The sequence below is a fragment of the Paraburkholderia sp. genome, from assembly GCF_024281035.1.
Lineage (GTDB): Bacteria > Pseudomonadota > Gammaproteobacteria > Burkholderiales > Burkholderiaceae > Paraburkholderia.
Window position 1 is genome coordinate 1 of record NZ_JAMXLH010000024.1, and the last position, 57671, is coordinate 57671.

Annotated in this window: 47 protein-coding genes and 2 pseudogenes (1 of these 49 running past the window's edge); 23 read left to right on the top strand and 26 right to left on the bottom strand. The window is 66.8% G+C overall.

All coding sequences use genetic code 11. The annotated features are described in order from the left end of the window. Nucleotides 1–31 precede the first annotated feature (31 nt). The 6 genes from Q0L30_RS07360 (at nucleotide 32) to Q0L30_RS07385 (ending at nucleotide 5253) form a co-directional block, all read left to right on the top strand. On the top strand, nucleotides 32–991 hold the full coding sequence (locus Q0L30_RS07360) for a UDP-2,3-diacylglucosamine diphosphatase (RefSeq protein WP_296653382.1): 960 nt from the start codon (nucleotides 32–34) through the stop codon (nucleotides 989–991). A 73-nt stretch (nucleotides 992–1064) separates the two neighbouring features. Then, nucleotides 1065–2096 carry a glycosyltransferase family 1 protein gene (locus Q0L30_RS07365; protein WP_296653246.1) on the top strand — a complete coding sequence of 344 codons (1032 nt, stop codon included), beginning with the start codon at nucleotides 1065–1067 and terminating at the stop codon, nucleotides 2094–2096. A gap of 237 nt (nucleotides 2097–2333) precedes the next feature. After that, nucleotides 2334–2927, top strand: a complete 594-nt coding sequence (locus tag Q0L30_RS07370; RefSeq protein ID WP_296653249.1) for a diacylglycerol kinase — start codon at nucleotides 2334–2336, stop codon at nucleotides 2925–2927. 214 nt (nucleotides 2928–3141) lie between these two features. After that, nucleotides 3142–3897, top strand: a complete 756-nt coding sequence (locus Q0L30_RS07375; RefSeq protein WP_296653252.1) for a TetR/AcrR family transcriptional regulator — start codon at nucleotides 3142–3144, stop codon at nucleotides 3895–3897. After that, a complete protein-coding gene (locus tag Q0L30_RS07380) occupies nucleotides 3894–4478 on the top strand; it encodes a TIGR00730 family Rossman fold protein (protein ID WP_296653255.1) in 585 nt (194 codons plus the stop codon). Before Q0L30_RS07375 ends, Q0L30_RS07380 begins: the two co-directional genes overlap by 4 nt. Before the next feature lie 28 nt (nucleotides 4479–4506). Continuing rightward, the gene (locus Q0L30_RS07385; protein ID WP_296653257.1) at nucleotides 4507–5253 is read left to right on the top strand and encodes an SDR family oxidoreductase; all 747 of its coding nucleotides are present in this window, start codon (nucleotides 4507–4509) and stop codon (nucleotides 5251–5253) included. Nucleotides 5254–5322: 69 nt separating this feature from the next. On the opposite strand, the gene Q0L30_RS07390 is transcribed toward Q0L30_RS07385, so the two are convergent. The 15 genes from Q0L30_RS07390 to Q0L30_RS07460 form a co-directional block, all read right to left on the bottom strand. Continuing rightward, nucleotides 5323–5919, bottom strand: a complete 597-nt coding sequence (locus tag Q0L30_RS07390) for a DUF924 family protein (protein WP_296653259.1) — start codon at nucleotides 5917–5919, stop codon at nucleotides 5323–5325. Between the two features lie 8 nt (nucleotides 5920–5927). Beyond that, the gene (locus Q0L30_RS07395) at nucleotides 5928–6662 is read right to left on the bottom strand and encodes an alanyl-tRNA editing protein (protein WP_296653262.1); all 735 of its coding nucleotides are present in this window, start codon (nucleotides 6660–6662) and stop codon (nucleotides 5928–5930) included. A 203-nt stretch (nucleotides 6663–6865) separates the two neighbouring features. Beyond that, on the bottom strand, nucleotides 6866–7273 hold the full coding sequence (locus Q0L30_RS07400; protein WP_296653265.1) for a group II truncated hemoglobin: 408 nt from the start codon (nucleotides 7271–7273) through the stop codon (nucleotides 6866–6868). A gap of 137 nt (nucleotides 7274–7410) precedes the next feature. After that, nucleotides 7411–9954: an FtsX-like permease family protein gene (locus Q0L30_RS07405; RefSeq protein WP_296653384.1), complete on the bottom strand. Its 2544-nt coding sequence runs from the start codon at nucleotides 9952–9954 to the stop codon at nucleotides 7411–7413. A 116-nt stretch (nucleotides 9955–10070) separates the two neighbouring features. Continuing rightward, nucleotides 10071–10685 carry a DUF4126 domain-containing protein gene (locus Q0L30_RS07410; protein ID WP_296653267.1) on the bottom strand — a complete coding sequence of 205 codons (615 nt, stop codon included), beginning with the start codon at nucleotides 10683–10685 and terminating at the stop codon, nucleotides 10071–10073. Between the two features lie 263 nt (nucleotides 10686–10948). Further along, a complete protein-coding gene (gene kdpE / locus Q0L30_RS07415) occupies nucleotides 10949–11647 on the bottom strand; it encodes a two-component system response regulator KdpE (RefSeq protein ID WP_296653271.1) in 699 nt (232 codons plus the stop codon). Further along, complete coding sequence (locus Q0L30_RS07420) at nucleotides 11640–14570, bottom strand: DUF4118 domain-containing protein (RefSeq protein WP_296653274.1); 2931 nt, start codon at nucleotides 14568–14570, stop codon at nucleotides 11640–11642. The genes kdpE and Q0L30_RS07420 overlap by 8 nt, the downstream gene beginning before the upstream one ends. Nucleotides 14571–14766: 196 nt before the next feature. Next, nucleotides 14767–15369 (bottom strand): potassium-transporting ATPase subunit KdpC, encoded by a 603-nt coding sequence (gene kdpC / locus Q0L30_RS07425; RefSeq protein ID WP_296653278.1) that lies wholly within the window; start codon nucleotides 15367–15369, stop codon nucleotides 14767–14769. 39 nt (nucleotides 15370–15408) lie between these two features. Beyond that, nucleotides 15409–17535: a potassium-transporting ATPase subunit KdpB gene (kdpB, locus tag Q0L30_RS07430; protein ID WP_296653281.1), complete on the bottom strand. Its 2127-nt coding sequence runs from the start codon at nucleotides 17533–17535 to the stop codon at nucleotides 15409–15411. A 16-nt stretch (nucleotides 17536–17551) separates the two neighbouring features. Then, nucleotides 17552–19357: a potassium-transporting ATPase subunit KdpA gene (kdpA, locus tag Q0L30_RS07435; protein WP_296653283.1), complete on the bottom strand. Its 1806-nt coding sequence runs from the start codon at nucleotides 19355–19357 to the stop codon at nucleotides 17552–17554. Continuing rightward, nucleotides 19354–19446 (bottom strand): K(+)-transporting ATPase subunit F, encoded by a 93-nt coding sequence (gene kdpF, locus Q0L30_RS07440; protein WP_296653285.1) that lies wholly within the window; start codon nucleotides 19444–19446, stop codon nucleotides 19354–19356. The genes kdpA and kdpF overlap by 4 nt, the downstream gene beginning before the upstream one ends. After that, nucleotides 19443–19559 carry a potassium ABC transporter ATPase gene (locus tag Q0L30_RS07445; protein ID WP_293042580.1) on the bottom strand — a complete coding sequence of 39 codons (117 nt, stop codon included), beginning with the start codon at nucleotides 19557–19559 and terminating at the stop codon, nucleotides 19443–19445. The genes kdpF and Q0L30_RS07445 overlap by 4 nt, the downstream gene beginning before the upstream one ends. A 213-nt stretch (nucleotides 19560–19772) precedes the next feature. Next, nucleotides 19773–20747, bottom strand: a complete 975-nt coding sequence (locus tag Q0L30_RS07450; RefSeq protein WP_296653287.1) for a quinone oxidoreductase — start codon at nucleotides 20745–20747, stop codon at nucleotides 19773–19775. A gap of 47 nt (nucleotides 20748–20794) precedes the next feature. After that, nucleotides 20795–21184: a methylglyoxal synthase gene (locus tag Q0L30_RS07455; protein WP_296653289.1), complete on the bottom strand. Its 390-nt coding sequence runs from the start codon at nucleotides 21182–21184 to the stop codon at nucleotides 20795–20797. A 67-nt stretch (nucleotides 21185–21251) separates the two neighbouring features. Continuing rightward, nucleotides 21252–22031 carry an SDR family oxidoreductase gene (locus tag Q0L30_RS07460; RefSeq protein ID WP_296653291.1) on the bottom strand — a complete coding sequence of 260 codons (780 nt, stop codon included), beginning with the start codon at nucleotides 22029–22031 and terminating at the stop codon, nucleotides 21252–21254. Between the two features lie 422 nt (nucleotides 22032–22453). Here Q0L30_RS07460 and upp point away from each other — a divergent pair, with 422 nt between their 5' ends. From upp to mnmH, 10 genes are all read left to right on the top strand, one after another. After that, nucleotides 22454–23104: a uracil phosphoribosyltransferase gene (gene upp / locus Q0L30_RS07465; RefSeq protein WP_293042573.1), complete on the top strand. Its 651-nt coding sequence runs from the start codon at nucleotides 22454–22456 to the stop codon at nucleotides 23102–23104. A 520-nt stretch (nucleotides 23105–23624) separates the two neighbouring features. Continuing rightward, on the top strand, nucleotides 23625–24353 hold the full coding sequence (locus Q0L30_RS07470) for a YebC/PmpR family DNA-binding transcriptional regulator (protein WP_296653296.1): 729 nt from the start codon (nucleotides 23625–23627) through the stop codon (nucleotides 24351–24353). Between the two features lie 114 nt (nucleotides 24354–24467). After that, entirely contained in the window at nucleotides 24468–25742 is a 1275-nt protein-coding gene (purD, locus tag Q0L30_RS07475; RefSeq protein ID WP_296653299.1) for a phosphoribosylamine--glycine ligase, read from the top strand. 487 nt (nucleotides 25743–26229) lie between these two features. Continuing rightward, on the top strand, nucleotides 26230–27186 hold the full coding sequence (gene hemF, locus Q0L30_RS07480) for an oxygen-dependent coproporphyrinogen oxidase (RefSeq protein ID WP_296653301.1): 957 nt from the start codon (nucleotides 26230–26232) through the stop codon (nucleotides 27184–27186). A 4-nt stretch (nucleotides 27187–27190) separates the two neighbouring features. Beyond that, nucleotides 27191–27901 (top strand): nicotinate-nucleotide adenylyltransferase, encoded by a 711-nt coding sequence (locus tag Q0L30_RS07485; protein WP_296653304.1) that lies wholly within the window; start codon nucleotides 27191–27193, stop codon nucleotides 27899–27901. Between the two features lie 2 nt (nucleotides 27902–27903). Continuing rightward, nucleotides 27904–28473 carry a ribosome silencing factor gene (gene rsfS / locus Q0L30_RS07490; RefSeq protein ID WP_296653307.1) on the top strand — a complete coding sequence of 190 codons (570 nt, stop codon included), beginning with the start codon at nucleotides 27904–27906 and terminating at the stop codon, nucleotides 28471–28473. 22 nt (nucleotides 28474–28495) lie between these two features. After that, a complete protein-coding gene (gene rlmH / locus Q0L30_RS07495; RefSeq protein WP_293033550.1) occupies nucleotides 28496–28966 on the top strand; it encodes a 23S rRNA (pseudouridine(1915)-N(3))-methyltransferase RlmH in 471 nt (156 codons plus the stop codon). Nucleotides 28967–29127: 161 nt separating this feature from the next. Next, nucleotides 29128–29751 (top strand): nucleoside triphosphate pyrophosphatase, encoded by a 624-nt coding sequence (locus tag Q0L30_RS07500; RefSeq protein WP_293033548.1) that lies wholly within the window; start codon nucleotides 29128–29130, stop codon nucleotides 29749–29751. Between the two features lie 9 nt (nucleotides 29752–29760). Continuing rightward, nucleotides 29761–31230, top strand: coding sequence for a ribonuclease G (gene rng, locus Q0L30_RS07505; RefSeq protein WP_296653311.1), 1470 nt, complete (start codon nucleotides 29761–29763; stop codon nucleotides 31228–31230). A gap of 23 nt (nucleotides 31231–31253) precedes the next feature. Next, nucleotides 31254–32360, top strand: coding sequence for a tRNA 2-selenouridine(34) synthase MnmH (gene mnmH / locus Q0L30_RS07510; protein WP_296653386.1), 1107 nt, complete (start codon nucleotides 31254–31256; stop codon nucleotides 32358–32360). A gap of 65 nt (nucleotides 32361–32425) precedes the next feature. On the opposite strand, the gene Q0L30_RS07515 is transcribed toward mnmH, so the two are convergent. Both Q0L30_RS07515 and Q0L30_RS07520 read right to left on the bottom strand, forming a co-directional pair. Continuing rightward, on the bottom strand, nucleotides 32426–32734 hold the full coding sequence (locus Q0L30_RS07515) for a DUF4148 domain-containing protein (RefSeq protein ID WP_296653313.1): 309 nt from the start codon (nucleotides 32732–32734) through the stop codon (nucleotides 32426–32428). A 325-nt stretch (nucleotides 32735–33059) separates the two neighbouring features. After that, nucleotides 33060–33902 (bottom strand): glycosyltransferase family 2 protein, encoded by an 843-nt coding sequence (locus Q0L30_RS07520; RefSeq protein WP_296653316.1) that lies wholly within the window; start codon nucleotides 33900–33902, stop codon nucleotides 33060–33062. Nucleotides 33903–34229: 327 nt separating this feature from the next. Between Q0L30_RS07520 and Q0L30_RS07525 the strand changes: the two genes are divergently transcribed. After that, entirely contained in the window at nucleotides 34230–35522 is a 1293-nt protein-coding gene (locus Q0L30_RS07525; protein WP_296653319.1) for an O-antigen ligase, read from the top strand. Here the strand turns inward: Q0L30_RS07525 and Q0L30_RS07530 are convergent. The 3 genes and pseudogenes from Q0L30_RS07530 to Q0L30_RS07540 all read right to left on the bottom strand — a co-directional run. Then, nucleotides 35498–36580 carry a glycosyltransferase gene (locus Q0L30_RS07530; RefSeq protein WP_296653322.1) on the bottom strand — a complete coding sequence of 361 codons (1083 nt, stop codon included), beginning with the start codon at nucleotides 36578–36580 and terminating at the stop codon, nucleotides 35498–35500. The genes Q0L30_RS07525 and Q0L30_RS07530 overlap by 25 nt on opposite strands. Before the next feature lie 526 nt (nucleotides 36581–37106). Beyond that, nucleotides 37107–37451, bottom strand: a pseudogene (locus Q0L30_RS07535) (ISNCY family transposase); the annotation flags it as partial. Beyond that, nucleotides 37446–37790, bottom strand: a pseudogene (locus tag Q0L30_RS07540) (IS110 family transposase); the annotation flags it as partial. The pseudogenes Q0L30_RS07540 and Q0L30_RS07535, both read right to left, overlap by 6 nt. A gap of 179 nt (nucleotides 37791–37969) precedes the next feature. Between Q0L30_RS07540 and Q0L30_RS07545 the strand changes: the two are divergent. After that, the gene (locus Q0L30_RS07545; RefSeq protein ID WP_296653388.1) at nucleotides 37970–39016 is read left to right on the top strand and encodes a glycosyltransferase; all 1047 of its coding nucleotides are present in this window, start codon (nucleotides 37970–37972) and stop codon (nucleotides 39014–39016) included. 14 nt (nucleotides 39017–39030) lie between these two features. Here Q0L30_RS07545 and msbA read toward each other — a convergent pair whose 3' ends face one another. Then, a complete protein-coding gene (msbA, locus tag Q0L30_RS07550) occupies nucleotides 39031–40824 on the bottom strand; it encodes a lipid A export permease/ATP-binding protein MsbA (protein WP_296653325.1) in 1794 nt (597 codons plus the stop codon). Nucleotides 40825–41090: 266 nt separating this feature from the next. On the opposite strand from msbA, the gene Q0L30_RS07555 reads away from it, so the two are divergent. Further along, a complete protein-coding gene (locus Q0L30_RS07555; RefSeq protein WP_296653328.1) occupies nucleotides 41091–41849 on the top strand; it encodes a glycosyltransferase family 2 protein in 759 nt (252 codons plus the stop codon). A gap of 44 nt (nucleotides 41850–41893) precedes the next feature. Here Q0L30_RS07555 and dnaE read toward each other — a convergent pair whose 3' ends face one another. Beyond that, nucleotides 41894–45466 (bottom strand): DNA polymerase III subunit alpha, encoded by a 3573-nt coding sequence (gene dnaE / locus Q0L30_RS07560; RefSeq protein WP_296653329.1) that lies wholly within the window; start codon nucleotides 45464–45466, stop codon nucleotides 41894–41896. A gap of 194 nt (nucleotides 45467–45660) precedes the next feature. Here dnaE and Q0L30_RS07565 point away from each other — a divergent pair, with 194 nt between their 5' ends. Further along, nucleotides 45661–46572, top strand: a complete 912-nt coding sequence (locus Q0L30_RS07565) for a sulfurtransferase (RefSeq protein ID WP_296653332.1) — start codon at nucleotides 45661–45663, stop codon at nucleotides 46570–46572. Between the two features lie 28 nt (nucleotides 46573–46600). Continuing rightward, nucleotides 46601–47536 (top strand): tRNA glutamyl-Q(34) synthetase GluQRS, encoded by a 936-nt coding sequence (gene gluQRS, locus Q0L30_RS07570; protein ID WP_296653390.1) that lies wholly within the window; start codon nucleotides 46601–46603, stop codon nucleotides 47534–47536. A 116-nt stretch (nucleotides 47537–47652) separates the two neighbouring features. On the opposite strand, the gene Q0L30_RS07575 is transcribed toward gluQRS, so the two are convergent. The 3 genes from Q0L30_RS07575 to purT form a co-directional block, all read right to left on the bottom strand. Beyond that, complete coding sequence (locus tag Q0L30_RS07575; RefSeq protein WP_296653338.1) at nucleotides 47653–49131, bottom strand: DEAD/DEAH box helicase; 1479 nt, start codon at nucleotides 49129–49131, stop codon at nucleotides 47653–47655. Between the two features lie 495 nt (nucleotides 49132–49626). Further along, on the bottom strand, nucleotides 49627–49944 hold the full coding sequence (locus tag Q0L30_RS07580; RefSeq protein WP_296653391.1) for an MliC family protein: 318 nt from the start codon (nucleotides 49942–49944) through the stop codon (nucleotides 49627–49629). A 355-nt stretch (nucleotides 49945–50299) separates the two neighbouring features. After that, nucleotides 50300–51523 (bottom strand): formate-dependent phosphoribosylglycinamide formyltransferase, encoded by a 1224-nt coding sequence (gene purT, locus Q0L30_RS07585; RefSeq protein ID WP_296653342.1) that lies wholly within the window; start codon nucleotides 51521–51523, stop codon nucleotides 50300–50302. 299 nt (nucleotides 51524–51822) lie between these two features. Between purT and Q0L30_RS07590 the strand changes: the two genes are divergently transcribed. Next, a complete protein-coding gene (locus tag Q0L30_RS07590) occupies nucleotides 51823–52443 on the top strand; it encodes an META domain-containing protein (RefSeq protein ID WP_296653344.1) in 621 nt (206 codons plus the stop codon). A gap of 290 nt (nucleotides 52444–52733) precedes the next feature. Continuing rightward, on the top strand, nucleotides 52734–57026 hold the full coding sequence (locus Q0L30_RS07595; protein WP_296653346.1) for a DNA translocase FtsK: 4293 nt from the start codon (nucleotides 52734–52736) through the stop codon (nucleotides 57024–57026). A gap of 73 nt (nucleotides 57027–57099) precedes the next feature. On the opposite strand, the gene Q0L30_RS07600 is transcribed toward Q0L30_RS07595, so the two are convergent. Continuing rightward, nucleotides 57100–57671, bottom strand: partial view of a lactonase family protein gene (locus Q0L30_RS07600; RefSeq protein ID WP_296653348.1) — the 3' portion only. 592 nt of this gene lie beyond the right edge of the window; the window shows 572 of its 1164 coding nt (coding positions 593–1164); the start codon falls outside the window, past its right edge; it ends in the stop codon at nucleotides 57100–57102.

Sequence of the window (57671 nt, forward strand, 5' to 3'; positions counted from 1 at the left end):
AATGTGCGTATTGCAACCTGCCGCGTGTGCCATGGCCCAGAAGACGTCCGCGACCCCACTCCTCCGGCAGACCACCGGTCCGGGCGCCGATCCCGCCGCCTTCCACCCCGGTCACGGCGCCGCCACGCTGCCGACGCCCACACTGCCTCCGCAGTCGCCTCTAAAAGGCGACCCCTCTCCCGGCCCGCACGACGACGATCACCCCACCCCGCATCGCTACCGCACGATCTGGCTCTCCGATATCCATCTCGGCACCAATGGCTGTCAGGCGAACTATCTGCTCGACTTCCTGCGCCATAACGAGTCGGAGTACCTGTACCTCGTCGGCGACATCATCGACGGCTGGCAGCTGCGCAAGGGCTGGTACTGGCCGCAGGCGCACAACGACGTCGTGCAGAAGGTCCTGCGCAAGGCGCGCAAGGGCACTCACGTGGTCTACATCCCGGGCAACCACGACGAGGGCGCGCGCCAGTTCTGCGATCTCGCATTCGGCGACATCCACGTGCGCGAGGAAGCCTTTCACACGACGCTCACCGGCAAACGCCTGTGGGTCGTGCACGGCGATCTCTTCGACGGCGTGATCCAGCATGCCAAGTGGCTCGCCTATCTCGGCGATTCGGCCTACACGCTGATCCTGCTGCTCAACCGCTGGTTCAACCGCGTACGCGCGAAGCTCGGCTTCCAGTACTGGTCGCTCTCGCAGTACCTCAAGCATCAGGTCAAGAACGCGGTGAACTTCATCTCCTCGTTCGAGCGCGTGATGACCGACGAAGCGCGCCGCCGCGGCTGCGACGGCGTCGTCTGCGGTCATATCCACAAGGCCGAGATCCGCGACATCGACGGCATGCTGTACTGCAACGACGGCGACTGGGTGGAGAGCCTCTCGGCGCTCGTCGAAACCTTCGAGGGCGAATTGCGCATCATCTACTGGACCGTCATGCAGGCGCCGCAGGCACAGCGCACAACGCGCAAGGCGCGCGTGAGCGCCTGAACGCCTGAGCCGCACAACACGGGCATCGCCCGCGACGGACGACACCAACCGACATTTCGAAGGCCGACGACCAATGAAAGTAATGATCGTGACCGATGCATGGGAGCCGCAGGTCAACGGCGTGGTAAGGACCCTGAAGAACACGACGCGCGAGCTGACTGCGCTCGGCCATCAGGTCGATCTGCTCACGCCGCTCGAATTCCGCACGATCCCGTGCCCGACCTATCCCGAGATCCGCCTTTCGCTGTTTCCGAAGCGTCATTTGCGCTCGCGCATCGACGCGTTCGGCCCCGACGCGCTGCATATCGCAACCGAAGGCCCGCTCGGCCTCGGCGCGCGCGCCTACGCGATCGAGCACAACCTGCCCTTCACGACGGCCTATCACACGCGCTTTCCCGAATACGTGCAGGCGCGCTTCGGCATTCCGCTTTCGGCGACGTATCGCTTCCTGCACTGGTTCCACAAGCGCTCGCTCGCGGTGATGGCGCCGACGCCCGTCGTCAAGTCGGACCTCGAACAATTCGGCTTCACGAACGTCGTGCTGTGGACGCGCGGCGTCGATCTCGACATCTTCCAGCCGATGGAATCGAAGGTCCTGAACACCGCGCGGCCGATCTTCCTGTATGTGGGCCGCGTCGCGGTGGAAAAGAACGTCGAGGCGTTTCTCAAGCTCGACCTGCCGGGCTCGAAATGGGTCTGCGGCGAGGGTCCCGCACTCGCCGAACTGAAATCGCGCTACCCGCAGGCGAACTACCTCGGCGTGCTGAGCCAGCCCGAGCTGGCGAAGGTCTACGCCGCCGCCGACGTATTCGTGTTTCCGAGCCGCACTGACACCTTCGGCCTCGTGCTGCTCGAAGCGCTCGCGTGCGGTACGCCGGTTGCCGCATATCCGGTCACGGGCCCGATCGACGTGCTCGGCGCGGGCCAGGCGGGCGCGATGAACGAGGATCTGCGCGAAGCCTGCCTCGAAGCGCTCAAGATCGACCGCACGACGGCACGCGAATGGGCCGAGCGCTTCTCCTGGCGCGCGGCGTCCGAGCAGTTCGCGTCGCACCTGAAGCCGCGTGCGCCTGCGACGATGCACGAATCGAGCGCCACGGCCTGAGCGGCCCCGGCCCCTGGCAACGTTTAGCGACGTTTAGCGAAAACCGGATCGACCGTGCGCATGCCGACCGACGACAACGAGAAAGCCCGGCCTGCCGGTGCGCCTCAGGCACCCCACGCGGCCCGCAGCGGTTCGCCGTCTGCCGCCGCAGCGGACCCGCCTGAGGCGGGCTCGCTCGTTACGGCGCCCCGGACAGCGTACGAAGCGTACGATAGGGGCGCGCCTACCCGCCTCGCCATGCCTCTACGCTCACCCTCACCCTCGCGCTCCGCCCAGCCATCGGCCGTCACGGCGCCGCAGCGGCGCATTGCGACGCCGCTGGACGACACGCCCCAGTCGCCGCTCTCATACCACGACGCCGCCGAGCCCGCCGATCCGCACGAGCCCCGCGAACCGCTCGGCCCCGACGATCCGCTTGCGCCCCCGTTCAATCCGTACAAGGGCAATCGCGGCATCACGCGCGCCTGGCATGCGCTGAAGAACTCGATAGAGGGCTTTCGCGTGGCGATCCGCGAGGAAAGCGCGTTTCGTCAGGAACTGACGCTCGCGGCCATTCTCTTGCCGATCGGCATCGTCGTGCCCGTGGAGCCGGTGGCGCGCGTGCTGCTGCTCGGGTCGGTCATGCTGGTGTTGATCGTCGAGCTGATTAATTCGAGCATCGAAAACGCCATCGACCGCATCGGGCTCGAGCGCAACGAGCTTTCGCGGCGCGCCAAGGATCTCGGCAGCGCAGCCGTCACCGTGGCGCTCGCCGTATGCGTGATGACGTGGGGACTGATCCTCGTGCCGCTTTTCGGTCCGCCGCTCCTGCGCTGGCTCGGCTCGCTGTAAGTTCCGCCGTCTCCCGGGCGCATCCGCACCCGTAACGCACCGGGCCCGCGTCAAGCCGCGGGCCGCGGGCCGCTGGCCTCGCCCGTGCCGTCCAGATCGCCGGTTTATAATCCCCGGACAGTCTTACAAATCAGAGACCAACCGAGTCCGGGCATTTGACGCAGCGGCAAACCAACGGCAGCGCGCAAGCCCGGCACCCACAGGGCCGGACGACATGGAAGCCAAACCCCCCCGCCGTACGCGCGAGCGGATTCTCGAGTTGTCGCTCAAGCTGTTCAACGAAATCGGCGAGCCGAACGTCACGACGACGACGATCGCCGAGGAAATGGAAATCAGTCCAGGCAACCTGTACTACCACTTCCGCAACAAAGACGACATCATCAACAGCATCTTCAGCCAGTTCGAGCAGGAGATCGGCCGTCGTCTGCGCTTTCCCGACGACCATCGCGCCACCATCGACGAAATGTGGGCCTACCTGCAGTACATGGTCGATTTCACGTGGCGCTACCGGTTTCTCTACCGCGACCTGAACGATCTGCTCGCGCGCAACCGCACGCTGGAAATGCACTTCAAGCAGATCATCAGCCACAAGGTGCACTTCGCGAAGCAGTTCTGCGAGCAGCTCGTGGAAGACGGCGAGATGGTGGCGACGCCCGCCGAGATCGCGGTGACCGCGACCAACATCGGCGTGATCGCCACGTACTGGCTCTCGTACCAGTTCGTGATGAACCCGCGCAAATACAACGACCAGGGCGCGATTCGCGACGAGCTGCACCAGGTGAGCGTGCAGATCGTCTCGCTGATGGCGCCGTATCTGCGCGGACGCGCGCGCCAGCTCTTCGACGACCTCGTATCGGGCAAGCTGCCCAAGCGCGAGTTCTACGACTACCTGCCGCCGCGCGAAGGCGCTGCCGGCACGGGTGCCGAGGCGGACGAAAAAGCGGACGAAAACAAGGATATAAGCGAATGAAAGCAGTTTGCGTCTATTGCGGGTCATCGTTCGGCGTGAACCCCGTCTACGCCGCAGCCGCGAAGGCGTTCGGCCGTGCGCTCGTCGCGGCGAACCTCGGGCTCGTCTATGGCGGCGGCAAGGTGGGCCTGATGGGCGTGATCGCCGACACCGTGATGGCCGAAGGCGGCCGCGCGATCGGCGTGATCCCCGAATTGCTGCTGAACAAGGAAGTCGGCCACGAAGGCCTCTCCGAGCTGCATGTCGTGCCCGACATGCATCAGCGCAAGAAAATGATGGCCGATCTGTCCGATGCGTTCGTCGCGCTCCCGGGCGGCGTGGGCACGCTCGAAGAGCTGTTCGAGGTCTACACGTGGGCGCAGCTCGGCTATCACCACAAGCCGGTCGGCGTGCTCAACATCGACGGCTTCTACGATCCGCTCATCGCGCTGCTCAATCACACCGTGAGCGAAGGCTTCATGCGGCAGACGTACCTCGATCTGCTCCAGATCGACACCGATCCGGCCGCGCTGATCGCGAAGATCGGCCGCTACCATGCGCCCGCGGCGGACAAATGGGCCGACATGCGCGAAAACGTCTGACTTTCGTAACTGCGACGGAGAAACGCTGATGAGCAAGGTCGTCCTGATCACTGGCGCGAGCCGCGGCATTGGCCGGGCAACCGCGCGGCTGCTCGGCGCGCGCGGCTGGACCGTCGGCGTCAACTATCAGCACAACGAACCCGCCGCGCAGGAAACCGCGGCGGAAGTCGGTCGCGCGGGCGGCCACGCGCGCGTGCTGCGCGGCGACGTGTCGAACGAAGCCGATGTAATCGCGATGTTCGACACGCTCGAAAGCGCCTACGGGCGCATCGACGCGCTCGTCAACAACGCGGGCATCGTCGCGCCTTCGTCGCCGCTCGCCGACATGAGCGCCGAGCGCCTCGCGCGCATGTTCGACGTGAACGTCTACGGCGCGTTTCTGTGCGCGCGCGAAGCGGCGCGACGCATGTCGAAGGACCGTGGCGGCGACGGCGGCGCGATTGTGAACGTGTCGTCGGCGGCGGCGCGGCTCGGGTCGCCCAACGAGTACATCGATTACGCATCGTCCAAGGGCGCCATCGACACGATGACGATCGGCCTCGCGAAAGAACTGGGCCCGCAGGGTGTGCGCGTGAACGCCGTGCGCCCCGGCCTCATCGACACCGACATTCACGCGAGCGGCGGACGTCCCGAGCGCGCGGCGGTGCTCGGCGTGCAGACGCCGCTCGGGCGTCCGGGCTGCGCCGACGAGGTGGCCGAAGCGATTGTGTGGCTGTTGAGCGATGCCGCGTCGTACGTGACCGGCGCGCTCCTCGACGTGAGCGGCGGTCGCTGAGCCGCCCCCCAATCTCAGCGACCGGCAGCAACCGGCGGCAATCGCAGCAATCGCAGCAATCGCCCGAAGCTAGAACGACGACCCCGGCTCGCGCAGAAACGCAAGTTCTGCGTCGCTCGACGCGCGGCCCAGCAGCGCGTTGCGATGCGGAAAGCGCCCGAAACGTGCAATGACATCGGCATGCCGCACGGCGTAGTCGTAATACCCTTCCCCATCCGGATCCGAAGCCAGTTCGCCAAAGAGGCGCACCGATTCGCGCTGCGCGTCCATCGATTCCGCATGCTCGAACGGCAGATACGCGAAGACGCGGTGATAGTGCGTCGGCAGCGTGCGGTCAGCGCCGCTCGCCACGAGCTGGCGCGCGAGTGCGAGCGCGCGCTCGTCGGCGGCAAACGCCCGCGGCGTGCCGCGATAGCTGTTGCGCGAGAACTGGTCCAGCACGATCACGAGGGCCAGGGCGCCTTCGGTGCTCGCGCCCCAGGCGTCGAGTTCGCCCGCGCACGCCGCATCGAGCAGCGCGCCGAAGCGCTCGCGCAACTGCGCATCGAACGCATCGTCCTTGCGGAACCACATCTTGCGCGCCGTGCCGTATTCCGGCGAGCCGGGCTCGCCGAACCAGAAGTCCAGCACGTCCCGAGCGTCCGGTGCTTTCCGTGCTTCAGACATGGCGGCCGTCATGCGAGCGCCAGCACGAGACGGCGCGTGCGCGCACTCTTCTTCTCCAGCTTCGCCACGGCGAGCGCACCGATCTCCGCCGTGTTGCGCACGTGCGTGCCGCCGCACGGCTGCAAATCCACGTTCTCGATGCGCAACAGCCGCACGCGGCCAAGGCCCACCGGCGGCTTCACGCTCATCGTGCGCACGAGTTCGGGGCGCGCTGCCATTTCTTCGTCGGTGATCCATTCGGTCGCGACCGCATGCGCGCCCGTCACCAGCTCGGCGAGCCGCGCCTCGATCATGTCGCGCTCGATCGGCTCGACCGTCGCAAAGTCGAGGCGCGCGTAGTCGGCCGTGATGCTGCAACCGTCGACGGCATACGGCAGCACCGCGCACATCAGATGGCTCGCCGTGTGCAGCCGCATATGCCGGTAACGCCGCCCCCAGTCGATTTCCGCCCGCACCGGCTCGCCCGTGCGCAGACGCGCGAGCAGCGCCTCCTGGCCCGCTGCGGGCACGTGCAGCGCGTCGTCGGGCGTGGCGCCTTCGAACTTCGCCTTGCGCGTGTCGGCGATCTCGATGCGCGTGCCATCCGCCAGCACCAGCGCGCCGGTGTCGCCCGCCTGGCCGCCGCCGAGCGGATAGAACACCGTCTGGTCGAGCCGCACGCCGTCCTCGCCCACCGCGACGATTGCCGCGTCGCAGTGCGTCAGATAAGCGTCCTCGCGAAACAACGCCCGGGTAGTCGTCATGCCGAGTCTCTCCTCCTGATTCTGTCGAACCGCCATTATGGGCGGCGTCCGGCGCATCCGGTAAGCCAGCCTGCGCGCCTCGCGAACCGGACTGTACCGGTCCGCTGGCCAGTCCGCTTGTCGTCGGCTTTTTGTCCGCTTTTCGTCCGCTGTTCGTCCGCATCGCAACGCCGAAGCCGGCGCCATCGACGCCCTTTCACCGGCTAGCGCCGGTTGACCATCCAGTCGGCGGTATCGAAGAGCGAGCTGACGAGGCGCTCGCGCAGCGGTTCGGCCACGCCGATGTCCTCCATCGCCAACGCCATGCAGCGCACCCACTGGTCGCGTTCCGACGACGCAATCGCGAACGGCAGATGCCGCGCGCGCAGGCGCGGGTGGCCGAAGCGCTCGATATAGTGGTCGGGGCCGCCGAGCCAGCCGCACAAGAACCAGAAGAGCTTGTCGCGCGAACTGTCGAGCGTGGGCGGATGCATCGCACGAATGCCCACGAAGTCGGCTTCGAGGTCCATCAGGTCGTAGAAGCGGTCGACGAGTTCGCGCACGCGCGCCTCGCCGCCGATGAGTTCGAAGGCCGTGGGCTGCTGCGGCGCTTCGTCGGCTGGATCGGTCATACGGATAGTCGGATGCAATAACGTTGGACGTGGACCGGCAATGCTTAAACCGGGCCGTGGCTGCGATTCTCGCACAGCGGCATCCTGCCGCACTGCGGTGCGAACCTGGCCGCGTCCTCGGCCTGCCCTACCAGCGTTCAGGCGTCGCGCAGCGACTGCAGCGCGGGCCGCGCCAGCACGTGCCGCAGGCTGATCCAGCCGCCGACGCCCGCGCACGCCACGCCCGCCGCGATACCCGCCGGGATGAGCCACGGATCGAACGGCAGATAGAAGTTGAACACGTACGTCGCGAGCACCGAGCCCACCGCCTGTGCGCCGATGGCCGCCATGAGCCCGGCCAGTGCGCCCACGGCGACGAACTCGGCCACCTGCACCCCACGCACCTGCCGGTGCGACGCGCCCAGCGCGCGCAGCAGCGCGGATTCGTGCATGCGCTCGTCGCGCGTGCCCGCGAGCGCCGTATAGAGCACCAGCACGCCCGCCGCCAGCGTGAAAAGAAACAGAAACTGCACGGCGCCGATCACCTGCTCGAGCACGTGCTGGATCTGCGCGAGAATCGGCGCGATATCGACTGCCGTCACGTTCGGATACTCAGCCACGAGGCTATCCACCACGCTGCGCTGCGCATCGGCCAGATGGAAGCTCGTGATGTAGGTGGCCGGAAAATCGCGCAGCAGCGCGGGCGGCATCAGCACGAAGAAGTTCACCTTGAACGAACCCCAGTCGAGCTTGCGCACGCTCGTAACCGGCGCGCTCACTTCGAGGCCCGTCACGTCGAACTTGAGCACGTCGCCGGGCTTCACGCCGATCAGCTTCGCCAGCCCCGCTTCGATCGATAGCTCCGGCGTGGTCGTGTCGCCGTACCACGCGCCAGCGGTAATGCGGTTGTCGCCGGGCAGCTGCGTCGTGTACGAGAGGTTGAATTCGCGGTCGACGAGCCGCCGCGCGTCGGCACTCTTGTAGTGCTCGGGGTTCACCGGCTTGCCGTTGATCGACAGGAGCCGCCCGCGCACCATCGGGGCCAGTTCGACATCCTCAATGCCGTGCGAGCGCAGCCACGCGGCCACGGCGTCATGCTGGCCGGGCTGGATGTCGATGAGGAATTCGTTCGGCGCATCGGGCGGCGTCGATTTGCGCCAGCCTTCCACCAGGTCGTTGCGCGTCATCGCGATCAGCAGCAGGCACATGAGACCGATGGCGAGCGCCGTGATCTGCAGCGAACTCGCGCCCGGACGACGCTCCAGCGACGCCAGCGCATAGCGCCAGCCGACGCCCGCGCGCACCAGCGCGCCGAACCGCCCGCTGCGCGACACGCGCGCCGCCCCCCAGAGCGCGAGCCGCGCGATGCCGGCGAACACGACGAGCCCGAGCGCGAAGCCGCCCGCGACGATGCCGCCGAGCTTCAGCTCGCCCGCCGCGATGATCAGCAGTCCGGCGAAAAGCGCGATGCCGACGCCGTACGCGGCCCATGCCGTGCGGCTCGCCTCGCCCCACTCGCGCCGCAGCACGCGCACCGGCGACACATGCGTGAGCGGCAAGAGCGGCGGCAACGCGAAGCCGAGCAGCAGCACGAGCCCCGCCGCGATGCCTTCGAGCGCGGGCAGCAGGCCTGGACGCGGCAGCACGACATTGATGAGATTGCCGAGCCACGCCAGCAGCGCGAGATGCCCCGCATAACCGAGCGCGACGCCCACCAGGCCGCCCGCGAGCCCGAGCCCTGCGAATTCGAGGATAAAAAGCGTCCGGAGCGTGCGCTGGCTCGCGCCGAGGCAACGCATGGCCGCGCAGCTGTCGAGATGGCGGCGCGTGTAGCGGTGCGCGGCCATCGCGATTGCGACCGCCGCAAGCAGCGCGGTGAGCAGCGAGACGAGCGTGAGGAAGTGGCGTGCGCGGTCGAGCGTCTCGCGCACCTGCGGCTGGCCGTCGTGCAGCGATTCGAGGGCGACGCCGCGCATCTGGCCGTCGTCGACGCGCGCATGCGCCCAGGCGGCGAACTGCGCGACGGCGGGATCGGCGCCCGCGACGAGCAGCCGGTACGTCACACGGCTGCCGTAGGTGATGAGGCCGGTGGCGGCGACTTCGTCGGCGCGCATCATCAGGCGCGGCGAGAAGTTGACGAACGAAAAGCCGCGGTCGAGTTCGCGGGTGATGACGGCGCCCACCGTGAAGCTGCTCGCGCCCACTTTCACGGTGCTGCCGATGTGGAGCTTGAGCGCGTCCATCAGTTCGCCGTCGACCCAGACCGTGCCGGGCGGCGGGATGCCCCGCGCCTCGCGATCGGGCGCGCCGGGCGCGGGCGCGGGTGCGGGCGCGGGTGTGGACGCGGGTGTGGACGCAATACGCAGTGCGCCGCGCAGCGGATAGCCCTCGGAGACAGCCTTGACGGCCGCCAGCCGCGTGAGCGGCCGCCCGTTCGCGCCAGCCGCGCCGACCATGCTCGGGAAGATGACCGTGCTCGCCGTGGAGAGCGCGAGCGAGTGCGCTTCGTGCGCGAACATCGGATCGACGGGATGATCGGCGCGGACGATGAAATCGGCGGCGATCATGCGCCGCGCATCGCGCTCGAGGCCGCGCTCGAGGCGGTCGGCGAGGAACGCCACGCTCGCGAGCGCCGCGACCGCCAGCGCGAGCGCCACGAGCAGCATCGTCAGTTCGCCCGCGCGCCAGTCGCGCGCCGTCATGCGCGCAGCGAGCCGCACGAGATCGAAACCGCCGGGCGTGGCGCGAGGCCTGCCGCCGCCGTTGCCGCTGCTACCCTGGGCGGGCTTGTCGAGAGTTGAAGAACGCGCGGCGCCGCTCAATCGTGTCGGCTCCGCAACGACAGGCGCGAGACCATGTGCATGGCCATGCCGCGAAAGCCGCCCTGCACGCCGCGCCACAGCCGCGGCAGCGCCCAGGCGGCCACGGACAGGAACGCCACCAGCATCACGAGGAACAGGATCGGGACGAAGAATGCCATCAGCACGCCGACGAAGGTCATGCCGTCCTCGGCACTCGACGTGACGACGTTCGAGACCGGCTCCGGCGACAGGTTGATGAGCGCGCGCGTACCGGCCTTGGCGAGATGCGCGGTGCCCGCGAGCGTGCCGCCCGCGAGCGCGGCAATCGTGAGGACGGCCGGATCGGCGTGCCCCATCGCGCCCGCTGCGAGCACGGCGCCGGCCGGAATGCGAATGAAGGTATGAACCGCGTCCCAGAGCGAATCGAACGCGGGAATCTTGTCGGCGAGGAATTCGAGCAGGGTAAGCGCGGCGGCGACGCCGATCACCCAGGGCGAAGCGAGCATCGAAAGGGTGTCGGGCAGATGGATCAGGCCGAGGCGCTGCATGACGCCCGCCATGAGCACGGTGAGGTAGAGGCGCAACCCGCTGCCCCACGAAAGTCCCGCTGCTAGCGAAAGTGGTTCCAGCATGGCTGCCTCCTCGCAGCGGCGTTGGCCACACACCGGCTCACCGCCTGGGCAAGTACTGCGCCGCCCGGTACCGCGGTCCTGCCAGGCCCCTCGGGGGGCGGCGCTTGCCGCATCGCCGGAACATCATCGGTGCATGAGCGGTGCATGATCGGTGCGTTTCAGGGTACGGCGGGGTACGGAGCGATACGAGATTCGGGGTTCAGTATTCGCGATACGACCGCTTCATTATAGACACGCACGTTGCGGCACAGCACTGTCGTCTGTCATTGCACGCCCACGAGCCGGTAGCCGACGCCGGTCTCCGTGACGATATGTTCGGGCTGCGCCGGGTCGCGTTCGAGTTTCTGGCGCAGATGCGCCATGTAGATCCGCAGATAGTGGCTGCTCTCCACGTGCGACGGTCCCCAGACTTCGCGCAGCAATTGCCGGTGCGTGAGCACGCGGCCCGCATCGCGCACGAGCGTGGCGAGCAGCCGGTATTCGATGGGCGTGAGATGCACCGGCGCGCCGTCGCGCGTGACGGTGCGCAGGCCGAGATCGACGGTCACGGGGCCGAAGCTCACCTGCGGCGCCTCGTTGGCGCCGCCGCGATTGCGCCGCCGCAGATGCGCGCGAATCCGCGCGAGCAGTTCGGAGACGCCGAACGGCTTCGTGAGGTAGTCGTCCGCCCCGGCGTCGAGCGCGGCAACCTTCTCGCTTTCCTGCGTGCGCGCCGACAGCACGATGACCGGCAGATCGCTCCAGCCGCGCAGTTCGCGGATCACGTCAAGGCCGTCGCTATCGGGCAGGCCGAGGTCGACGATCACGAGATCGGGCTTGCGCGTGGCCGCTTCGACGAGGCCCTGCTTGCCGGTCTCGGCGTCGTGGACGACGATCCCCTCGCCCTCCAGCGACACGCGCACGAAGCGGCGAATCTGCTTTTCGTCTTCGATCAGAACAACGGCGACGCTCGGATCACTCATGGGACGGTTTCGAATCGGCTGGTTTCGCGGGTGGGTTCGCGGCTGGGTTCGCGGCTGGGGCTTGCGCCGCCGCTTCGTCGCCGGCGGCGTCGGTCTCGACACCTTCATCGGCATCGGTGTCGACATCATCGGTATCGGCATCATCAGGCAGCGGCGGCGGCGACTCCACCGGCAGCGCGAACCAGAACGATGCGCCTTGCACGCGGCCTTCGGCATCGATCCGATTCGCGGCGCCGATTGTACCGCCGTGCGCCTCGACAATCGCCCGGCAGATCGCGAGCCCCAGGCCAATGCCCGGCTTCGCCGACTCCTTCTCGCCGCGCGTAAATTTCTCGAAGACCCGTTCGCCCATGCCGGGCGGCAGGCCCGGCCCGCTGTCGTCGATCGTCACGCGCACGAACGGCTGGCCGCCCATCTCCACGCGGCGCGCGCCGATGGCGAGCGGCGTGTCGGGCGGCGTGTACTTCGCGGCGTTTTCGAGCAGATTCGAGAAAAGCCGCTCCATCAGCACGGCGTCGAGCTGCAGGAGCGGCAGCCCGGCTTCGAGCGCCACCTGCACCGGATGGTGCGCCAGCACCCGCCGGCACGCCGCGAGCGCCGCGCCCACCGTCTCTTCGAGCAGCGTCCACTGGCGGTTCAGCTTGAGGCTGCCCGCCTGCAGCCGCGCCATGTCGAGCAGGTTCGTGACGATGCCGGTCATGCGCAGCGCCTCGTCGTGGATCGCGTCGATCAGTTCCTCCGAGCGCGCGTCGGCAGGCGCATCGGGCACCTGCTTTTGCGCGAGCATCGACGAGAACCCGACGATTGCCGTCAGCGGCGTGCGCAGATCGTGCGAGATGGCCGACAGGAGCGAATTGCGCAGCCGCTCCGACTCCATGTTGACGAGCGCGTCGCGTGCGATATCGACGTAGTGCACGCGCTCCAGCGCAAGCGCGATCTGCGCGGCGAACGCATCGAACATGCGTTGCTGCTCGGGCACCTGCAACTGGCGCGCATCGCGCGTGACGACGGCGAGCACGCCGCGCGTGCGCATCGGCGCCTTGAGCGGCTGATAGCGCGCAGCCGCCGCGGGCAGCGTGTCGGTGCCGCGGCCAGCGGGTTTTTGCTGGTCGTAGACCCACTGGCCCACGTCGAGATCGAGCTGCGCCGCGTCGAGCATGATCTGCGGATCGGGTTCCTCGATCTTCTGCTGCACCTTGTCCACGCTGTCCGGCAGCAAGATCGCGACGCGCGCGCCGAACACCTCGCTCACGTGGCGCAGGCCGATCGCCACGATCTGCTCGGTCGTGAGCGCCGCGGCCAGTTCGCGCGCCATCGCGTACATCGCGCCCGTGCGCTGCTCACGCCGCTGCGCGACACTCGCTTCGCGGCGCATGCTCGACGTGAGGTGGCTGATGACGAGCGACGTGAGCAACATGCCGACGAAGGTCAGCAGGTACTGCGTATCGGTCACGGAGAGCGACATGCGCGGCGGCACGAAGAAGAAGTCGAACGCCGCGACGCTCGCGAACGAGAGCAACACGCCAGGGCCTCGGCCGAGCTTCGTCGCCGTGAAGATCACGCCGAGCAGATACAGCATGACGAGATTGGTGAGGTCGATGCGGTCGATCAACTGGCTCGCGACCAGCGTGACGCACGCACAGATCACGAGCGCCGCCGCATAGGCGCGCGGCGGCGAGCGGTGGCCGCTCGTTGCCGCCATCGCGTCGCGCCAGGCGTTGGCGGCGCGCGCCGCGGCGCCCTCGCCCTGCGACTCGCGCGCGGTGGCGCCCGTGGTGCCCGCCTCGCCCGCCATGGCGCGCACGAGCGTGAGATCGACGTCGCCCGCCTTTTCGGCGAGCCGCTCGCCGAACGGCCGGCGCAGCCAGCGTGAAATGCCCATCCGCAACGATCCGCCCGCGACGAGCTTCGACACGTTGCGCAGCCGGGCGTAACCCACGAGCATCGTCGCCGCGTCCTCGCCCGCGAGCGTCACGGTCTCCGCGCCCATCTCGGCGGCGAGTTTCAGCGCGCCGAGCGTGCGTTCGCGAATCGCATCGGGCAGGCGCTGGAGTTTCGGCGTTTCGACGTAGACGGCGATCCAGTCGGCCTTCAGGCTCGTCGCGAGCCGCGCCGCCGCGCGCACGAGCGCGCTCGCCTCGGGACCGGGCCCGATGCACACGAGCAGCCGCTCGCGCGCCTGCCAGACGTGCTGGATCGAGCGGTCGGCGCGGTACTCGCGCATCTGCGCGTCGACGCGGTCGGCCGTGCGGCGCAGCGCCAGTTCGCGCAGCGCGATCAGGTTGCCCTTGCGAAAGAAGTTGCGCACCGCCCGCTCGGCCTGCGCGGGCATGTACACCTTGCCGTCGCGCATGCGGTCGAGCAGCTCTTCGGCGGGCAGGTCGACAAGCGTCACTTCGTCGGCGTGGTCGAACACGCGGTCGGGCACCGTCTCCCAGACGCGGATGCCCGTGATCTGACCGACCACGTCATTGAGGCTTTCGAGGTGCTGGACATTGAGTGTCGTGTAGACATCGATGCCCGCGTCGAGCAGCTCGTAGACGTCCTGCCAGCGCTTGAGGTGACGCGCTCCCGGCACGTTCGAATGCGCGAGTTCGTCGACGAGGATCAGTTGCGGCTTGCGCGCGAGCGCGGCGTCGAGATCGAACTCGGCGATCTGGCGGCCCCGGTAGGCGATCTGCGCGCGCGGCAGCACATCGAAGCCATCGATGAGCGCGGCGGTCTCGCTGCGCCCGTGCGTCTCGACAATGCCGACGACGACGTCGATGCCCTCCTCCGCGCGGCGGCGCGCGGCCTGCAGCATCGCATAGGTCTTGCCGACGCCCGCCGACGCGCCGAAGAAAATCTTCAGCTTGCCGCGGCGGCGTTTTTCCTCGTCGCGCTGGAGGCGATCGAGCAGTTCGTCGGGATCGGGGCGGTTCATGCAGACCGGGTCTCCGTGATGGGCGCCGCAGGCGCTTCTGGTGCCGCGCTTGATGCCGCGCTTGGTGCCACTCTTGATGCCGCTGCAAATAGTTCAGTGCCGCGAAAGATCATGCTGATCGTCTCACCGCTGCATACAAATGGCAAACCGCACCCAGCGTGAGTCGCGCTGCGTGCGGTTCGGGTCGTTGCACGGCTCAACTGGCTGCTTTGCCGTCGAGCGCGAGGTTCAGCTTGAGCACGTTCACACGCGGCTCGCCGAACACGCCGAACTGGCGCCCCTTCGTATAGCGGTCCACGAGCGCCTGCACGTCGACCGGATTCAGATGGCGCGCGCGCGCGACGCGCTCCACCTGATAGGCCGCCGCAGCCGGGGAAATCTCGGGATCGAGGCCGCTTGCCGACGACGTCACGAGGTCTGCCGGGATCGGCTGCGAAGTGGGCTGTGAAGCGGGCTGTGAAACGTCGGTGCCCGCGGCCTTGAGCGCGGCGATGCGGCCTTTGACCTCGTCGGCGAGCGCCGGGTTGGTCGGGCCCAGATTCGAGCCGCCGGAACTCGTCGCGTTGTACGGATTCGGCGACGTGGCCGAGAGACGCCCCCAGAAGTACTGCGGCGCGTCGAACTGCTGGCCGATCAGTTCGGACCCGGCCACCTTGCCGTCGACAACGATCAGGCTGCCGTTGACCGCGCGGTGAAACGCCGCCTGACCGAACGCCGTCATCACGGCCGGATACGCGAGACCCGTGATCGCCGTCAGCACGGCGAAGATCACGATAAGAGGACGAAACAGCGATTTCATGTTCTTTCCCGAATAGCTCATCAAATAGGCGCGTGCGGATCAGACCCAGCCGAACGCGGCGAGCACCATGTCGATCAGCTTGATCCCGACGAACGGCACGAGAATCCCGCCCAGGCCGTAGATCAGCAGATTGCGGCGCAACAGGATCGCCGCGCCGAGCGGCCGGTACTTCACGCCCTTCAGCGCGAGCGGAATCAGCAGCACGATGATCAGCGCGTTGAAAATCACCGCCGAGAGGATCGCCGAAGCCGGTGTCGCGAGATGCATCACGTTGAGCGCGTTCAACTGCGGATACGTGGTCGCAAACGCCGCCGGGATGATCGCGAAGTACTTCGCGAGGTCGTTGGCAATCGAGAACGTCGTGAGCGAGCCGCGCGTCATGAGCATCTGCTTGCCGATCTCGACGATCTCGATGAGCTTCGTCGGGTTCGAATCGAGGTCGACCATGTTGCCCGCTTCCTTCGCGGCCTGGGTGCCCGTGTTCATCGCCACCGCGACATCGGCCTGCGCGAGCGCCGGAGCGTCGTTCGTGCCGTCGCCGGTCATCGCCACGAGCTTGCCCTGCGCCTGGTGTTCGCGGATCGTCGCGAGCTTCGTTTCGGGCGTCGCCTGCGCGAGGAAGTCGTCCACGCCCGCTTCGGCCGCGATGGCGGCGGCGGTCAGCCGGTTGTCGCCCGTGACCATCACGGTCTTGATGCCCATCTTGCGCAGTTCGGCAAAGCGCTCCTTGATGCCGCCCTTCACCACGTCCTTCAACTCGATCACGCCGAGCACCTGCGCCGCGCCATCCTGCGGGCGATGCGCGACGACGAGCGGCGTGCTGCCGCGACGTGCGACGTCGTCCACAGCCTTATCGACTTCAGCCGGGAAGCGTCCGCCGTGCGATTCGACGTAGTGCCTGAGCGCGTCGGCTGCGCCCTTGCGGATTTCGCGGCCCGGCGTTCCGGCGCCCGGCCCGTTGGGAAACAGATCCACGCCGCTCATGCGCGTTTGCGCGCTGAACGAGAGAAACACCGGATGGAGCGTGCCCATGTCGCGCTGGCGAATGTTGAAGCGCTGCTTCGCGAGCACGACGATACTGCGGCCTTCCGGCGTTTCGTCGGCGAGCGAGGCGAGCTGCGCCGCATCCGCGAGGGCTTCTTCGGTCACGCCCGGGGCCGCGATGAACGCCGACGCCTGGCGATTGCCGAGTGTGATCGTGCCGGTCTTGTCGAGCAGCAGCACGTCCACGTCGCCCGCCGCTTCCACGGCGCGGCCCGACGTGGCGATCACGTTGGCCTGCATCATGCGGCTCATGCCCGCCACGCCGATCGCCGAAAGCAGCCCGCCGATGGTGGTCGGAATCAGGCACACGAGCAGTGCGACGAGCGCGGTGATCGTGACGACGTGGCCCACTGAATGTGTCAACCCGGCCGCTTCGACCGAGAACATCGAAAACGGCAGCAGCGTCGCCGTCGCGAGCAGCAGGACGATTGTGAGCGCAACGAGCAGGATCGTGAGCGCGATCTCGTTCGGCGTCTTCTTGCGCTTCGCGCCTTCGACCATGGCGATCATGCGGTCGAGGAACGCTTCGCCGGGGTTCGCCGTGACGCGCACGACGATCCAGTCGGAGAGCACGCGCGTGCCGCCCGTCACCGAAGAAAAGTCGCCGCCCGATTCGCGGATCACCGGCGCGGATTCGCCGGTAATGGCCGATTCGTCCACCGAAGCGACGCCTTCGATCACTTCGCCGTCGGCCGGGATCGTATCGCCCGTTTCCACGAGCACCACGTCGCCGCGGCGCAGATCGGTCGCGGTCATGATGCGGATCGGCGCTTTCGGATGCGGCTCGTTGAGCTTCTTCGCCATGACGTCGCGCTTGGCCTGGCGCAGCGACGCGGCCTGCGCCTTCGAGCGCCCTTCCGCGAGCGCTTCGGCGAAGTTCGCGAACAGGACCGTGAACCACAGCCACAGCGTGACGGCGAGAATGAAGCCCTGCGGCGCCTCAGCCTGGCCGTTGAGCGCGGCGATCCACAGGATCGTCGTGAGCACGCTGCCCACATACACGCAGAACATCACCGGGTTGCGAAGCTGGGTGCGCGGCGTGAGTTTCCTGAACGAGTCCACGATGGCCGGACGCAGGAGCGCCGGATCGAACATGGACCGTGTAGCACTATGTTGATTCATGTTGGTGAAGTCCTGTTCAATGCACGCCCATCATGATCAGATGCTCGACGCCGGGGCCGAGGGCGAGCGCGGGCACGTAGGTCAGCGCGCCGACGAGCAGCACGGTGCCGAGCAGCAGCACGACGAAGAGCGGTCCGTGGGTGGGCAGCGTGCCGCCGGTTTCGGCGAGACGCTTCTTGCCGGCGAGCGAACCCGCGATGGCAAGCACCGGAACGATCGTGCCGAAGCGGCCGAACCACATGGCGATGGCGAGCATCCAGTTATAGAACGGCGTGTTCACCGTGAGGCCCGCGAAGGCGCTGCCGTTGTTGTTCGCCGCCGAGCTGAACGCATAGAGAATCTCCGAGAAGCCATGCGCGCCTGGATTGGCGATGCCGGTCTTGCCCGCGTCGGCGAGCACGGCAATCGAGGTGCCGAGGAGCACGAGCATCGGCGTGAGCAGCACGACGATGGAAACCATCTTCATCTCGAACGACTCGATTTTCTTGCCGACGTATTCGGGCGTGCGGCCAATCATCAGCCCCGCGACGAACACCGCGAGCAGCGCGAACACGAGCATGCCGTAGAGCCCCGAGCCGACGCCGCCGAAGATCACTTCGCCGAGCTGGATGAAGAGCATCGGAACCAGGCCGCCGAGCGGCGTGAGCGAGTCATGCATCGTATTCACGGCGCCGCACGACGCAGCGGTGGTCGTGACCACGAAGAGGCTGCTCTGCGCGATGCCGAAGCGCGTTTCCTTGCCTTCCATGTTGCCGCCCGCCTGCAGCAGGCTCGCATGCTGATCGACGTTGAGCGTCGTGAAGAGCGGATTGCCCGCCTGTTCCGCGCCCAGTTCGACGCCCACGGCAAGCACGAAGGCAATCGTCATGACGGCCAGCACCGCAATGCCCTGGCGCCGGTCGCCCACGACGTTGCCGAACACGAGACAGAGCGCCGCCGGAATGATCAGGATGGCCAACATCTCGACGACGTTCGAGAACGGCGTCGGGTTCTCGTACGGATGCGCGGAGTTCGCGTTGAAGAAGCCGCCGCCGTTGGTGCCGAGCATCTTGATCGCGACCTGCGAAGCGGCCGGGCCCATGGCAATGGTCTGCGTGGCGACCTTCGTGGCGACCGTGACGGCATTGCCCTGCGCGTCCTTCACGGGGTTGCCCTGCGCGTCGAGCTTCGGCGCTGCGTACGTGGTGGCCTGAAGCACCGGCACGTCCTGATACGCCTTGAAGTTCTGGATCATGCCCTGGCTCATCAGGAGCGCGGCGATGACCGCCGCCATCGGCACGAGGACGTAGAGCGTCGTGCGCGTGAGGTCGACCCAGAAGTTGCCGATGGTCTGCATCGAGTGGCGCGCAAAACCGCGGATCAGCGCGATCACGACCACGATGCCCGTCGCCGCCGAAAGGAAGTTCTGCACGGTGAGACCGAGCATCTGCGTGAGGTAGCTCACGGTCTGCTCGGGCGTGTAGTCCTGCCAGTTCGTGTTGGTGACGAAGCTGACGGCCGTGTTGAACGCGCCGTCCACGGTCATCGGGCCGAACTGCTGCGGATTGCCCGGCAGCCAGCCCTGGATGCGCAGCAGCACGTAAAGAAACACCGTGCCGAGCACGTTGAACGAAATCGTGGCGAGCGCGTAGCGCTTCCAGTTCATCTCGGCTTGCGGATCGACGCCCGCGATGCGATAGAGCAGATTTTCGAGCGGCGCGAACAGGCGCACGACGCGCGAGCGTCCGTCGAGAACCCGCGTGATATAGCCCGCGACCGGCACGGCGAGCGCGAGCAGGATGACGAGGAAAATGCCGGTCTGCAGCAGATTGTTGGCGTTCATTCGATATCCTCCGCGCGCAGGAGCGCGTAGATGAGATAGCCGAACAGCAACAGCGTTGCCGTACCCGACAACCACAGGATCCAGGTCATGAGCGGGCTCCCCGCTCGCCGCGCCCGTACTGCATGAGCTTCTCGCAGCCGGCCAGCAACGCGTACGTGAGCCCCGCGAACACCGCCAGCCCCCCGATGCACAGCACGTCCATTGTCTTGTTCTCCATTGACGGATTTCGTATGGAGAACAGTACGGGTTTGCGCGTCAAGAACGGATTAAAGGTCGCTGGATGCCTATAAAAAACGCGTAAAAATGCGCGTAACAGAACGCATAACCGCCGCCCGCACGCAGCGTGACCATGGAAAAAGGCGCGCAAGCGAGGCTTGCGCGCCTTTAATGTCAGAGACGATCGCGGTGGGGGCGATCAGGGAATGAGGATGGTCGAGCCGGTGGTGCGGCGCGCTTCGAGATCGGCGTGCGCCTGCCCGACGTCCTTGAGCGCATAGCGCTGATTGATCGACGTCTTCACCTTGCCCGACGCGACGACCTCGAAGAGTTCGGCGGCCATCCGCTCGTAGTCGGCGCGTTTGGCCATGTAGGTGAAGAGCGTCGGGCGCGTGAAGAACAGCGAGCCGCGTCCGGCGAATTCCGACGAATCGATCGGCGGCAGCGGACCCGACGCATTGCCGAAGCTCACGAATAGACCGAGCGGCGCGAGACAGTCGAGCGACTTTGCAAACGTGTCCTTGCCGATCGAGTCGTACACCACCGGCACGCCCGCGCCTTGCGTGATGTCGCGCACGCGCGTGGCGAAATCCTCGCGCGTGTACACGATCGGGTAATCGCAGCCGTGCGCTTTCGCGATTTGCGCCTTCTCGTCGGAACTCACGGTGCCGATCACCGTCGCGCCGAGCGCCTTCGCCCACTGGCAAACAAACAGTCCGACGCCGCCCGCGGCGGCCTGGATCAGGATCGTGTCGCCCGCCTTCACGGGATACGTGCGGCGCAGCAGATATTGCGCGGTGAGGCCCTGGAGCATGATCGATGCGGCGGCCTCGTCGCTGATCGCATCGGGCAGGCGGATCAGCTGATCGGCGCGCAGCACGCGCTCCTCGGCATACGCGCCCGGCGGACGCGCCACGTACGCGACGCGGTCGCCCGTCTTGAGGTCCGTCACGCCGGGGCCGACCGCCGACACCACGCCGGCCGCCTCCATGCCGAGCCCCGCGGGCAGCGGCTGCGGATAGAGACCGGTGCGGAAATACACATCGATATAGTTGAGCCCGCACGCGGTTTGCCTGAGGCGCACCTGGCCCTCGCCCGGCTCGCCCGTGTCGACGTCCACCCACTTCATGACTTCGGGGCCGCCGGTCTGCTCGATTCGGATTGCCTTGCTCATCGTGTCTCCTTGTTGTGTTGATCGCGCTGCGGGTCGCTGCAGGCCGCTCAGGCCGCGCCCGAAACACGCACCTTGAGCGCGTCGAGAATCATGCGCGCCGTCGAGATATTCGTTGCGCACGGCACGTTGTGCACGTCGCACGCGCGCACGAGTGCGTTGATGTCCGGCTCGTGCGGCTGCGGCGTCATCGGGTCGCGCAGGAAGATCACCATGTCGACGCGGCCCTCGGCAAGCTGCGCACCGATCTGCAGATCGCCGCCGTGCGGGCCCGAGAGCATGCGCTCGACGTTCAGGCCGTGCGCAGCCTCGATACGCGAACCGGTCGTGCCCGTCGCGATGAGTTCGCAGTGGCGCAGCGTATCGGCGAATTCGCCGGCCAGTTTGACGATGTCGTCTTTCTTGTGGTCGTGCGCGATCAGCGCGACGCGAGTTGCCATGACTTCGGTGCTCCTTCGTTTCAGGTGGTCAAGGTACGCCGGAAATTACAACTCGGAATGTGCCCGCTCAATAGGTGCCGGGGAACGCGCCGCCGTCGATCAGCCAGTTTTGTCCCGTGATATAGCCCGCGTGAACGCTGCACAGGAACGCGCAGGCGCGGCCGAACTCGTCGGACGTGCCGAAGCGGCGTGCCGGAATCGACGCGAGGCGGCGCTCGCGCACTTCGTCGACCGGGCGTCCGCTCGCCCGCGACTGCGCGACGAGCGTGGCCTGGATGCGGTCGGTATCGAACGCGCCCGGCAGCAGATTGTTGATCGTGACGCCCGTCGCCGCGACCTGGCGCGCGACGCCCGCGACGAAGCCCGTGAGCCCCGAGCGCGCGCCGTTCGAGAGGCCGAGCACGTCGATCGGCGCCTTCACCGACGAACTCGTGATATTGACGATGCGCCCGAAGCCGCGCGCGATCATGCCGTCGACGGTGGCCTGAATCAGCGCGATCGGCGTGAGCATGTTCGCTTCGAGCGCGGCGGTCCACGCCTCGTGCGTGTACGAGCGGAAGTCGCCGGGCGGCGGCCCGCCCGCGTTGTTGACGAGAATGTCCGGTTGCCCGCACGCGGCGAGCGCGGCGGCGCGGCCTTCGCCGGTGGTGATGTCGCACGCGACGGTTTTCACCTCGACGCCCGTATTCGCGCGGATCTGCGCGGCGGTTTCCTCGAGCGTCGCTGCGGTGCGCGCAACGATCGTGACGTTGACGCCCTCGGCGGCGAGCGCCTCGGCGCAGCCGCGGCCGAGGCCCTTGCTTGCCGCGCACACCAGCGCGCTGCGTCCTGCGATGCCCATGTCCATCGTGATCCGGTCCTTTCGTGCTTGCGTGCCGCCCCGGCCTGCCACTTGCCTGCATGCCGCGCGGGTGGGTTGATCTAGCGTCGATTGCTTGACGGCTGCTTGACGGCTGCTTGACGGTTGCTTAACGGTTGCTTGCCGCTTGCGCGGCAGCCGCTCGCGGCTGGCGCCCCGCCGTTTTACGGATTCTAGAAGAATCGCGCCCGCCGCGCCCGCCCTGGCACGACATCGCGGGCTTTGACGCATGCCGGGCGGGACCGGCGCAAGCACGCCGGAGCACAGGCATATCCCGTATACTCCACGCTGTAGCGCGGCCAGTGCGCTGCGCGAGCCGCGCCGGCCATCTCTTCGGCCGCCTGCCGCGCACGGCTGCAACGCGTTTTCCCAGATTCCCCGATTCCTCTTGCAGCCTTGTGCGCCCCGCCATGAAACAGGACAGCCGTTTTCCCAACCTCTTCATCCTCGACCACCCGCTGATCCAGCACAAGCTCACCCACATGCGCGACAAGGACACGTCCACGCGGACGTTCCGTGAACTGCTGCGCGAAATCACGCTGCTGATGGGCTATGAAATCACGCGCGACCTGCCGGTCACGACACGCCGCGTCACGACGCCGCTCGTCGACGTCGACGCGCCCGTGATCGCGGGCAAGAAGCTCGCGATCGTGCCGGTGCTGCGCGCGGGCGTCGGCATGTCGGACGGACTGCTGGAACTGATCCCGTCGGCGCGTGTGGGCCATATCGGCGTCTATCGCGCCGACGACCATCGCCCGGTCGAGTACCTCGTGCGCCTGCCCGACCTCGAAGACCGGACGTTCATCCTGTGCGACCCGATGGTCGCGACCGGCTACTCGGCGGCGCACGCAGTCGACGTGCTCAAGCGCCGCGGCGTGACGGGCGAGCGCATCTCGTTCCTTGCGCTGGTGGCGGCGCCGGAAGGCGTCGAGGTATTCCAGCGCGCGCACCCGGACGTGAAGCTCTACGTCGCCTCGCTCGACTCGCATCTGAACGACCACGCCTATATCATCCCGGGCCTCGGCGACGCGGGCGACCGGCTCTTCGGCACGAAGAACTGACGACGGCGGCGCGTTCCCCGCCAGCGGTTTTGCCCGGCGCCGCGCCTCCTGGTCGCGCCGGGCCGCCGCAAAGCGGACCGAAGCAGACTGAAGCGGGCAAAACACCCGCACGAATCACCCGGGGCAAATCGCCCGCGCAAATTAGCCGCAAAGAGCGCCCTGCCCGCTGTCTGGGGGCCACGGTTCGGCGACGCCGCCGTGATAAAATTCAGATCCACCTGAACGGGCGTCCGGCGCGCCCGCTGCATGGCGCGCCCACCCCGCGCATGCGGCCCGCGCGAACCGGATACGCGCCGCAGCCGGCCGCCGCCGTGTGCAACGAAGCACAGCCGGGCGCAATCAAGCGCAAGACGGCGCCTGGCTCGCGAGCGCACCGCGTTTCGGGCGGACAAACCAATCATGGGCGTACCGGCCACGCGCCGCAGCGGCGGCACTGCGCAGCCTCGCCCGCAAACACGCATCGACAACTGCAGATTGCACAATGCAAGCGCCCGCGCTGGCGCATGCGACGGAGAAAGGTATGGCGGGTCATTCGAAATGGGCCAACATCAAGCACAAGAAAGCCGCTACTGACGCGAAGCGCGGCAAGATCTGGACGCGGCTCATCAAGGAAATCCAGGTGGCGGCGCGCATGGGCGGCGGCGATATCGACTCCAACCCGCGCCTGCGTCTGGCGGTCGACAAGGCGTACGACGCCAACATGCCCAAGGACAACATCAACCGCGCCATCCAGCGCGGCGTCGGCGGCGTCGATGGCGCGAACTACGAGGAAATCCGCTACGAAGGCTACGGCATCGGCGGCGCGGCCGTCATCGTCGACACGATGACCGACAACCGCACCCGCACCGTCGCGGAAGTGCGCCACGCGTTCTCGAAGTTCGGCGGCAACATGGGCACGGACGGCTCGGTGGCGTTCATGTTCGATCACGTCGGCCAGTTCGTGTTCGCACCGGGCACGCCGGAAGACAAGCTCATGGACGCCGCGCTCGAAGCGGGCGCCGACGACGTCGTGACGAACGAGGACGGCAGCATCGAAGTGGTCTGCCCGCCGTTCGATTTTCCGAAGGTGAAGGCCGCGCTCGAAGCCGCGGGCTTCAAGGCGGAAATGGCCGAAGTCACGATGAAGCCGCAGTCGGAAGTCGAGTTCACCGGCGACGACGCGGTGAAGATGCAAAAACTGCTCGACGCGCTGGAAAACCTGGACGATGTCCAGGAGGTCTACACCAACGCGTCGATCGCCGACGAATGACGCAGGCAGCGCCCTGCCGGGGCGGCAGCGCCGCGTCATCGTCATACAGCGTGTGATACCGCGGCCGGCGCCCACGCGCCGGCCTCACTGTTTTCTGGTCTTTCGGGGATTCAAATGAAGTTACTCGTCGTCGGTTCTGGCGGCCGCGAACATGCGCTGGCGTGGAAGCTCGCCCAGGCGCCGCGCGTGCAGCTCGTCTACGTCGCACCGGGCAACGGCGGCACCGCGCAGGACGAGCGGCTCGCCAACGTCGACATCACGGACATCCACGAACTCGCCGACTTCGCCGAGCGCGAACAGGTCGCGCTGACCGTGGTCGGTCCCGAAGCGCCGCTCGCAGCCGGCATCGTCAACGTGTTCCGCTCGCGCGGTCTGAAGGTCTTCGGCCCGACGAAGGAAGCCGCGCAGCTCGAAAGCTCGAAGGATTTCGCCAAGGCGTTCATGAAGCGCCACGGCATCCCCACGGCCGCCTACGAGACCTTCTCCGATGCAGCCGCCGCGCACGCCTACGTCGACACGCACGGCGCGCCCATCGTCATCAAGGCCGACGGCCTCGCCGCAGGCAAGGGCGTGGTCGTCGCGATGTCGCTGGAAGAAGCGCATCAGGCCATCGACATGATGCTGGCCGACAACCGGCTCGGCGACGCCGGCGCACGCGTCGTGATCGAGGAATTCCTCGCGGGCGAAGAAGCGAGCTTCATCGTCATGGTCGACGGCAAGCACGTGCTGCCGCTCGCATCGAGCCAGGACCACAAGCGCCTGCAAGACGCCGACCAGGGCCCGAACACGGGCGGCATGGGCGCCTACTCGCCCGCGCCCATCGTCACGCCGCAACTGCATGCGCGCGTGATGCGCGAAATCATCCTGCCGACCGTCGCGGGCATGGAGAAGGAAGGCATCCGCTTCACGGGCTTCCTCTACGCCGGGCTCATGATCGACGCGCAGGGCAACCCGAAGACGCTCGAATTCAACTGCCGCATGGGCGACCCCGAAACGCAGCCGATCATGGCGCGCCTGAAGGGCGACTTCTCGAAGGTCTTCGAGCACGCGATCGCGGGCACGCTCGACCAGGTCGAGCTGGAATGGGACCGCCGCACGGCGCTCGGCGTCGTGCTCGCCGCGCACAACTACCCGGACACGCCGCGCAAGGGCGACCGCATCAGCGACATCCCCGCCGAAACCGCCAATTCCGTGACTTTCCACGCGGGCACGCAACTCGTCGACGGCAAGCTGCTCACGTCAGGTGGCCGCGTGCTGTGCGTGGTCGGCCTCGCGGATTCGGTGCGCAGCGCGCAATCGGTGGCTTACGAGACCGTGAACCGCATCTCGTTCGACGGCATGCAGTATCGCCACGACATCGGCTATCGCGCCGCTGGCCGCAAGCAATAAAAGCCGCACCGCCGCCGTCTCGCAAGACGGCGGCGCGGCCTGACCGCCGGGTTTCGGCGCTGCGGTTCACGAGATGTTGGCCAGGCGCTCGCCGGGTCCGGTGCCCCGTGCCGCTCGCCGGTGCATGTACGAACCGGAGCCACCCGAGCCTGAACCAAGCGAGCCGCCGCACCACAGCTGACGGTGCTGTGCAACCCGCGCAAACCGGGCCAGAACCCCGTCGCGGCCCGGCGCCAGGCTCGCGCGACAGCGCGAACGTGCCGCGCATCCGGCCTGGCTGCGCGCCGTCGGCTGCCCGAACGGCGCTACACTGCCGCTGTCAGCCGTGCCGCGCGCTCATCCGCGCGCCAGCGGCCCGACACCGGCCACCGAACCACGCCATCATGCCCGCCAAAGCTGTCCGGCGCGCGGTTCGCCCCGCCGGGTTCGCCCCGCCGTTAACACTGCCGATAGCATCGCTGTTGACCCATTAAGCCCGCACATAACGATGACGACCGACTCAATCAGCACTGGCGCGCCCAACGAGCGCACGACTCCCGACAGCGGCGCTGTGCGCGCCTGGCTGTCCGGCTTGCAGACGCAGATCGCCGACGCGCTCGGCAGCTTCGACGGCACGCCGATGGCCACCGACCGCTGGCAGCGCGCCGCAGGCGAGAAGCTGCGCGGCGGCGGCTGCACGCGCATCCTCGAAGACGGCCAGTTCTTCGAGCGCGCGGGCATCGGTTTCTCGGATGTCTCGGGCGACGCCCTGCCGCCCTCGGCCACCGCCGCGCGCAACGGGCTCGACGGCCGCGGCTTCGAGGCGATGGGCGTCTCGCTCGTCCTGCACCCGCGCAATCCGTACTGCCCGACCGTGCACATGAACGTGCGCATGCTGCTCGCGACCAGGGCCGGCGAAGCGCCCGTCTTCTGGTTCGGCGGCGGCATGGATCTCACGCCCTACTACGGCTTCGAGGAAGACGCACAGCATTTCCATCGCGTCTGCCAGGCGTCGCTCGCGCCCTGGGGCCCGGATCTTTACCCGCGCTTCAAACACTGGTGCGACGAATATTTCTTCCTGAAGCACCGCAACGAAGCGCGCGGCATCGGCGGGATATTCTTCGACGACTACGCCGAAGGCGGCTTCGAGCAGGCGTTCGCGATGGTGAAGAGCGTCGGCGAGGGCTTTCTCAAGGCGTATCTGCCGATCATCGAAAAGCGCCGCGCGACGCCGTATGGCGAAGCCGAGCGCGAATTCCAGGCCTACCGGCGCGGCCGCTACGTCGAATTCAATCTGGTCCTCGACCGCGGCACGCATTTCGGTCTGCAAAGCGGCGGGCGCACCGAGTCGATCCTGATGTCGATGCCGCCCAGCGCGACCTGGCGCTATGACTGGCGGCCGCAGCCGGGTTCGCCGGAAGCGCGCCTCTACACCGATTTCCTGCCCGTGCGCGACTGGATCTGACGCCGTGACGCCAGTCGATTCGCCTCGTCCGCTCGCGCGCCGCATCGGCCTGCTCGGCGGCACCTTCGATCCGATCCACGAGGGCCACCTCGCGCTCGCACGGCGTTTCGCCGGGCTGCTCGGCCTCACGGAACTGGTGCTGCTGCCGGCCGGTCAGCCCTGGCAGAAGCCCGAGGTGAGCGCCGCCGAGCACCGGCTCGCGATGACCCGCGCGGCCGCCGCGTCGCTCGCGCTGCCGGGCGTGACGGTGCGCGTCGATACCGACGAGATCGAGCACGACGGCCCCACGTACACCGTCGAGACGCTGCGCCGCTGGCGCACGCACAACGGCAGCGACGCTTCGCTCACGCTGCTGATGGGCGCCGACCAGCTGCTGCATCTCGACACCTGGCACTTCTGGCGCGAACTGTTCGCCCTCGCGCACGTCGGTGTGGCGAGCCGTCCGGGCTTCGATTTCGCGTCGGTGCCGCCTGCCGTCGCCGCCGAAGTCGAAGCACGGCGCGCCGCGCCCGCCGCGCTCGCCGCGACGCCGCACGGCTGCGTCATGATCGACGAGGCGCTCGCGTACGATGTGTCGGCCACCGAAATCCGCCGACAGATCCGCGCGCGCCGTGCCGCGCACGACACCGGCGCGCCCGGCATCGGCACACCCACCGCCTCCATTCCCGCGCCCGTGTGGGACTATATTCTTCAACATCATCTGTACCACGAGTAAATATGGACATCCGCAAACTGCAACGCGCTATCGTCGACGGCCTCGAAGACGTGAAGGCACAGGACATCAAGGTGTTCAACACCAGCCACCTGACCGAACTCTTCGACCGTGTGGTCGTCGCGAGCGGCACCTCGAACCGCCAGACCAAGGCGCTCGCCAACAGCGTGCGCGAGAAGGTCAAGGAAGCCGGGGGCGACATCATCAGCACGGAAGGCGAGGACATCGGCGAATGGGTGCTCGTGGATTGCGGCGACGCGGTCGTCCATATCCTTCAACCGGCGCTGCGCCAGTACTACAACCTCGAAGAAATCTGGGGCGACAAGCCCGTGCGCCTCAAGCTCGCGAGCGTCGGCGGTTTCTCGGGTGCGCAGCCGAGCGAGCCGATGGACGACGAAGACGAGGACGACATCGGCCACGCGGCGCCCGCCGCCGCGAAAAAGCCGGCAGTGAAGAAAGCTGCGGCAAAAACCGCTGCCAAGCCCGCCGCCAGGAAGACTGCCGCAAAACCCGCTGCCTCACGGCCCGGCGCACCCGCGCGCAAGAGCCCTGCGCGCCGCAGCGCCGCGAAGTGAGCGCCGCGCACACGCTGATCAGATGAAGCTGCATATCGTCGCCGTCGGCCACAAGATGCCGGACTGGATCGCCGAGGGGTTCGAGGAATACACGAAGCGCATGCCGCCCGAGCTGCGCATCGAGTTGCGCGAGGTGAAGCCCGAGCAGCGCTCGTCGAGCCGCAGCGCCGAAAGCGTGATGGCCGCCGAGCGCACGCGCATCGAAGCGACGTTGCCGAAGAACGCGCGCCTCGTCGCCCTCGATGAGCGCGGCAAGGACTGGACCACGATGCAGCTCGCGCAGGCGCTGCCGCTGTGGCAGCAGGACGGGCGCGACGTGGCGTTCCTGATCGGCGGCGCGGACGGGCTCGACCCGCAACTCAAGTCGCGCGCCGATCTGCTCCTGCGCGTGTCGAGCCTCACGCTGCCCCACGCGATGGTGCGCGTGCTGCTCGCCGAGCAGCTGTACCGCGCGTGGACCATTACGCAGAATCACCCCTATCATCGCGTTTGATCCGCGCAAATCCGCACGATTTGCGCAATCCGCATGATTCGCAAGATTCGCGCGCAGCGGGCGCTGCGCGCGCCGTTTTTCCTGATCCGCTTGATTCGATTGATTCGCTTGATCCGATTGATCCGATTGATTCGACTATCCGCCACGTCCGAGACGCTCAGATGGCCTCCTCCGTGACTTATCCGTACGTTTATCTCGCCTCGCAAAGCCCGCGCCGCCAGGAGTTGCTGCAGCAGCTCGGCGTGCGCTTCGAACTGCTGCTGCCGCGCCCCGACGAGGACGCCGAAGCGCTCGAAGCCGCGCTGCCCGGCGAGCGCGCCGCCGACTACGTCACGCGCGTGTGCGCGGCCAAAGCCGACGCGGCGCGCGCGCGGCTCGTCGCGGGCGCGCATCCGTTCGCGCCGATCCTCACCGCCGACACCACGGTCTCGATCGACGGCCATATCCTCGGCAAGCCGCACGACGCCGCCGACGCCTACGCGATGCTCGAACGCCTCGCCGGGCGCGACCACGAGGTGCTCACCGCAGTGGCCGTCGTCGATGCGGCAGGCGTGTGCCTGCCCGTCGCGCTTTCGCACTCGCATGTGCGCTTCGCCGCCGCGCTGCCCGCGGCAATTGCGCGCTACGTCGCGAGCGGCGAGCCCTTCGGCAAGGCCGGTGCATACGGCATTCAGGGCCGTGCAGCCGAATTCGTCGAGCGAATCGACGGATCCTATTCGGGTATCATGGGTTTGCCATTATTCGAAACAGCCGCGCTCCTGCGCGCGGCGCGCATCGACTTTTAGAACAACACCATGAACGAAGAAATCCTGATTAATGTCACGCCTCAGGAGACGCGCGTCGCGCTCGTCCAGCAGGGCGCAGTGCAGGAGCTTCATGTCGAGCGCACGCTCTCGCGCGGGCGCGTCGGCAATGTCTATCTCGGCCGCGTCGTGCGCGTGCTGCCGGGCATGCAGTCGGCATTCATCGACATCGGCCTCGAACGCGCCGCATTCCTCCACGTCGCCGACATCTGGCAGCCGCGCATCGCCGGCGAAACGCATCAGAGCGCGCCGCATCAGCCCATCGAGAAAACCGTCTTCGAGGGCCAGACGCTCATGGTGCAGGTCGTGAAGGATCCGATCGGCACGAAGGGCGCGCGGCTCTCGACGCAGGTCAGCATCGCGGGACGCACGCTCGTCTATCTGCCGCAGGAACCGCATATCGGCATTTCGCAGAAGATCGAAAGCGAAGCCGAGCGCGAAGCGGTGCGCGCGCGCCTCACGGCCGTGCTGCCCGCCGACGAGAAAGGCGGCTACATCGTGCGCACGATTGCCGAAGACGCATCGAGCGAAGAACTCGCCGCCGACGTCGCGTATCTGCGCAAGACCTGGACGACGATTCTCGCGCAGGCGCAGCGCCTGCCTGCAACGAGCCTGCTCTATCAGGACCTGAATCTCTCGCAGCGCGTGCTGCGCGATTTCGTGAACGAAGAGACGACGCGCATGCAGGTCGATTCGCGCGAAACCTTCCAGAAGCTCATGGAATTCGCGGTGGAATTCACGCCGGCCGTGTCGCCGAAGCTGCATCACTACGCGGGCGAGCGCCCGCTTTTCGACCTCTACAACATCGAGGCCGAAATCCAGCGCGCGCTGTCACGGCGCGTCGATCTCAAGTCGGGCGGCTACCTCGTGATCGACCAGACCGAGGCGATGACGACGATCGACGTGAATACCGGCGGCTACGTGGGCGCGCGCAATTTCGACGACACGATCTTCAAGACCAACCTCGAAGCGGCGCACACGATCGCGCGCCAATTGCGCCTGCGCAATCTCGGCGGCGTGATCATCATCGACTTCATCGACATGGAGAACGTCGAGCATCGCGAACAGGTGCTCGGCGAACTGAAGAAGGCGCTCTCGCGCGACCGCACGCGCGTGACCGTGAACGGCTTCTCGCAACTGGGGCTCGTCGAGATGACGAGAAAGCGCACGCGCGAATCGCTCGCACACGTGCTGTGCGAGCCGTGCCCCACGTGCCTCGGCAAGGGCCAGGTGAAGACGGCACGCACGGTCTGCTACGACGTGCTGCGCGAGATCCTGCGCGAGTCGCGCCAGTTCAATCCGCGCGAATTCCGCGTGGTGGCGTCGCAACAGGTGATCGACCTCTTTCTCGAAGAAGAGTCGCAGCATCTCGCGATGCTGATCGACTTCATCGGCAAGCCGGTGTCGCTTCAGGTCGAGTCGAACCTGAGCCAGGAACAGTACGATATCGTGCTGATGTAATGCAGCATCACGGAGCACAGCAGTTGAACCAGCAGCGCGTCACCATCGGACAGATCGGCGAATTCGATGAAATCATCGACGTCAGAACGCCGCTCGAATACGCAGAAGACCACATTCCCGGCGCGATCAACGCGCCGGTGATGAGCAATGAAGAACGCGTGATTGTCGGCACGCTGTACAAGCAATCGCCGTTCGAAGCCGCACGCGTTGGCGCGGCAATCGCCGCGCGCAACATCGCCGCGCATCTCGACACGCTCTTCGCCGAACGGCCGCGCGGCTGGCGCCCGCTCATCTACTGCTGGCGCGGCGGCAAGCGCTCCGGGTCGATGACGACGATGTTCAACATGATCGGCTGGCGCGCACGCCAGCTCGAAGGCGGCTACAAGGCGTACCGGCAGTCCGTGGTCGAGGCGCTCGGCGCCCTGCCCGCGAACTACCGCTATGTCGTGCTCGCAGGGCCCACGGGCAGCGGCAAGACGCGCCTGTTGCAGGCGCTCGCGGAAGCCGGTGCGCAGACGCTCGATCTCGAGGCACTCGCGGCGCATCGCGGCTCGCTGCTCGGCGCACTGCCCGAACGCGGGCAGCCGTCGCAGAAGTCGTTCGATACGGCGCTGATTCAGGCGCTGCACGCGCTCGATACGGAGCAACCGGTGTTCGTCGAAGCGGAAAGCCGGCGCATCGGCACCATCACGGTGCCGGTCGCACTCATCGATACGATGCGCGCGGCGCCATGCGTCGTGGTAGATGTGGCGCGCGACGAGCGCGTCGCGCTGCTGCTGGAGGAATACGGCCACCTGCTCGCTGACCGCGGCTACTTCCGGGAGCAACTGCTGAAGCTCGTGCCGCTGCACGGACACGAGCGCATTGAGACGTGGTGCCGTCTGCTCGACGCCGACGATCGCATGACGCTGACCGAGGCGCTCGTCGCCGAGCACTACGATCCGGCCTACACGCGCAGCACCCGGCGCAACTTCGCGAAACTGGAAGCGGCGCCGCGTTTTGCGTTCCATCCGGTGCGCGGCGACACTGTCGCCCAGGCGCGAACGCTACTCGATCAATTGCGCGAGACCCGCGCCGAGAGCGACGATAACGCCGATAACACTAACAGCGACGCCAGCGCACTTCGCTGAGCGGCGCGGCGCGGCGCGGCGGCTCACAGTCCGCCTCGTTGCGCCCTCAACGGAAAGCGGCGTGCTCAGTGGTTGTACATCGCGTTCCAGTCCTGCGCCGACACCTTCGGCTGGCCACCGGCTTGCGACGAGCCATCAGCCACGCCGCCAACCCCGGTCTTCGCGTTCAGCGCGGCCACGCGTGCTTCAGCGGCCTGGATCGCTTCCGGATAGTTGGTGTTGTCGCCTTCACCGACGTGGTAACCCACCTGCTCGAGTTGCACGAGTTCCGCGCGAACCTGCTCACGCGTAATAGTCGAGTGCGACTGGGCGAACGAAGCAACGGGAACAACGAGTGCGGCGGCAACGGCAACGGCTTGAATCAGGGACTTCACGGTACATCCTCCATTTGCTGATTCGGCCTGCATGCGACGGTGTGTGCATGTGACCGATGAACACAGTCTAGGAGGATCGAGAGTCAGGGTTAACCCCTGATCTTCTAAAATACCGTTCCAGGTATCGAAAGAATCGGCGGGTATCGCTTCTGCATCCCTGTAAAAGGGTCCGCGAGTGCGTTTGTTCGTCCGGTCGTCCGTCGCAACGTCATCGGGGACCGATGAAGGGTGTCGTGCGCGGGTGTGTCGTGCGGATGCGACCTGGTGGGAGCAGCCAACAGCGCGTTCCTGGCGAGCGCACGAGTGCCGCAGTGGCCGCCGCCGATTAGCTAAACGCGCGCTTGATGCGGGACTTCAGCAACGCGCGCTTCAGGCGTACCGTGTGCTCCGGCTCGGACAACGCCAGCGGCCCGCTGATGGGCTGACCGCGCCGCAGAAAATAACGGTCGAACGTCGCCTGCGTCATACCCCACTTGTTGAGGAACTGGCGCCGCCCGTCGTTCTTCACGATCTTGCCGGTGCTCTTTTGCTGGAAGTGATAGACGAGGCTGTCGCCAACGCCGAGAAATACGCGGCATCCGGCGGCCCACAGCTTCATCGAAAAGTCGTTGTCGCTGCTCATGCCGGGGCTCAGCTCGCTGCTGTAGCCCCCAAGCTTGTTCCACCAGTCCCGATGCACGAGCGTGGGCGGCCACGTCGCACCGCGCCAGTCGGCCCGCACGAGCCTGGGCGTGGCGGCAACGAGTTCGTCGGCGCGAAAGGCCTCGGCGCTGCGGCCGAAGTCCTGAACCACTACGCACGAATTGCCCGTGTCGACGGGCTCGATCATCGTGCCCGACAGCATGAACAGATCGGACGGCATCTGTCCGATGCGGCGCACGAGTGCTTCGTCCCAGCCCGGGCAGCAATACATATCGTCATTCATGTAGACGATGTAGTCGTGCTTCGCACGTGCGGCTGCGAGATTGACGGCGTGGCAGATGCCGATGTTCGCCGGTGATGCGGTGTACTCGATGCCGTTTGCGCGCACCCAGTCGAGGGTGCCATCCGAGCCGTCGTTCACGTGGACGATGATCTGATGCTGGTGTGTCGAATGACGCTGCAGGCTGTCGATCACCAGCTGGAGATACGCCAGGTTGTTCCAGGTCGGGATTATGATAGAGAACATCGAATGGGTCCGTTAGGATCGGCGCCGGCCTGAGCGCCGCAACTGCCGCAATTGCCGCAATTGCCGCAGCCACCCCGGCTGCATCGAGTCATTTACTGCGACAGGGCAAATTGCGTAACCGCGCGCGACAAAACGCGCGCAAACGATCGCGCCGGAACTCTGACCGGGCATTGTACCGCCGAGTCCACCGAAAGCAGAAATCGCCGGTTTTCACCACCTTGCCGCGCACGCCGGGAGCGTCCCGCGCGGCCGCAGCCTCAGGGCGGCCGATATAATGCAAGGTTTGCATTCTCGAGGCGAAAGTGCCCGAGGCCTGATTGATCGTCTATGAAACTAATACGCAGCCTTCAATTACCTTCCGCAGCCTTTCTCTTTCTCGCACCAGCCGTGAACCTGGTGTGGCGCGGCGGCACCGGCTACAGCTTCTTCGCCCTTCTCGCGCTCGCGCTCGGCGCCGCCATTGCCAACCGGCACACCCCCGGTTATTTCGCAGGTCTGCGCATCTATCGCTGGTACACGGTTGGGATGAGCGCGTTCATCATCGCCATTGCCGTTCAGCAAACGGTGTTCCACTTCTGGCTGCCACGCCAGTTCGATGCGCTTTCACGTTTTCCGCTCGCCCTGCTGATTTTCCTCTTTCTGCGCCAGATGCCCACGCGCCACCTGAAGTCTATCGGCTGGGGCTGCGTGGTGGGCGCGATCGCCGTCGGCATTGCGGCGCTCATCGATCAGCCGCCCGGCGGCTGGGGCGATGCGCATCGCATGGGCAACTGGTACACCAATCCGATTCCGTTTGGTGACACCGCATTGCTGCTCGCCTTCCTGTCGCTCTTCACGCTCGGCTGGGACAATCCGCCTCACTGGCGCACCCTCGTGCCCAGACTGCTCGCGCTCCTCGGCGGCGGCTGCGCCTCGATTGCGTCAGGCACGCGCGGCGGCTGGCTCGCCATTCCCGTGTTCGTGATCCTGCTGGCGGCGCAATACCGCTGGTTCGCGCACAAGATACGCTTCGTAGCGCTGGTGGTCGTGCTTGTGCTCGCATCCGCCGCGACCCTTTCGCTCAAACCGGTCCAGCAACGCATCGCCGACGTCACCAGTGACCTCACGATGGCACGGCGCGGCGTCGTCGGAACCTCGATCGGCGAACGGCAAGCCCTTTGGGAGGCGTCTGGCAAACTCTTCGTGCAGCATCCGCTTTACGGCATCGGCAAAGGACATCTCTCGGACGTACTGAACGAAATGTCCAAGCAGGGTAAATCACCGCCAGAAATCGTCAACGAACGCGCGCATAGCGATTTCTTCTCAACGCTCGCCGAGTTGGGACTGGTTGGCGTGGCGTGCCTCTTTCTCTTTTACTTCGGGATTTCGGTGTACTTCTGGCGCGAGCGGCACGCGACCGATCCGACTATCCGCGCGGCGTCGTATGCGGGGCTTGCCGTCGCAACCAGCACGGTCATTTTCGGGCTGACCATCGACGTGCTGGTGCCGGTCATGGTGACCTCGCTACTGGCGTTGATGGTCGCCACGCTGCTCGCCGTCATCGACGCGCGCAAGCGCGAGCTGGCCGCGGTACGCCAGGCGCGCCCGCTCGAAGTTCAGGCCGACGACATCAGAGCATAGAGCGCCTGGCAGTGTGCATCGACGCCCGGGTCATAGGTGAGGTTCGCGAGCGGATCGGCGATCTGGGCATTGCCGCTGCGCACGCGTGCCACGGCCGCCTCGATCGCCCGTTCGAAACTGCCCGGCGACTGCCGTGAGAATTCGATCTTGGCGTTTCCAGTGACCGTTTCCGCCGAGCCGACGTTATCGGCAATCACAAGCGGCGTGCCGCACATCACCGACTCCACGCCAACGAGGCCAAACGGCTCATATTCCGAAGCCACCACCGTGAAATCGGCTGCAGCGAAGAGCTTTTCGATCTCGTTGCTGTACCCCGCATAGCGAATCGTATCGCTCGTCTTCGGCACCGGCCGCCCGGCGACAACCAGCAAAACCGGCAAGGTCGTCTTCGCAAAAAACGCTTCGAGGAGCGGATAGCCCTTGCGCTCGTGACTCGTCGAAGAAAACACGAAAACCACGCGATCCGAAGGCCAGCCGAATTGCTCGCGCAACTGCGCGCGCTGAGCGTCGGCCAGCGGGCGAAAGCGCGCGATGTCGACCGGGGGATACAGCACGTCGATGCGCTCGGCGGGCACACCATAGAAACGCTGCAACTCGCGGCTCATCAACTGCGAATGGGCCACGATCTTTCGCGCCTGCGAGTAGACACGGCGTTCGAGGTCGATTTGCCAGACGTCGCTGCGCCGGACCGCCCGGCGCGCAGCCTCGATCGATCCCGGGTGCGTGCCGCCGCACAACGCGATGTCGGCGTGCGTCGTGTGGTTGATCGAGAACACGCATGCCGGGCGATGCCGCTTCAGGCACTGCTTCAGACGCCAGTCGAATGCGAAATTACGCAGCTTGCGCGGCGCCCAGCGCACATTCAGCGGCTTCTGCTCGATCCATGCGGCTTCGGGCAGCGAGCGGTCGATTTCACGGGCAAACAACGTCGGGCGCAACCCGAGGCGATGAAAGCCCGCAATCACGTCACGCGTGTAACGCTCGGCGCCGCCGCTGTTCTTGAGCGCCTGGGCGGTCAAGGCGATGTCGGTGAGCGTGCGCTTTGTCGGATCGGACAAGGTTCAGGTCTCGATGAAGATTGCGGGGTCGCCGGCAAACCATGCGTGCCATGCAGCACGCCCTGCCACGCGGGTATGTCAGAACAGCCGCGATTGTATCAACACGCACGGCGTGCAACCCTGTTGAACACCGTCTGCGCAGCGTAGTTCCAGCGGATTCAGGATACGAGCGGCATGGCAGTGCTGCTGGGAGCCGGCGCTAGTGCGTGATTGATCCCATTCCGACGTTCGGCTACGCGGAGAAGCGCGTCGCCGGGTCGCGACACCGATAATATGCGTCGCGATCCTTAGCAACACAGGTATCCAACCGTCCGGGAATGGATTCGCTTACGCACCCTTAGATACTGACCGCCTCCCGCATTAGCACGCTATACGAGCGCATTTTCCAGGCATTAGAACTGAAATATTACACAGGATAACTGATCGGTTGAATTACTGTTAAAGCCATTCTGAAATGTCCGCTTTCCAGCCACATTCAAATGTCCGCGTCTAAAGAGGGCCGGGATTATCTATTGCGTGTTACAGATCACGCAGTGTCGAAGGACCTCGCCTGATCTGGCAGCGCGCTGACGCCCGTTGCACTGCGCCTGGCGGAGCGACGGCCAGGTTTGCCGGGCGACTTCTGCGCCTGCCTGCGTTGTGCCGGATCGACGATCACATGCTCAACGTCGGTCGGCGTGAACTCGCGCTGCTTATTCGTGCCGGACTGACGTTCTGGCTAGCGAACCTCGGCACCCCGATTCGTGCAGGAAAGCGAGCCGGACGCCCGGCGATTGTCGCGTTGCGCCTACACCGCCTGTGCGACCTGGAGCAAGTGGCTCAGGTGCTTATGTTCGACCACCGTGCCCTGATCGACTTCCGCCAACCGGTCTTCCGTCTTGACGGCCGCGAACCGCATGCCCGGACGCTGGGCGGCTTCCCAGATCGCCGCGGCGTCGGCAGCGTCATTCTTGTTTGACTTCACGAACGGCCACGCGAACCGGGCTGCGATGAGCCGCACGTCGTGGCCAGGCCGCGCCAGGACCCGGGCCGAGTGGTGACCGCTGCCAGATGTTTCCACAATGACACGGCTCGCAGGCCGATTGGCGAAGAACGGGACGAGCTGGGCGCGTTTGAGCACCTTGCTGTGAATCGCGCCGGTCTCAGGCTCAACATAGTGAATCTGGAAAGCGAATTTGGCCAGGTCGATGGCAATGGTCGTGGGTTCCATCTGGTTCTCCTTGGCGGCAGAACTGCCGAACCAGCAATGTGACACGCACAGGATTCGAGCCCGCGGCGCCGGACAGCCCGTTAAGGCGGGAGGCGGCCATTCCATCTACTTTGCTCTTACAATTACCCCGTTCGCCAGTAACCCGCTCCGCGCCGACGGGCCGAGCTAACCACGCACACATGATCGACAGCCCGCATCCCGCCACATCGGCACCACTGCCGCCCACACCCGCCGTCGCACCGGAACGCGAGCGACCGCTCGTATCCGTACTGCTGATCGCCTACAACCAGGAACGGGTGATAACCGATGCCGTGCGCAGCGTCCTCGCACAGACGTGGACACCACTTGAAATCATCATTTCGGACGATGCATCGAGCGACGGCACCTTTACCGCGATCGAAGCCGCCGTGGGCGGATACGGCGGCCCGCATCGGGTCACAGTGCGGCGCAATGAGGTCAACCAGGGGATCAGCGCGCATCTGTCGCAACTCGCTCAGATGGCAAAAGGGGAGTTGCTGTTCGTGGCGGCAGGCGACGACGTGTCGCTGCCCTCCCGCTGCGAGCGGGTGGTCGAACACTGGCTCGCGCACGAGCGGCATCCCGACCTGATCGCCACAGACCTGATCGATATGGATGCAACAGGCGATGTCCATGCGCCCATCGCGCCCACTGAACTCGACGGCTATCGGAACTTCGACGACTGGCTGGCCCAGCGGCCCTGGCTGGTCGGCGCCGCCCATACGTGGTCACGGCGGCTCTTCGAACGCTTTGGCCCGATGTTGCCGGGCGCCGCTGCTGAAGACCAGATCATGGTGCTGCGCGCGATCCTTTCGGGCGGAGCGCTGAGCCTGCGCGAACCGCTCGTCTGCCGCCGGCGCGGCGGGCTGTCGCAAAAGCGCAGCTATCGATCGGTAACCGAACAGATAGCGCGCATGAAGCGCAACAATCGCTATGAACTGGCGGAGCTGGCCCAACTGCAGCACGACGCGGACACGGCCGGCGTCGGCGCGCGCATGCGTGAGGCGCTTGCGCCCGCGCTCGCGCGCAAGCAGTTCATTCAGGCGATGTTCGATGCGATGGGAGGCGCCGAGCGGCTCGCCCTCCTCTTGCGTAGCGATGGCGTGAAGCCCGGCCTGCGCATCCGGATCTACCTGTATGCCGCGTGCCCCGGGATCTACGCACCGGGGATCTGGATCAAGCGCATCGCGCGAAGAAATCGGCGCTAAAGCCGACGCCAGGATCAGGCCGCGCTCTGCTGGAACTGAATCTGGTGCAGGTGAGCGTACAGCCCGCCATGCGCGAGCAATTCACGATGGCTGCCTTGCTCGACAATGCGCCCCGCTTCCATGACGAGAATCCGGTCCGCGCGTTCGATCGTCGAGAGACGGTGCGCAATCACGAGCGTCGTGCGTCCCTGCATCAGCGTTTCAAGCGCTGCCTGCACGTGGCGTTCCGATTCCGAATCGAGTGCCGAGGTCGCCTCGTCGAGAATCAGGATCGGCGCGTCCTTGTAGATCGCACGAGCAATCGCGAGGCGCTGACGCTGGCCGCCCGAGAACTTCATGCCGTTGTCGCCGACGAGCGTTTGCATGCCGTCCGGCAGCGCCTCAACCGTGTCCCACAGGTTGGCCGCACGCAGCGCATTCTTCACGCGCTCGGGATCGGCCGTCTCGCCATACGCGACGTTGTTGGCGACCGTGTCGTTAAAGAGCGTCACGTCCTGGCTCACCATCGCAATCTGGCTGCGCAATGCATGGATGTCGTAGTCCGGCAGCGGCACGCCGTCGACCAGCACCTGGCCGCCAGTCGGATCGAAAAAGCGCGGCAGAAGATTCACGAGCGTCGTCTTGCCGCTGCCCGATGGGCCCGCGAGCGCGATCATCTCGCCCGGCGCGGCCTTGAACGACACGCCGCCGAGGATCGGCCGCCCGCCCGCGCCGTACGCGAACCCAACGTCGCGGAACTCGATCTGGCCGCGTGCGCGCTCGAGCGGCTTGCCACCGCCAGCGGGCTCGGACGGCTCGTCGATCAGGCCGAAGATCAGTTCCGCCGCGGTCATGCCGCGCTGAAGCGGCTGATTCACGTCGATCAGGTGCTTGAGCGGCGAAATGACGAGCAGCATCGAGGTCACGAACGCGACGAAGCCGCCGACCGTGGTCTGGTCATGAGACGCCTGCACCACGGCGACCGTCAGGACGATAGCGAGCGCAATCGACGCGAGGAACTGCGTGAGCGGCTGCGCGAGCCCGCCGGAGATCGTCATGCGCATCTGGTAGCCGCGCAGGCGGCGGCTCATTTCGCCGAAACGGCTCATCTCGTACTGCTCGCCGTTGTGGACCTTGACGACCTTGTAGCCGCCCACGGTTTCTTCGACGACGTACGACAGCGCGTTGGTCAGCAACTGATGCTCGCGGTTCAGCCGCCGCAGCCGCCGGTTGATCTTGCTGACCAGCCAGCCGATGGCCGGCAGCAGCACGGCCACGATCAGCGTGAGGCGCCAGTTGAGGTAGAACAGGTAGCCGAGCAGGAAGACCACCGTGAGCGAGTCGCGCACGGCCGTCACCAGCACGCCCATCAGCACGTTGAGGATCTGGTTGACCTCGAAAACGATCGCATTGATGACCGTGCTCGCCGTCTCGCGCTGGAAGAATCCAACGCTTGCGTGGATCATGCGCTCGAACATCTTGAGGCGCAGTTGCAGCAGGATCCGGTTGGAGACGTATTGCAGCAGGTACCCGGACGCGTACTGGGCAATGCCGCGCACGAACGCGAGACCGATCACCGCGAGCGGAACGATCCAGCGCGCCTTGATGTTGCCCTGGGCACCGAAACCGTGGTCGAGCAGCGGCTTGAGGAGCGCGGGAATACCGGCCTCGGTCGCGGCCACGAGCGCGAGCGACAGCACGGCGGCGATCGCCACCGAGATGAGCGGCTTCAGATAGGGCCAGAGCCGGCGTCCGACAGACAGGGGAGACGACGCCTCACCGGAACCGATCGGCTTGCTGAGTGTGGACTGGGTGGGCTTGTTGCTCAAGGATTCCCCTGGAAATACACGTAGTTGCTGCAAATTCGAAATGCGGGCCCGGCGAAGCACCAACGGCCGCCTGCCGGCGCGGTACCGCATTGTATATGGAGGGCGCGCCCGCGCACCTTATCGCGCGGCAGCGAGGCTGACGCAGGTGGACCTCGGACACGGCAGATCAACGGCGCGCGCTTCTAGCGGCACATCGGTGCGCGCACCGATGTGTATACTTGCCAGGCGCAACGTTACGCGTGCCGCCCTCACCCACCCAAAAGCGCATGAAAAAAACCACGCTCGGCGTCGCCATCATCACGAAAAACGCGGCCCTGCGGCTTGCCCAATGCCTCGACGCGCTAGCCTTCGCGGACGACATCATCGTGATCGACGGCGGCAGCACGGACGGCACGGCGGACATCGCCCGCGCCCACAGTGCGCGCGTCATCGAGGAAACCCGTTGGCCGGGCTTCGGTCCGCAAAAGAACCGCGCACTTGATGCGCTCGCAACGGACTGGGTGCTAGCGATCGACGCCGACGAGATCGTGACGCCCGAACTGGCCGCTTCGATCCGCGACGCGATCGCCGCGCCCCAAGCCGACGTTTACGCCGTAGACCGGCTGTCGAGCTTCTGCGGTGCCTGGATCCGTCATGGCGGCTGGTACCCGGACTGGATTCCGCGGCTGTTCCGGCGCGGCGCAGCCCGCTTCTCCGACGACCTGGTCCACGAACGGCTCGTGTTCGACGGCCCTGCGCGCCGCCTCACGGGCAAGCTCATGCACTACTCGTACGAGGATTTCGACGCCGTCCTGCGCAAGCTCGACGCGTATTCGAGCGCGGGCGCCACCCAGCGCGCCGCGGCGGGCAAGCGCGGCAGTTTCGGCAAGGCACTCGGGCGGGGCGCCTGGGCCTTCATCCGGACCTATGTCCTGCGCGCCGGATTCCTGGATGGCCGCGCGGGCTTCATGATCGCGGTGTTCAACGCCGAAACCGTCTACTACCGCTTTCTCAAGCTCGCGCAGCACGGCGTGCGCACGCCGTAAGGCCCGCCGTCCGGACCGTCTTTCTCAGTCTTTCCCAGTCTTTCTCAGTACACGATCTCGATAGAACTACCGGCCAGTTCGCTGCGCAGCGCCGCAAGCAGGTCGTCGGTAGGTTTGACACGCCACGCGTCGCCCAGCCGGACCTCGCCTTCCGCGCGTTCGTTGCGATAGGCGATCTGCACCGCGAGCCCGTTCGGAATCACCGCGTGGCTGCGCTCGCGATCGCGGCCATAGCCGCCACCTTCGCGTCCGCCGCGCGCGCGTACCGGCTCGGCGGGCGCGGGCAGCGTGTCGTCGGGCTTCGCGCGATGCGCCTCCAGCACGGCGCGCAGCGCGTGCACGTCGGCGTTGCCGTTCACCTGCAGCTTCACGACCTGTGCGTAGCGGCTGCGTGCGCGCTCCAGATCCATCACCGTGTCCACGGTGAAGCGGATGCCGCCCGTGAAGGCGTCGTTGCGCGCGCCGCCCTGCACGACCAGCAGTTCGTCTTCCTTGAAAAGCGCCTTGTGCGCCTCGTACTGTTCGTTGAAGACCGTCACTTCGCACTGCCCTGAGCCGTCGTCGAGCAGCGCGATCAGCATCTTGCCGCGCTGGGTCATCTGCGTGCGCAGCGACGCGATCACGCCCGCGATGAGCTTGTCACGCCCTTCCTTCAGATCGCCGATCTTCTGGCGCACGAAGCGGCGCACTTCGTCCTTGTAGGCGTCGAACAGATGCCCGGAGAGATAGAAGCCGAGCGCCCCCTTCTCTTCCTGAAGCTTGCGTTTTTCCGGCCAAGCCGGTTCGTCGATGAGTTCGTGCGCGGCCAGCGGCGCGTCGCCCATGTCGAACAGGCCCGCCTGCATGGCGTTGGCACTCGCCTGGTCGGCGGCTTCCATCGCGAGCGGCACGGACGCGAGCAGTTGCGCGCGATTCGCGTGGATGGTGTCGAACGCGCCCGCGCGGATCATCGCTTCGATCGTGCGGCGGTTCACGACCCGCCGGTCGATACGCTCGCAGAAGTCGAACAGATCCTTGAAGAGTCCGCCCTCTTCGCGCGCACGCAAAATCTCCTCGATGGCGTTCTGGCCGCTGCCCTTGATTGCACCAAGGCCATAGCGGATCGTGCGCGAGCGTGCGCCGACGACCGCGGGATCGAAATCGGCGACCGGCTCGAAGCGGTACGCCGATGCGTTGACGTCCGGCGGCAGCACCTTCATGCCGTTCGTAATGCAGTCCTCGAAGAGGATCTTCACCTTGTCGGTGTCGTCCATGGCGAGCGACATGTTGGCCGCCATGAATTCCGCCGGATGGTGCGCCTTGAGCCATGCGGTGTAGTACGCAAGCAGCGCGTAGGCAGCCGCGTGCGACTTGTTGAAGCCGTAGCCCGCGAACTTCTCCATCAGGTCGAAAATCTCGTCGGACTTCTCGCGCGTGAGCCCGTTCGTCGCGGCGCCCTTGGCGAAAATCTCGCGATGGGTGGCCATCTCCTCGGCCTTTTTCTTGCCCATCGCGCGGCGCAGCAAGTCGGCGCCGCCCAGCGAGTAGCCGCCGATGATCTGCGCCATCTGCATCACCTGCTCCTGATAGACCATGATGCCGTAGGTCTCTTTCAGGACGGGTTCGACGCGCGGATCGGGATAGTCCACCACTTCGCGGCCGTGCTTGCGCGCGCAGAAGCTCGGGATCAGGTCCATCGGGCCCGGCCGGTACAGCGCCACGAGTGCGATGATGTCCTCGAAGCGGTCGGGCTGCGCGTCTTTCAGCATGCCCTGCATGCCGCGGCTTTCCAGCTGGAACACCGCGACCGTGTTCGCCTTCTTGAGGATCTGGAACGACGGCGCGTCGTCGAGCGGCACTTGCGCGAGCGACCAGTCTTGCTTCGACGGGTCGAGCCTGCGGATATAGCGCTCGGCCCAGTCGAGGATCGTCAGCGTCGTGAGGCCCAGAAAGTCGAACTTCACGAGGCCGACGGCTTCCACGTCGTCCTTGTCGTACTGGCTCACGACGCCGCTTTCGTCGCCCTGCGTGTAGAGCGGGCAGAAGTCCGTAAGCTTGCCCGGCGCGATCAGCACGCCGCCCGCGTGCATGCCGACGTTGCGCGTGAGGCCCTCCACGAGCTGCGCGAGGTCGAGCAGCTGGTGCACTTCGTCTTCGTTGTCGTAGCGCTCCTGCAGGAGCGGCTCTTCCTTCATCGCGTCGGCGATGGTGACGTGCTTGCCGGGCTTGAACGGAATGAGCTTCGCCACGCCGTCCGTGAAGTTGTAGCCGAGGTCGAGCACGCGGCCGATGTCGCGCACGGCCGCCTTCGCGGCCATCGTGCCGAACGTCGCGATCTGCGAAACCGCGTCTGCGCCGTACTTCTCCTTCACGTACTGGATCACGCGGTCGCGGCCGTGCTGGCAGAAGTCGATGTCGAAGTCGGGCATCGACACGCGTTCGGGATTCAGGAAGCGCTCGAACAGCAGGTTGTAGCGCAGCGGATCGAGATCGGTAATGCCGAGCGCGTACGCGACGAGCGAGCCCGCGCCCGAGCCCCGGCCCGGCCCGACCGGCACGCCGTTGTTCTTCGCCCAGTTGATAAAGTCCGCGACGATCAGGAAGTAGCCGGGGAAGCCCATCTTGACGATGGTTCCGCACTCGAATTCCAGACGCTCGTAGTAACGCGCGCGCTCTTTCTCACGCTCCGCTTCGTCCGGGAACAACTGCACGAGGCGCTTTTCGAGCCCTTCCTTCGAGAGCTGCACGAGGTAGTCGTCGAGTGAGAGGCCGTCCGGCGTCGGGAAGAGCGGCAGCTTCGGCTTGCCGAGTTCGAGCGTGAGATTGCAGCGCTTCGCGATTTCGACCGTATTCGCGACCGCCGACGGAATATCGGCGAAGAGCGCCGCCATTTCCGCTTGCGACTGGAAACGCTGCAGCGTCGTGAAGCGCTTCTGGCGGCGCGGATTCGCGAGGATGTCGCCCTCCGAGATGCACACGCGCGCTTCGTGCGCGGTGTATTCCTCGGCCTGCATGAACTGCATGGGATGCGTGGCGACCACCGGCAAGTTCAGGTCCGCCGCCAGCGTAACCGCCTGCTGGACATACGGTTCGCCGCCCGGCTGGCCGCAGCGTTGCAGTTCGATATAGAAGCCGTTCGGGAACAGCTTCGCCCAGCGCTGTGCGTGACGCTTCGCGCTTTCGGTGTTGCCCGCCGCGAGCGCGAGGCCGATATCGCCCTGTTGCGCGCCCGAGAGCGCGAGCAGCCCCTCGCCGAGGCCCCCTTCGAGCCACGCGACATCGATTTCCGCGCGGCCGCGATGCTGGTTCGTGAGCCACGACTTCGAAAGCAGTTCGCAAAGATTCAGGTAACCGCGCTTGTCCTTCACGAGCAGCAAAAGACGCGAAGGCTTGTCGCGGTCGTCCGGATTCATGACCCAGACGTCGCAGCCGGCAATGGGTTTGATCCCTTTGCCGCGGGCTTCCTTGTAGAAACGAACGAGACCGAATGCGTTGGCGAGGTCGGTAAGCGCGAGCGCCCCCTGGCCGTCTTTCGCCGCCGCCTTGACAAGGTCGTCGAGGCGCACGATGCCGTCGGCAATCGAAAATTCGGAGTGGATGCGAAGATGAACGAAGCGGGGATCTGACATGGGCGCCATTGTAACTCCAGCCCCGCGCGAATTCGGCCCGCCGGGGCGACGTTGGCCGTCTGGACAAGCCCTCCACGGCCGGCGGGCGCGGCGCCACGTCGCGAAGCAGGGTTGAGGGATAATAGCGAATTGCGCCCGCCGCCCGGACTACCTCTCTACCTCAGAAAGCCGGACGCCGCGGGCAAGTCTCACCGGTTTTCTCCATGCGCATCCTCAATCTCTCCGCCTACCAGTTCGCGACGCTCGACAAACTCGCCGAATGGCGTCCGCTCGTGCTCGAACGTTGTCAGTCGCTCGATTTGCGGGGCACGATCCTGCTCGCGCCGGAGGGCATCAATCTGTTCGTCGCCGGCGACGAAACCGCCGTGCGCACCTTCATCGACTACATCCGGCACGATCCGCTCTTCGAAGGCAAGTTCGCGACGCTGCAGTTCAAGGAAAGCTTCTCGGAAACGCGCCCGTTCAAGCGCATGCTCGTGCGCCTGAAGCGCGAGATCATCACGATGAAGAAGCCCGCGATCCGCCCCGAAGAAGGCCGCGCGCCGTCCGTCTCACCCGTCACGCTCAAGGCCTGGCTCGACCGCGGCCACGACGACGCGGGACGCCCGGTCGTCATGCTCGACACGCGCAATGCTTTCGAAGTCGACGTGGGCACGTTCGATCAGGCGCTCGACTACCGCATCGACAAGTTCAGCGAATTCCCCGGCGTGATCGAGGCGAACCGGGCCGATCTCGAAGGCAAGACCGTCGTGTCGTTCTGCACGGGCGGCATCCGCTGCGAGAAGGCCGCAATCCACATGAAGGAAGTGGGCATCGAACACGTCTACCAGCTCGAGGGCGGCATTCTCAAGTACTTCGAGGAAGTGGGCGGCGCGCATTATCGCGGCGATTGTTTCGTGTTCGACCAGCGCAGCGCGCTCGATCCGCAACTCGCACCGTCCCACCCCGTGCAGTGCCTCGCGTGCCGCGCGGTCGTGACGCCCGCCGGGCTGGCGTCGCCGCTCTACGTCGCGGGCAAGACCTGCCCCGCCTGCCATCCGGCGCGCGAAGACGACGCTTCGGCGCAGGCCAGCGCAAGCCCACGAGAGCGCCTGAGCCCGCACGAGCGTGACTGACACCCGCCGCGCGGCACGTTCCGGCCCTCTGCCCTATCGCGGACGCTTCGCGCCCTCGCCGACCGGCCCGCTCCATTTCGGCTCGCTCGTCTCGGCGCTCGCGAGCTGGCTCGACGCGCGCGCGCACGGCGGGACGTGGCTCGTGCGCGTCGAGGACATCGACGGCCCGCGCACCGTGCCCGGCGCCGACCTCGACATCCTCGCAACGCTCGAACGCTTCGGCTTTCACGCCGACGAACCACCGGTCTGGCAGAGCGCGCGGATCGAGCGCTATCGCGCGGCGCTCGACGCGCTGATCGCGGCGGGCCACGTGTATCCGTGCGGCTGCACGCGCAAGGAAATCGCCGATTCGCAATTGCGCACGCACCAGCGCAACACCACGCTGATCTACCCCGGCACCTGCCGCAGCGGCCTGCACGGCAAGCCCGCGCGCGCATCGCGCCTGCGCGTGCCAGACAACGCACATGCCGACACACATGCGGTCACACCCGCGGACACGCCCGCGCACGCGGCCGTGATCCGCTTCGACGATCGCTGGCAGGGTCCGCAGTCGCAGAATCTCGCAACCGAAGTGGGCGACTTCGTGCTGCTGCGTGCGGACGGGCAGTGGGCGTACCAGCTTGCGGTGGTGGTCGACGACGCCGAGCAGGGCATCACGCACGTCGTGCGCGGTGCGGATCTGCTCGATTCGACGGCGCGCCAGATCTGGCTGCAACGCTGCCTCGGCGTGCCGACGCCTGCCTGGCTGCACGTCCCGGTCGTGACCAATGCGGACGGCGAAAAGCTGTCGAAGCAGACCGGCGCGCAGGCGCTCGATCCCGATCGTCCGCTCGATGCGCTGATCGCGGCGTCCCGGCATCTGGGGCTTGCGCTGCGCGACCCGGCGCCAGCGACGCTCGACGCCTTCCAGGCCGACGCCATCGACGCCTGGCAGCGCAGGCTCGCGCAATTGCCGGCCGCCTGAACGCAGCGACGCGAGCGGCGTCAGCCGCAGACCTGGGCGCGCAAAAAACGAAACGGCGTGTCTGGCATAACGCCGGACACGCCGTTTGTTGGTGTGTGTTGATCAGCCGAAAAAAATCAGTTCGACGAAGACGACGAAGGCTTGTTGCGCCACGACGCTCCGAGCCCGCCCAGCAGCGCGGCGAGCGGCTGCTTCGACTGCGGCTTTTGCGGCGAGCCGTTGTTCGACGCGGAAAGTTCCTCGGCGGCCTTGCGCGCCACCGGCGACGGCTCATAGGGCTTCAGGAAGAAGTCATCGACGGGCTGCGCGCGGTGATGCGGCCGCTCGTACGACGTCGTGCGGCGATGGCCGCCGTGCGCCGGGCGCTCGCCGCCACGTTCACCGCGCTCGTGGCGCGGGCGGCTGCCGCCATCGTGATGCGCGACCGGCGTATCGATCGTGAGACGCTCCACGGGCAGCGAGCGCTTGATGAGCTTCTCGATGTCGACCAGCTGCTTCTTCTCGTTCGGGCTGCACAGTGAGAGCGCGTCGCCCGACGCACCGGCGCGGCCCGTACGGCCGATGCGGTGCACGTAGTCTTCGGCGTTGAACGGCAGGTCGAAGTTGATGACGGCCGGCAGTTCCACGATGTCGAGGCCGCGCGCGGCCACGTCGGTCGCCACCAGCGCTTCGATGTCCCCGCGCTTGAAGGCGTCGAGCGCCTGCATGCGCTCGCTTTGCGAGCGGTCGCCGTGAATCGCCGCGGCGACGATGCCCTGCTTCTCGATCAGGCGCGCAAGACGGCTCGCGCCGATCTTGCTGTTGCAGAACACGATGACTTGTTTCAGGCCGCGCTCGCGGATCAGTTGAACGACCGCGCCGGCCTTGTCGCCCTCGGCGACTTCGAAAACGATCTGCGTGACATTCGTGGCCGTCGAATTGCTGCGCGCGACTTCGATGGTCTGCGGCGTGCGCAGATACGTGGCGGCGAGCTTCTTGATTTCCGGCGAGAACGTCGCCGAGAAGAGCAGCGTCTGACGCTCCTTCGGCAGCAGGTTCAGGATGCGCTGCAGGTCCGGCAGGAAGCCCATGTCGAGCATGCGGTCGGCTTCGTCGAGGACGAGCATCTGCACCTGGCCGAGGTTCGTGGTCTTTTGCTGGACGTGGTCGAGCAGGCGGCCCGGCGTCGCGATCAGGATTTCGACGCCGCGGCGCAGCTCGTCGGACTGCGGATTCATGTCGACGCCGCCGAACACCACCGCGCTGCGCAACTGCGTGTGCTCCGCGTACGAGCGCACGTTCGCGGCAACCTGGTCGGCCAGTTCGCGTGTGGGGGTGAGGATCAGCGCGCGCACCGGATGGCGCGCGGGCGAGGCGCTCGTGTTCGCGCCGGGCAGCAGGCGCTGGATGATCGGCAGCGAGAAGCTCGCGGTCTTGCCGGTGCCGGTCTGAGCGGCGCCCATCACGTCGCGGCCCGTGAGGACGACGGGGATCGCCTGCGCCTGGATCGGCGTAGGCGTCGTGTAGCCCTGCTGCTCGATTGCCTTCAGGATTTGGGGTGCAAGGCCAAACTGGTCGAAGGTCGCAGTGGTGGGCTTGACGTCGGTGTCGGACATGGTGGCTTCGCTATAAAGGCGCCTGGGCGCATGGCGCGGCGGCACTCACGGCCGGGCGCCTCGACGGGGTGCAATCGCGGGGCACAGTCGCAACTGGCAACTCGCAGCCCGGCGGGCCGCGAGGCGTACGCCTGGCACAGGTCACCGGCGTACAGCCGGGGTAACGCTTCCGCACCGGCAATCCGGCCCGGAGGCAGGGATGCGCGCTACGGTACTGCGCGACAACCCCGGCTCTCATCCGGCAACCGCGGCGGCCTTATGCGGCCGGCGCACCTCGCCGAAAGCGCGGTATTGTAGCACCCTGGCATAAATCCTGATGGCAGCGCGCCCGGGCTTCTGCGCGCGAGCGCCTGCGCGGATCCGCAGGTTCTCGGGTGCGCACAGCGCCGCCCGAATCCTCCGCGTAGCCGTGCCGCATATTACCGGCCCAACATGACGGAAAATCGTCGCTCGCGAGGCGAGCCTGCCGAGTCTGCCGGACGAGTCGGCCCAACCTCAGCGCATGATCGTCGCGCAACCGGCGAGCATTGGTGCCGCGTTTTCGCCAGCCGAGGCGTCGTAGAGATCGGCGCGCGGGCCTTTCGTCCACCACGTATAGCGGCCAGCCTGATATTTCACGCCCGACGCGGCAATGGTTTCGACGAACAGCAGGCGCTGTCCCTGCACCGGCACCACCGCGAAACTCTGGCCGTTTTTCGCGTTGAGATAGGCAACCTTGAAGGTCCGGCCGTTGGCGCAGGTGTAGCTGAACGCTTGACGAGCCTGCGTCTGGATCTCAGGAACATTCAGCGGCGCGGCTTGCACTTGCGCCATTGCGCCGCAGGCCAGCGCGAGGCTTGCTGCGCGGAACGCCCAACCCGCAATCCGTTTGTTCTGCATGGGTTTCTCCGTGAGTGACGACGTGCGCCGCTTACGGTGCGGCACGTCAGGGATCGATGATGGCGGCGCGGCGGCCGCATGGCCCTCGACCGGTACGAGCTTCGCCCCATCGACGCGATGCGGCACCGCGCAGCATGGGCGCAGCTGACCGCGCCATGCTGGCGAATCTGCGCGGCTCGTCATCCTGAGCGCGGCGCCCGGAGCCGCGCTGCGACGCTCAGTCAGTCGCTCCGGCAGTCGCTCCGGCAGTCGCTTAGTCAGCCGCTTAGTCAGCCGCTCCGTCCCTGGCTCACTCCGCCGCGCTGCCCGACACCGGCTGCACCGCCGCTGCCACTGCGCGGGCACGGGCGCGCGCTTCCTCGATATCGGCGCCGGTCGCGAGCGCAACGCCCATACGGCGCTTCACGAAGCTCTCCGGCTTGCCGAACAGACGCAGATCCGAACCCGGCACCGCGAGCGCCGCAGCAACGCCTTCGAACGCGATCCCGCGCTCTTCACGCCCGCCGTAGATGACAGCCGACGCGCCCGGGCCGCGCGCCGTCGTATCGACGGGCAAGCCGAGGATCGCACGCGCATGCAGTTCGAACTCCGAGAAACGCTGCGACGCGAGCGTGACGAGCCCGGTATCGTGCGGACGCGGGCTCACTTCCGAGAACCACACTTCATCGCCGCGCACGAACAGCTCGACGCCGAAAATCCCGCGCCCGCCGAGCGCCTCGGTCACCTTGTGCGCGATTTCGCGCGAGCGTTCGAGCGCCTTCGGGCTCATCGGCTGCGGCTGCCACGATTCGACGTAGTCGCCGTCCACCTGCAAGTGGCCGATCGGATCGCAGAAATACGTCTCGACCTTCCCGCTCGCCGGATCGATGGCGCGCACGGTCAGCTGGGTGATCTCGTAATCGAATTTGACGAAGCCCTCGACGATCACCCGCCCGTAGTTCACGCGCCCGCCCGAGAGCGCATACAGCCAGGCAGCTTCGACGTCGGCGTCGCTGCGCAATACCGACTGCCCCTTGCCCGACGACGACATCACCGGCTTCACGACGCACGGGTAGCCGATCTTCGCGATGCCCGCCTTCAGTTGTTCGAGCGAATCGGCGAACGCGTACGGCGACGTGGGCAGGCCGAGTTCCTCGGCAGCGAGGCTGCGGATGCCTTCGCGGTTCATCGTGAGCTGCGCGGCGCGCGCGGTCGGGATCACTTCGGCGACACCGGCGGCTTCGACGGCTGCGAGCGCGTCGGTGGCGATGGCCTCGATCTCGGGCACGACGAGATGCGGGCGCTCTGCGTCGATCACCGCGCGCAGCGCCTGAGGATCGGTCATGTCGACGACATGCGCGCGATGCGCGACCTGATGGCCCGGCGCATTCTCGTAGCGGTCGACGGCGATCACTTCGACGCCAAGGCGCTGCAGCGCGATGATCACTTCCTTGCCGAGCTCGCCTGCGCCTAGCAGCATGACGCGCGTGGCCGAGGCTGACAACGGCGTGCCGATGCGGGTGCCGATCTGCATGATGTCTCCAGAATAACGATGGTGCTGCTCCATACGAGCGAGCGCCGATGTTAACACGCGGCCCAGGCGCCGCCGAGGCAGAGAGCGCACCGCCGTGGCGCGCAGGCGCGGACCTGCGCGTGCGCTTCGACGTGGCTCGACGTGGCTCGACGTGCCTCGACGTGCCTCGACGTGCCTCGACGTGCTTCGACGTGCTTCGACGTGCTTCGACGTGCCTCGACCGGCCTCGACGTTTGGCTCGCGCGCATGGCCGCTACTGCGTTACGCTTACGCCTTCGCCGATTACCAGGACCGAAGCGATGTCATTTCGCCTGAGCACGCGCCCGCACGGGCACCCTACCCTGCGCCTGATCGCATCGCGCGCGGCGCCGTTCGCACTCGCGCTGATGCTGGCTGCGTGCAAGATGCCCGTGCACACGGATGCCTCCGCGCCGCCGTCCGATCCGTTCATCCCCGCCGCCACGCAGTTGCTCGACAACACGAAATGGCAGCTCACCGAATGGAAAGAGGCCAACGGCACGCTGCGTACGCTGCCCGGCGTAACCGCGTCGACGGCCGCTGCACCCGCTGCACCCGCCACGACCGCCGCCGCGGCGGCAGCGAACCCGATCACGCTCGAACTGTCGACGGCGACCGGCCAGCGCCACGCGAGCGGCTTCTCGGGCTGCAACCGCTACGCGGGCGCCTATGCGCTCAAAAACGGCCTGTTGTCGTTCGGTACGCTTGCGGGCACGCGCATGGCGTGCATCGGCGCAGGCGGCGACATCGAGGGCGCCTACCTCGACGCGCTCAGCCGCATCACACGCAGCGGCGTGCAAATGCACGCGCCACAAGCACTGCTGCTGATCCTCGACAACGGTGACCGCCTGACCTTCACGCATCCGGCCGACGCCGCACCGGCGGCCCAGCCGAAGCAGTGATCGGCCCGCGACCAACCCGCGACCAACCCGCGCTTGAACCGCACTTAAACTGCGATTGAACCGCGCTTGAGCCGCGATTAACCCGTGCAAAACCCGTGATCGCCCCGTAACCCACGCGCGCGCCGCGAACCGGCGCGCCGTTTTGTCGGATGCGCACGGGCCGCGGCGGCCCGCACGCAGCACCACCAGCACGAAGGCGAGCGTGGCGCCGCTGCAAACCGCGTATCGGCCCGGTCGGCCGAGCGGTTAAACTCCACGGGTTGCACTACTTCCATTCGTTGACCTCTGGCATGCACACGGTAGTTCCTGGCTGGTTCGGCGCCTCATCCATCTGGCTCATCCCTCTGATCTGGCGTCTCGTCAAATCCGTGCTGCCCGGCGGCACAGGTCTGCGCGGACCGGGCACGATCCGGCTCTGGCTGGGATTTCTCGGCGTACTCGTCGCGAGCTGCACGCTCGAAGCCACGCTCATTCACATCAACGGGTTCAACGCGCTCGGACAGGCGCTGGCAATGGGGCTCGGGAAGCACGTCGGCCGCGTCGCCACGCCGCTCTCGATGCTCGCGCTCTTCCTCGCGAGCCTGCCCTGGTTGTTCGATTCGCACTGGCGCAACATGCTCGCGCTCGCCGACGTATCGCTCGGGCTCGGCCTGAACATTCGCGCGCGCCGCGACGATGGCGATGCGCCGCGCGGCGGGCGGCGAAGCGGTCGCCAGGCAGGCGGCGACGCGGCTTCCGCACAGGGCACCAGTGGCCTCTTTCCCCTTGATTCGCCGGCCACGCTCGATGGTTCGCGGCCCCGGCGCCCGACCCCGTGGCACCCGCCCGCGACGGGCAGACGCACAACGGGCTCAACGAGCGCCACGGGCGCGGCAGCAGCGCGCGGCGAGGTGGCACGGGAGGTGCGGGAGACCGCGACGCGGCGTGTCGAGCCGCGTCTGTCGGACACAGCGGATATCGCACCTGACTCGGATCTGAGCGAGCCCGCAGCGCCATCAGGATGGCTGCACGAAACGCCCGCCGCCACCGCGCTCGCCGCGACGGGAGCGGCTGCGGCCATCGATGCGCGCGCACCGATGGCGCCCGCCATACCGCCGCTCAAGCCGACACCCGGCGGCAGCACGCCGTGGCGTGCCGAACCGGTCCGTCCTCCGGTTTCGGCGGCGCACGCGAACGCCTCCGGCGTTTCGGCTGCATCCGGTACCGCGCATGGCATGCGTGGCGCAACGGCAACGCCGCCGCTCGATGGAATCAAGCCGACCTTTGCAAGCTCGCTGCCGACCCGGCGCAACGTCGCGCAGCCGGTCGCGGGCAACACGGCTGCGCGCGTTGCGGCATCCGTGGCGCCGCCGCGTCCGCCGAGGCCGCCGCGCCCGTTCGTCTGGCCGACGAAATCCGCGCTCGCCGCAATGCAGGCGCAATCCGCCAACAAGCCGATGGCCGCGACGCCCGCCGCGCGCCCGGTTGCTCCGCGGCCCGCGGCGCCGGTCGACGCGCAACCGCGCGTGCCGCTTTCGGACGACGTGCTCGAAACGCTGCGCTCGATCGACGAGAACACTGCGCGCTGGACGACGCTCGCGGGTGCGAGCCTTGCGCGCAGCACGGACGCGGACGTTCTTGCACAAGCTGCGGCCGCCCATCGCGAGCACGGACCGGCGCCCCGACTCCCGGACGCCACGCAGGACAGCGCAGCGCAAGCCGCTGTTACGTCGAGCGACGCAGCGAACGCAGTGAACGCGGCGAACGTGCACACGACTGTGGGACTGCTTCCGGCGACCTCCGCCGAAGTATGGCAACCGGAGCAGCACGTCGCCGCAGCGGCCGACGGCGAGACGAACATGTCGCCAGCATTCGGCGTGTGGCAGGCCCACACTGCAACCGCGACTTTCACGCCGCATTCCAGCTCGCTCCCGACAGTCGATGCGCCTCAGCCAGCACAACCAGCACAGCCAGCCGTGTCGTACGACGCAGCGCCGGTCGCTGCCTCGACGCCGAACGATCTGCACGACGCACATGAAGCGCACGACGCACATGAAGCGCACGACGCGCATGAAGCGCATGAAGCGCATGAAGCGCATGAAGCACATGAAGCACATGAAGCGGTGATCGTGCACGATCCGGCGAACCTATCAGACGCAGCGCTCCCCGCCGCGTCAGCGTTCGTCGCTGCGCCCAACGCGGATGCGCAACCCCAAACACCGCCTGCACACGCCGCGACACCGGATGCATCGCCGTACGGCGCAAGCTCGCATCAGAGCGCGTCCGCATCGGCTGCACAGGACGATGCGGCCGATCCATTCGCGTTCGCCCAGTCGCCGCAACCGTCCTGGCCAGCGACCGAGCATGGCCTTGCGCCGTGGACCCTGCTGGACGACGAGCCGGCCGGCGTTGCCGCAGCAGCACCATCGGTCCCGACGCCCGCAGACGATCACGAAGCGTTCACCCCCAGGCTCGCGGACATACCGACACCCGCAGCTTCCGGCACGGCCCACGCCGACGCACAAGCACAAGCAACGCCCGTGGCGAGCGAAACAATCGACGCAGACGAACCCGCCCTGCCCGCTTCCGACACAGCGGCAACCGGCTCGAATATCGTGCGTTTCCCGCGCATCGCGCATGACACGCAGCGCGTGACGACAGAAGCCGCCGCGCCCGTAGCGGCGAGCGCGAGCGACCTCGGGCAGCAGATCGAAAGCACCGGCACGGCGAACGTTCCCGCGTGGCATGCCGCAGCGTCATTCGGCTGGCAAGCGACGCAGCCTGCCCTGGCAAACGTGCTGGCAGACGCGCCGGCAGACGTAGTGACAGATACGCCGCCGAGCATGGATGTGGCCGCAATCGCACCCGTGCCGATGCCGCCCGTGCTGATGCCATTGAGCATGGATCTTGCGCCCGCACCGTGGGAAATCCCGCTTCCGAACACGACGGACGCACTCAAGGCGCCAGACGCACCAACCGCACCGGACGCACCAATCGCACCCAATACAGCCGATGCAACGTACGCGGCCCCGGCCGCCGCTGAAGCGATACCAGAAGCCGCTTCGCGCCAGCCGGTGCGCGGCCACGCGCCCACGACGTTCGCGTTCCAGCCGCTCGCCGCATCGACGGTCGAACTGCCCGGCCTCGATCTGCTCGAAAGCGCGTCCACGGACATCGACCCGGTCCCGGAAGCGGCGCTCGCCGAGACGGGCCAGCTGATCGAGCAGCGCCTCCAGGAGTTCAAGGTGCCGGTCACGGTGGTCGGCGCGTCGGCGGGCCCGGTCATCACGCGCTTCGAAGTCGAGCCCGCGCTCGGCGTGCGCGGCAGCCAGATCGTCGGTCTCATGAAGGACCTTTCGCGCGGTCTCGGTCTCACGTCGATCCGCGTGGTCGAAACGATCCCCGGCAAGACCTGCATGGGCCTGGAACTGCCCAATGCGCGCCGCCAGATGATCCGGCTCTCCGAGATCTTCGAATCGGCGCCCTGGCTGCGCTCGACCTCGAAGCTCACGCTCGCGATGGGCAAGGACATCGTCGGCCAGCCGGTCGTCACCGATCTCGCGAAAGCGCCGCACATGCTCGTCGCGGGCACGACCGGCTCGGGCAAGTCCGTCGCAATCAACGCAATGATCCTCTCGCTCCTCTACAAGGCCACGCCCGAGGACGTGCGGCTCATCATGATCGACCCGAAGATGCTCGAACTCTCGGTCTACGAGGGCATTCCGCATCTGCTCGCGCCCGTCGTCACCGACATGAAGCTCGCCGCCAACGCGCTCAACTGGTGCGTCGGCGAAATGGAAAAGCGCTACCGGCTGATGTCGGCCGTGGGCGTGCGCAATCTGGCGGGCTTCAACCAGAAGATCCGCGACGCCGCCGCGCACGAGAAGAAGATCGGCAATCCGTTTTCGCTCACGCCCGAGGCGCCCGAACCGCTCGCGCCGCTGCCGATGATCGTCGTCGTGATCGACGAGCTCGCCGATCTCATGATGGTGGCGGGCAAGAAGATCGAGGAGCTGATCGCGCGGCTCGCCCAGAAGGCGCGCGCGGCGGGCATCCACCTGATTCTCGCGACGCAGCGGCCTTCGGTCGACGTGATCACGGGTCTCATCAAGGCCAACATTCCGACGCGCGTGGCGTTCCAGGTGTCGTCGAAAATCGACTCGCGCACGATCCTCGACCAGATGGGCGCCGAGTCGCTGCTCGGCCAGGGCGACATGCTGTTCCTGCCGCCCGGCACGGGCTATCCGCAGCGCGTGCACGGCGCGTTCGTCGCCGACGAGGAAGTGCACGCCGTGGTCGAGTATCTGAAGCAGTTCGGCGAGCCGGAGTACGTGGAGGGCATCCTGGACGGCCCGACGAGCGAAGGCGCAGCGCAGGACCTCTTCGGCGACACCCCCGATGCCGAAGCCGATCCGCTCTACGACGAAGCCGTCGCGTTCGTCGTGCGCACGCGGCGCGCGTCGATCTCGTCGGTGCAGCGGCAGTTGCGCATCGGCTATAACCGCGCGGCGCGGCTCGTCGAACAGATGGAGGCGGCGGGCCTCGTCTCGCCGATGGGCATCAACGGCAGCCGCGAAGTGCTCGCGCCCGGGCAGCCCGAGTAAGGCACACACGGCACGCGCCAGCGCCCTGCCGGGCGCGCGCCGCTTGTGGCCCGCCTGTTGGCGCGTTTGAACGTTAGAGCGCGACGAACTTGAAATCGACCGGCGAAGGGATATCGAGCCGCTTCGGGTCCGGCCCGAGCAGCCCGGTCTGCGGATCGCGGCGGAACACATAAGCGGTGTCGCTGCCCTGGTTGCCGACGATCAGCCAGCGACCGGTCGGATCGATGGCGAACTCGCGCGGCGCCTTGCCGAGGCTCGACTGGCGTCCGACGCGCGCGAGCTTCCCGCTCGTTGCGTCGACAGCGAAGATCGAGATGTCGTTGGCGTCGCCGCGATTCGATACGTAAAGAAAGCGCCCATCCGGCGACAGATGCAGCGCCGCTGCGCCCACCGCGCCCTTGAAGCCGGGTTCGACGAGCGGCTCGACCTGTTCGGGCGTGAGGTGCCCGTCGCGATAGCGCAGCACGGTGACCGTCGCATCGAGTTCGCTCGTGAGATACGCGTGGCGTCCGTCGTTGCCGAAGACCAGATGGCGCGGGCCGGAGCCCGCCGGCATGGCCGTGTAGCGCGCCTCGGCCAAGTCAGCCGGTGCGACCGCCGCGCCGCCGCCGCCCGGCGTATAGCGGTAGACATAGAGCTTGTCGG

Excerpts from the sequence above, each read along its gene's own strand:
- Q0L30_RS07360 (WP_296653382.1), top strand. The coding sequence starts at position 32 with ATGGCCCAGAAGACGTCCGCGACCCCACTCCTCCGGCAGACCACCGGT.
- Q0L30_RS07365 (WP_296653246.1), top strand. The coding sequence starts at position 1,065 with ATGAAAGTAATGATCGTGACCGATGCATGGGAGCCGCAGGTCAACGGC.
- Q0L30_RS07370 (WP_296653249.1), top strand. The coding sequence starts at position 2,334 with ATGCCTCTACGCTCACCCTCACCCTCGCGCTCCGCCCAGCCATCGGCC.
- Q0L30_RS07375 (WP_296653252.1), top strand. The coding sequence starts at position 3,142 with ATGGAAGCCAAACCCCCCCGCCGTACGCGCGAGCGGATTCTCGAGTTG.
- Q0L30_RS07380 (WP_296653255.1), top strand. The coding sequence starts at position 3,894 with ATGAAAGCAGTTTGCGTCTATTGCGGGTCATCGTTCGGCGTGAACCCC.
- Q0L30_RS07385 (WP_296653257.1), top strand. The coding sequence starts at position 4,507 with ATGAGCAAGGTCGTCCTGATCACTGGCGCGAGCCGCGGCATTGGCCGG.
- Q0L30_RS07390 (WP_296653259.1), bottom strand. The coding sequence starts at position 5,919 with ATGTCTGAAGCACGGAAAGCACCGGACGCTCGGGACGTGCTGGACTTC.
- Q0L30_RS07395 (WP_296653262.1), bottom strand. The coding sequence starts at position 6,662 with ATGACGACTACCCGGGCGTTGTTTCGCGAGGACGCTTATCTGACGCAC.
- Q0L30_RS07400 (WP_296653265.1), bottom strand. The coding sequence starts at position 7,273 with ATGACCGATCCAGCCGACGAAGCGCCGCAGCAGCCCACGGCCTTCGAA.
- Q0L30_RS07405 (WP_296653384.1), bottom strand. The coding sequence starts at position 9,954 with ATGACGGCGCGCGACTGGCGCGCGGGCGAACTGACGATGCTGCTCGTG.
- Q0L30_RS07410 (WP_296653267.1), bottom strand. The coding sequence starts at position 10,685 with ATGCTGGAACCACTTTCGCTAGCAGCGGGACTTTCGTGGGGCAGCGGG.
- kdpE (WP_296653271.1), bottom strand. The coding sequence starts at position 11,647 with ATGAGTGATCCGAGCGTCGCCGTTGTTCTGATCGAAGACGAAAAGCAG.
- Q0L30_RS07420 (WP_296653274.1), bottom strand. The coding sequence starts at position 14,570 with ATGAACCGCCCCGATCCCGACGAACTGCTCGATCGCCTCCAGCGCGAC.
- kdpC (WP_296653278.1), bottom strand. The coding sequence starts at position 15,369 with ATGAAATCGCTGTTTCGTCCTCTTATCGTGATCTTCGCCGTGCTGACG.
- kdpB (WP_296653281.1), bottom strand. The coding sequence starts at position 17,535 with ATGAATCAACATAGTGCTACACGGTCCATGTTCGATCCGGCGCTCCTG.
- kdpA (WP_296653283.1), bottom strand. The coding sequence starts at position 19,357 with ATGAACGCCAACAATCTGCTGCAGACCGGCATTTTCCTCGTCATCCTG.
- kdpF (WP_296653285.1), bottom strand. The coding sequence starts at position 19,446 with ATGACCTGGATCCTGTGGTTGTCGGGTACGGCAACGCTGTTGCTGTTC.
- Q0L30_RS07445 (WP_293042580.1), bottom strand. The coding sequence starts at position 19,559 with ATGGACGTGCTGTGCATCGGGGGGCTGGCGGTGTTCGCGGGGCTCACG.
- Q0L30_RS07450 (WP_296653287.1), bottom strand. The coding sequence starts at position 20,747 with ATGAGCAAGGCAATCCGAATCGAGCAGACCGGCGGCCCCGAAGTCATG.
- Q0L30_RS07455 (WP_296653289.1), bottom strand. The coding sequence starts at position 21,184 with ATGGCAACTCGCGTCGCGCTGATCGCGCACGACCACAAGAAAGACGAC.
- Q0L30_RS07460 (WP_296653291.1), bottom strand. The coding sequence starts at position 22,031 with ATGGACATGGGCATCGCAGGACGCAGCGCGCTGGTGTGCGCGGCAAGC.
- upp (WP_293042573.1), top strand. The coding sequence starts at position 22,454 with ATGAAACAGGACAGCCGTTTTCCCAACCTCTTCATCCTCGACCACCCG.
- Q0L30_RS07470 (WP_296653296.1), top strand. The coding sequence starts at position 23,625 with ATGGCGGGTCATTCGAAATGGGCCAACATCAAGCACAAGAAAGCCGCT.
- purD (WP_296653299.1), top strand. The coding sequence starts at position 24,468 with ATGAAGTTACTCGTCGTCGGTTCTGGCGGCCGCGAACATGCGCTGGCG.
- hemF (WP_296653301.1), top strand. The coding sequence starts at position 26,230 with ATGACGACCGACTCAATCAGCACTGGCGCGCCCAACGAGCGCACGACT.
- rsfS (WP_296653307.1), top strand. The coding sequence starts at position 27,904 with ATGGACATCCGCAAACTGCAACGCGCTATCGTCGACGGCCTCGAAGAC.
- rlmH (WP_293033550.1), top strand. The coding sequence starts at position 28,496 with ATGAAGCTGCATATCGTCGCCGTCGGCCACAAGATGCCGGACTGGATC.
- Q0L30_RS07500 (WP_293033548.1), top strand. The coding sequence starts at position 29,128 with ATGGCCTCCTCCGTGACTTATCCGTACGTTTATCTCGCCTCGCAAAGC.
- rng (WP_296653311.1), top strand. The coding sequence starts at position 29,761 with ATGAACGAAGAAATCCTGATTAATGTCACGCCTCAGGAGACGCGCGTC.
- Q0L30_RS07520 (WP_296653316.1), bottom strand. The coding sequence starts at position 33,902 with ATGTTCTCTATCATAATCCCGACCTGGAACAACCTGGCGTATCTCCAG.
- Q0L30_RS07525 (WP_296653319.1), top strand. The coding sequence starts at position 34,230 with ATGAAACTAATACGCAGCCTTCAATTACCTTCCGCAGCCTTTCTCTTT.
- Q0L30_RS07545 (WP_296653388.1), top strand. The coding sequence starts at position 37,970 with ATGATCGACAGCCCGCATCCCGCCACATCGGCACCACTGCCGCCCACA.
- Q0L30_RS07555 (WP_296653328.1), top strand. The coding sequence starts at position 41,091 with ATGAAAAAAACCACGCTCGGCGTCGCCATCATCACGAAAAACGCGGCC.
- dnaE (WP_296653329.1), bottom strand. The coding sequence starts at position 45,466 with ATGGCGCCCATGTCAGATCCCCGCTTCGTTCATCTTCGCATCCACTCC.
- Q0L30_RS07565 (WP_296653332.1), top strand. The coding sequence starts at position 45,661 with ATGCGCATCCTCAATCTCTCCGCCTACCAGTTCGCGACGCTCGACAAA.
- Q0L30_RS07575 (WP_296653338.1), bottom strand. The coding sequence starts at position 49,131 with ATGTCCGACACCGACGTCAAGCCCACCACTGCGACCTTCGACCAGTTT.
- Q0L30_RS07580 (WP_296653391.1), bottom strand. The coding sequence starts at position 49,944 with ATGGCGCAAGTGCAAGCCGCGCCGCTGAATGTTCCTGAGATCCAGACG.
- purT (WP_296653342.1), bottom strand. The coding sequence starts at position 51,523 with ATGCAGATCGGCACCCGCATCGGCACGCCGTTGTCAGCCTCGGCCACG.
- Q0L30_RS07590 (WP_296653344.1), top strand. The coding sequence starts at position 51,823 with ATGTCATTTCGCCTGAGCACGCGCCCGCACGGGCACCCTACCCTGCGC.
- Q0L30_RS07595 (WP_296653346.1), top strand. The coding sequence starts at position 52,734 with ATGCACACGGTAGTTCCTGGCTGGTTCGGCGCCTCATCCATCTGGCTC.